This window comes from Paractinoplanes lichenicola (assembly GCF_016785085.1).
In the GTDB taxonomy this organism is placed as follows: domain Bacteria; phylum Actinomycetota; class Actinomycetes; order Mycobacteriales; family Micromonosporaceae; genus Actinoplanes; species Actinoplanes lichenicola.
The window spans coordinates 568,974-626,644 of the sequence record NZ_JAENHO010000001.1; the positions used below are offsets into that span (position 1 = coordinate 568,974).

The 57,671-nt window shown below is 72.6% G+C and carries 40 protein-coding genes and 1 pseudogene (2 of these 41 cut by a window edge); 16 read left to right on the forward strand and 25 right to left on the reverse strand.

Translation table 11 applies throughout. The features are described 5' to 3' along the window. Together JKJ07_RS02605 and JKJ07_RS02610 are read left to right on the forward strand one after the other, a co-directional pair. Positions 1–188, forward strand: the final stretch of a protein-coding gene (locus JKJ07_RS02605) for an RNA-guided endonuclease InsQ/TnpB family protein (protein ID WP_202989525.1). 1,261 nt of this gene lie to the left of the window's left edge; 188 of the gene's 1,449 nt are visible here — the last part of the coding sequence; the start codon falls outside the window, past its left edge; the stop codon is at positions 186–188. Positions 189–197: 9 nt separating this feature from the next. Next, the gene (locus JKJ07_RS02610; protein ID WP_236028194.1) at positions 198–1,217 is read left to right on the forward strand and encodes an aldo/keto reductase; all 1,020 of its coding nucleotides are present in this window, start codon (positions 198–200) and stop codon (positions 1,215–1,217) included. Between the two features lie 34 nt (positions 1,218–1,251). On the opposite strand, the gene JKJ07_RS02615 is transcribed toward JKJ07_RS02610, so the two are convergent. The 4 genes from JKJ07_RS02615 to JKJ07_RS02630 all read right to left on the reverse strand — a co-directional run bounded on the left by JKJ07_RS02615 (position 1,252) and on the right by JKJ07_RS02630 (position 7,921). Beyond that, the gene (locus JKJ07_RS02615; protein ID WP_202989526.1) at positions 1,252–3,315 is read right to left on the reverse strand and encodes a sensor histidine kinase; all 2,064 of its coding nucleotides are present in this window, start codon (positions 3,313–3,315) and stop codon (positions 1,252–1,254) included. Between the two features lie 100 nt (positions 3,316–3,415). Continuing rightward, on the reverse strand, positions 3,416–4,609 hold the full coding sequence (locus JKJ07_RS02620) for an MFS transporter (RefSeq protein ID WP_202989527.1): 1,194 nt from the start codon (positions 4,607–4,609) through the stop codon (positions 3,416–3,418). A 169-nt stretch (positions 4,610–4,778) separates the two neighbouring features. Further along, a complete protein-coding gene (locus tag JKJ07_RS02625; protein ID WP_202989528.1) occupies positions 4,779–7,412 on the reverse strand; it encodes an AfsR/SARP family transcriptional regulator in 2,634 nt (877 codons plus the stop codon). Between the two features lie 38 nt (positions 7,413–7,450). Next, a complete protein-coding gene (locus JKJ07_RS02630) occupies positions 7,451–7,921 on the reverse strand; it encodes a hypothetical protein (RefSeq protein WP_202989529.1) in 471 nt (156 codons plus the stop codon). A 174-nt stretch (positions 7,922–8,095) separates the two neighbouring features. Between JKJ07_RS02630 and JKJ07_RS02635 the strand changes: the two genes are divergently transcribed. The 6 genes from JKJ07_RS02635 (at position 8,096) to JKJ07_RS02660 (ending at position 14,199) form a co-directional block, all read left to right on the forward strand. After that, positions 8,096–9,772: an ABC transporter substrate-binding protein gene (locus JKJ07_RS02635; protein WP_236028196.1), complete on the forward strand. Its 1,677-nt coding sequence runs from the start codon at positions 8,096–8,098 to the stop codon at positions 9,770–9,772. 67 nt (positions 9,773–9,839) lie between these two features. Continuing rightward, the gene (locus JKJ07_RS02640; protein ID WP_202989530.1) at positions 9,840–10,847 is read left to right on the forward strand and encodes an ABC transporter permease; all 1,008 of its coding nucleotides are present in this window, start codon (positions 9,840–9,842) and stop codon (positions 10,845–10,847) included. Continuing rightward, the gene (locus JKJ07_RS02645) at positions 10,844–11,800 is read left to right on the forward strand and encodes an ABC transporter permease (protein ID WP_438871349.1); all 957 of its coding nucleotides are present in this window, start codon (positions 10,844–10,846) and stop codon (positions 11,798–11,800) included. Before JKJ07_RS02640 ends, JKJ07_RS02645 begins: the two co-directional genes overlap by 4 nt. Positions 11,801–11,806: 6 nt before the next feature. Further along, a complete protein-coding gene (locus JKJ07_RS02650) occupies positions 11,807–12,790 on the forward strand; it encodes an ABC transporter ATP-binding protein (RefSeq protein WP_202989531.1) in 984 nt (327 codons plus the stop codon). Beyond that, positions 12,787–13,878: an ABC transporter ATP-binding protein gene (locus JKJ07_RS02655; RefSeq protein WP_202989532.1), complete on the forward strand. Its 1,092-nt coding sequence runs from the start codon at positions 12,787–12,789 to the stop codon at positions 13,876–13,878. Before JKJ07_RS02650 ends, JKJ07_RS02655 begins: the two co-directional genes overlap by 4 nt. Positions 13,879–13,932: 54 nt before the next feature. After that, complete coding sequence (locus tag JKJ07_RS02660) at positions 13,933–14,199, forward strand: hypothetical protein (RefSeq protein WP_202989533.1); 267 nt, start codon at positions 13,933–13,935, stop codon at positions 14,197–14,199. 106 nt (positions 14,200–14,305) lie between these two features. Here JKJ07_RS02660 and JKJ07_RS02665 read toward each other — a convergent pair whose 3' ends face one another. The 5 genes from JKJ07_RS02665 to JKJ07_RS51565 all read right to left on the reverse strand — a co-directional run bounded on the left by JKJ07_RS02665 (position 14,306) and on the right by JKJ07_RS51565 (position 21,127). Then, positions 14,306–15,052: a class I SAM-dependent methyltransferase gene (locus tag JKJ07_RS02665; RefSeq protein WP_202989534.1), complete on the reverse strand. Its 747-nt coding sequence runs from the start codon at positions 15,050–15,052 to the stop codon at positions 14,306–14,308. Beyond that, a complete protein-coding gene (locus JKJ07_RS02670) occupies positions 15,049–15,462 on the reverse strand; it encodes a PIN domain-containing protein (protein ID WP_202989535.1) in 414 nt (137 codons plus the stop codon). Before JKJ07_RS02670 ends, JKJ07_RS02665 begins: the two co-directional genes overlap by 4 nt. 4 nt (positions 15,463–15,466) lie before the next feature. Further along, the gene (locus JKJ07_RS02675; protein WP_202989536.1) at positions 15,467–15,676 is read right to left on the reverse strand and encodes a 2TM domain-containing protein; all 210 of its coding nucleotides are present in this window, start codon (positions 15,674–15,676) and stop codon (positions 15,467–15,469) included. Between the two features lie 58 nt (positions 15,677–15,734). Next, the gene (locus tag JKJ07_RS02680; RefSeq protein ID WP_202989537.1) at positions 15,735–18,341 is read right to left on the reverse strand and encodes an AAA family ATPase; all 2,607 of its coding nucleotides are present in this window, start codon (positions 18,339–18,341) and stop codon (positions 15,735–15,737) included. 62 nt (positions 18,342–18,403) lie between these two features. Next, positions 18,404–21,127 (reverse strand): helix-turn-helix transcriptional regulator, encoded by a 2,724-nt coding sequence (locus JKJ07_RS51565; protein ID WP_202989538.1) that lies wholly within the window; start codon positions 21,125–21,127, stop codon positions 18,404–18,406. 102 nt (positions 21,128–21,229) lie between these two features. Here JKJ07_RS51565 and JKJ07_RS02690 point away from each other — a divergent pair, with 102 nt between their 5' ends. From JKJ07_RS02690 to JKJ07_RS02700, 3 genes are read left to right on the forward strand one after another with little or no spacing between them, the layout of a single operon-like run. After that, entirely contained in the window at positions 21,230–22,021 is a 792-nt protein-coding gene (locus JKJ07_RS02690; protein ID WP_202989539.1) for an alpha/beta hydrolase, read from the forward strand. After that, entirely contained in the window at positions 22,021–22,788 is a 768-nt protein-coding gene (locus tag JKJ07_RS02695) for an SDR family NAD(P)-dependent oxidoreductase (protein WP_202989540.1), read from the forward strand. Before JKJ07_RS02690 ends, JKJ07_RS02695 begins: the two co-directional genes overlap by 1 nt. A 9-nt stretch (positions 22,789–22,797) precedes the next feature. Beyond that, positions 22,798–23,241, forward strand: a complete 444-nt coding sequence (locus tag JKJ07_RS02700; protein WP_202989541.1) for a cupin domain-containing protein — start codon at positions 22,798–22,800, stop codon at positions 23,239–23,241. Here JKJ07_RS02700 and JKJ07_RS02705 read toward each other — a convergent pair. The 3 genes from JKJ07_RS02705 to JKJ07_RS02715 form a co-directional block, all read right to left on the reverse strand. Next, on the reverse strand, positions 23,238–24,647 hold the full coding sequence (locus JKJ07_RS02705) for a hypothetical protein (RefSeq protein WP_202989542.1): 1,410 nt from the start codon (positions 24,645–24,647) through the stop codon (positions 23,238–23,240). The two genes, JKJ07_RS02700 and JKJ07_RS02705, sit on opposite strands and share 4 nt — an antisense overlap. Before the next feature lie 5 nt (positions 24,648–24,652). Then, positions 24,653–25,276 carry a response regulator transcription factor gene (locus JKJ07_RS02710; RefSeq protein WP_202989543.1) on the reverse strand — a complete coding sequence of 208 codons (624 nt, stop codon included), beginning with the start codon at positions 25,274–25,276 and terminating at the stop codon, positions 24,653–24,655. A gap of 147 nt (positions 25,277–25,423) precedes the next feature. Next, a complete protein-coding gene (locus JKJ07_RS02715) occupies positions 25,424–25,729 on the reverse strand; it encodes a hypothetical protein (protein WP_202989544.1) in 306 nt (101 codons plus the stop codon). A 308-nt stretch (positions 25,730–26,037) separates the two neighbouring features. Here JKJ07_RS02715 and JKJ07_RS02720 point away from each other — a divergent pair, with 308 nt between their 5' ends. Together JKJ07_RS02720 and JKJ07_RS02725 are read left to right on the forward strand one after the other, a co-directional pair. Next, positions 26,038–28,056, forward strand: a complete 2,019-nt coding sequence (locus JKJ07_RS02720; protein WP_202989545.1) for an ATP-binding protein — start codon at positions 26,038–26,040, stop codon at positions 28,054–28,056. Next, positions 28,053–31,418 (forward strand): ATP-binding protein, encoded by a 3,366-nt coding sequence (locus tag JKJ07_RS02725; RefSeq protein ID WP_202989546.1) that lies wholly within the window; start codon positions 28,053–28,055, stop codon positions 31,416–31,418. The genes JKJ07_RS02720 and JKJ07_RS02725 overlap by 4 nt, the downstream gene beginning before the upstream one ends. On the opposite strand, the gene JKJ07_RS02730 is transcribed toward JKJ07_RS02725, so the two are convergent. The 11 genes and pseudogenes from JKJ07_RS02730 to JKJ07_RS02780 form a co-directional block, all read right to left on the reverse strand. After that, entirely contained in the window at positions 31,405–31,692 is a 288-nt protein-coding gene (locus tag JKJ07_RS02730) for a YbaB/EbfC family nucleoid-associated protein (protein ID WP_202989949.1), read from the reverse strand. The genes JKJ07_RS02725 and JKJ07_RS02730 overlap by 14 nt on opposite strands. A gap of 20 nt (positions 31,693–31,712) precedes the next feature. After that, on the reverse strand, positions 31,713–34,973 hold the full coding sequence (locus JKJ07_RS02735) for a right-handed parallel beta-helix repeat-containing protein (protein ID WP_202989547.1): 3,261 nt from the start codon (positions 34,971–34,973) through the stop codon (positions 31,713–31,715). A gap of 92 nt (positions 34,974–35,065) precedes the next feature. After that, positions 35,066–37,897 (reverse strand): annotated as a pseudogene (locus JKJ07_RS02740) (hypothetical protein); the annotation flags it as partial. A gap of 4 nt (positions 37,898–37,901) precedes the next feature. Then, positions 37,902–39,254, reverse strand: coding sequence for a type VII secretion protein EccB (eccB, locus tag JKJ07_RS02745; RefSeq protein WP_202989548.1), 1,353 nt, complete (start codon positions 39,252–39,254; stop codon positions 37,902–37,904). 6 nt (positions 39,255–39,260) lie between these two features. Further along, positions 39,261–40,649, reverse strand: a complete 1,389-nt coding sequence (gene eccD / locus JKJ07_RS02750) for a type VII secretion integral membrane protein EccD (protein ID WP_202989549.1) — start codon at positions 40,647–40,649, stop codon at positions 39,261–39,263. 16 nt (positions 40,650–40,665) lie between these two features. Next, the gene (gene eccCa / locus JKJ07_RS02755) at positions 40,666–44,607 is read right to left on the reverse strand and encodes a type VII secretion protein EccCa (protein WP_202989550.1); all 3,942 of its coding nucleotides are present in this window, start codon (positions 44,605–44,607) and stop codon (positions 40,666–40,668) included. After that, positions 44,604–44,894 carry a hypothetical protein gene (locus tag JKJ07_RS02760; protein WP_202989551.1) on the reverse strand — a complete coding sequence of 97 codons (291 nt, stop codon included), beginning with the start codon at positions 44,892–44,894 and terminating at the stop codon, positions 44,604–44,606. Before JKJ07_RS02760 ends, eccCa begins: the two co-directional genes overlap by 4 nt. Next, positions 44,891–49,531, reverse strand: coding sequence for a hypothetical protein (locus JKJ07_RS02765; RefSeq protein ID WP_202989552.1), 4,641 nt, complete (start codon positions 49,529–49,531; stop codon positions 44,891–44,893). Before JKJ07_RS02765 ends, JKJ07_RS02760 begins: the two co-directional genes overlap by 4 nt. Positions 49,532–49,705: 174 nt before the next feature. After that, the gene (locus JKJ07_RS02770; RefSeq protein ID WP_202989553.1) at positions 49,706–50,494 is read right to left on the reverse strand and encodes a hypothetical protein; all 789 of its coding nucleotides are present in this window, start codon (positions 50,492–50,494) and stop codon (positions 49,706–49,708) included. A 71-nt stretch (positions 50,495–50,565) separates the two neighbouring features. Beyond that, positions 50,566–50,868, reverse strand: coding sequence for a WXG100 family type VII secretion target (locus JKJ07_RS02775; RefSeq protein WP_202989554.1), 303 nt, complete (start codon positions 50,866–50,868; stop codon positions 50,566–50,568). 29 nt (positions 50,869–50,897) lie between these two features. Beyond that, complete coding sequence (locus JKJ07_RS02780) at positions 50,898–51,218, reverse strand: WXG100 family type VII secretion target (protein WP_202989555.1); 321 nt, start codon at positions 51,216–51,218, stop codon at positions 50,898–50,900. A gap of 256 nt (positions 51,219–51,474) precedes the next feature. On the opposite strand from JKJ07_RS02780, the gene JKJ07_RS02785 reads away from it, so the two are divergent. Next, a complete protein-coding gene (locus tag JKJ07_RS02785; RefSeq protein ID WP_202989556.1) occupies positions 51,475–51,891 on the forward strand; it encodes a YbaB/EbfC family nucleoid-associated protein in 417 nt (138 codons plus the stop codon). Further along, positions 51,888–52,748: a hypothetical protein gene (locus JKJ07_RS02790; protein ID WP_202989557.1), complete on the forward strand. Its 861-nt coding sequence runs from the start codon at positions 51,888–51,890 to the stop codon at positions 52,746–52,748. The genes JKJ07_RS02785 and JKJ07_RS02790 overlap by 4 nt, the downstream gene beginning before the upstream one ends. Positions 52,749–53,022: 274 nt before the next feature. Here JKJ07_RS02790 and JKJ07_RS02795 read toward each other — a convergent pair whose 3' ends face one another. Both JKJ07_RS02795 and JKJ07_RS02800 read right to left on the reverse strand, forming a co-directional pair. Continuing rightward, a complete protein-coding gene (locus JKJ07_RS02795; RefSeq protein ID WP_202989558.1) occupies positions 53,023–53,577 on the reverse strand; it encodes a hypothetical protein in 555 nt (184 codons plus the stop codon). A gap of 2,072 nt (positions 53,578–55,649) precedes the next feature. Then, complete coding sequence (locus JKJ07_RS02800) at positions 55,650–56,219, reverse strand: hypothetical protein (protein ID WP_202989559.1); 570 nt, start codon at positions 56,217–56,219, stop codon at positions 55,650–55,652. A 22-nt stretch (positions 56,220–56,241) separates the two neighbouring features. Between JKJ07_RS02800 and JKJ07_RS02805 the strand changes: the two genes are divergently transcribed. Continuing rightward, positions 56,242–57,671, forward strand: the start of a protein-coding gene (locus JKJ07_RS02805) for an aldo/keto reductase (protein ID WP_202989560.1). It continues 16,054 nt past the right edge of the window; 1,430 of the gene's 17,484 nt are visible here — the first part of the coding sequence; the start codon lies at positions 56,242–56,244; its stop codon lies beyond the right edge, outside the window.

The window sequence follows — 57,671 nt, forward strand, 5'->3', positions numbered from 1 at the left end:
TCCCCGGTGCCGGACCAGCACGGCGTGACCCACGCCGCCGGCCATCACGGCCGTCGGCACCAGGGTCCTTTGGCCGGCGGAGGCCCGCCTCACCATCCGTGGTGGGGAGTCGCTCGCTCACACTCGTGAACGAGGATCCACAACAACGCCGGGACCAACCCGGTGGACGTTCGTGGACACCGCACTAGGTTGGGAACATGGAATACCGCACGCTTGGACGCAGCGGATGCGCCGTCTCCTCCCTCTGCCTGGGCACGATGACCTTCGGCAACGAGTCCGACGAGAAGGTCTCGCACGCTCAGCTCGACCGGTTCGTCGAGGCCGGGGGCACGTTCGTCGACACCGCCGACGTCTATTCGAAGGGCGAGTCGGAACGGATCATCGGGCGCTGGCTGGCCGCGCGGCCGGCTGACGTGACCGACGCCGTGGTGCTCGCCACCAAGGGCCGCTTCCCGATGGCGGACGACCCCAACGGCGCGGGGTTGTCGACCCGCCACCTGACCCGCGCGCTCCACGCCTCGCTGGACCGGCTCGGGGTCGACGCCGTCGACCTCTATCAGGCGCACGCGTGGGATCCGATCACCCCGCTCGACGAGACGCTGCGCACCCTGGACGGGTTCGTCCGGGCCGGCAAGATCCGCTACTACGGGTTCTCGAACTTCACCGGCTGGCAGCTCACCAAGGCGGTGGCCCTGGCCCGCGAGCTCGGCCTGGCCGGCCCGGTCAGCTTGCAGCCGCAATACAACCTGCTGGTTCGCGAGATCGAGTACGAGGTGGTGCCGGCGTCGCTCGACGCCGGGCTGGGCCTGCTGCCGTGGAGCCCGCTCGGCGGCGGCTGGCTGACCGGCAAGTATCGGCGCGACCAGCGGCCCACCGGCGCCTCCCGGCTCGGCGACAACCCGGAGCGGGGCATGGAGGCGTACGACCGGCGCAACGTCGCCCGTACGTGGGACGTGGTGGAGGCCGTGCAGCGCGTCGCCGAGGCCCGGGGCGTGTCGATGGCCGAGGTGGCCCTGGCCTGGGTGACCGACCGGCCCGCGGTGACCTCGACGATCCTGGGCGCCCGAACCCTCGACCAGCTCGACGCCAACCTCAAGGCGGCCGGGCTGCACCTGACCGCCGAGGAGACCGGCGCGCTGAACGAGGCCAGCGACCCCCGGCCCAACGACTACCCGTACGGGCCGCTCGGTGTCGACCAGCGCGGCCGGAGCATCTGACCGGTCTCACGGCGGCCGGGCCGGGTTCGGCCACTCACCCGGTTCGGTCGGCGCGGTCGCACGTGTCCATGCCGCTCGCCTTGAGGCCGGTCCGGCTGAATCCCGGCCGGGGATCCTCGTCGCCGGCGTGCGGCACGGTGATCAGGAAGGCCGCCCCGCACGGTTCGTTCGGGCGGTAGCCGACCGTCAGCCCGCTGGCCTCGGCGAGCTGCCGCACCAGGTAGAGGCCGAGACCCGTACCGCTCGCGCCGACGGCCACCCCGCTGTCGGCGCGGGCGAACCGGTCGAACAGCTGCGGCACGAACGCCGGCGGCACGCCCTCACCGTGGTCGGCCACGCGGATCTCGACGTGGTCGGCCCGGTTCGCCACGGTCACCTCGAACGGCGGTTCGCCGTACTTGACGGCGTTGCTCAGCAGGTTGCCGAGGATCAGCTCGAGCAGCTTGCCGTCGGCCAGTCCGCGGATCTGGTCGGGGGCGACGACGGTGACCGGGGTGGTCCCGCCGGACTGGTGCGCCGCGACCGCGGCCCGGGCCAGCTGGGCGACGTCGAGGCCGACGGGCCGGGCCCGCATCGCGCCGGCGTCCAGCCGGGCCAGGGTGAGCACGTCGTTGACCAGGTCGCTGGCCTGATTGCCGGCGCGAGTGATCCGCTGGACGTCGTCGTGCTTCTCACCCGCGGACGACACGTCCCAGTCCTCCAGGAGCAGCTCGCCCAGCCCCACGATCTTGGTGAGGGGCTGCTGGACGTCGTGGCTGAGCATCGCGATGAAGTCGGCCAGGTGGGCGTTGGCCTCCTGCAGCTGCTGGGCCCGCTGGGCGAGCTCGGCCTCGTCGGCCAGCCGGGCCCGTTCCAGGGCGTTGCGCTCGGTCATGTCGACGATCTGGGTGGCGAAGTGGGTCGGCTGCCCCTCACCGTCACGCAGCAGTGCGCAGGTGGTCCCGGTCTCGAGAATGTGCCCGTCGGCATGCACGTAGCGAACGTCGAGCCGGAACCCGTCGGCGTGCCCGGCGAGGCAGGCGCGGCCGTGCGCCCGGACCGCCTCCACGTCGTCCAGGTGCATGATGTCGGCGTACCGGCGGCCGGCCAGGTCGGCCTCGGCCCGGCCGAACAGCCTGCAGGCGGCCGGGTTGACCCGGACGAACCGGCCGTGGTCGTCGGTCAGGGTCATGCCGATGGCGGCGTCGTCGAAGACCTTGCGGAACCGTTGTTCGCTGGTGGCCAGGTCCTGGCGGCTGCGCCGGGCCCGGGCGATGGCCGCCACGACCAGCAGCCCGACCACCGCGGCGCCGATCAACCCGGCCCGGCCCGCGATGTCGCTGCCGGCCTGGGCGGCGTAGAGCACCTCCTCGCTCACGGTGGCCGACAGCCGCCACGGGGTGCCGGTGATGGGGGTGGAGGAGAACCGCCACCACCGGTCGCCGGCCTGGTAGCGACCGTGCTCCTCCTGCCGCACAGCGGCCGCCAGCGGCCCGTTCTCGGTGGCCAGGGTGGGGATGCCGGCGTCGAGATGCCGGTTGGCGGCGACGATGCTGCCGGCCGAGTCGACCAGCTGGATCTGAGCCCCGGAGAGCGACAACGCGCTGCTCAGGTAGGCCGACAACGGGCCCTCGCGGATGGTGACCGCCCCGGAGAACACCCGCCGGCCCGAGATGGAGTCGAACGGCACGGCGAACGCGACCACCGGTTCACCCCGGACCGCCGAGCGGACGACCGGTGACACCGCGGGCCGGCCGTCGCGCAGCGCGGTCCGCAGATGCTCGTACTTCGAGGCCAGTTCCTTGCCGATCGCCTTCGGGTCGGCCGGGACCGCCTGCAGGGTCCGGCCCCGGTCGTCGATCAGCACCGCGGCCGGATAACCGAAGCCCGCAACCGCCTGAGCGAACTGGCCGGCCCCGACCGTGGCGCCGGTCAGCGATGCGCGGGCCTGCACACCCTCACGCTGGATGAGGTCGGCGGTGTAGCTGGTCACGAAGTCCCGCATCAGGGCGACGCGCAACTCGAACCGCTGGTCGGCCGCCTGCCGGCTGTTGTGCTGCTGCCACAACAGCCCGGTCGTCCCGGCCGCGACCAGCAGCAGCCAGATCAGCAGCGGCAACGCCGCGGATCGCCACCACCCTCGCGCACTGCGAGCTAACCGCACACACTCCCGTTCGGCACCCGACCGGAACCGGCTGAGTGCTATCCGCCGCTAATTGTCAGGCTTTCACCGGGACCCGGGAGAAGGGGGTGGCCAGGACGGCCGCCGCGCCGAGCAGACCGCTCAGCCCGACCACGGTCGCCGGGGTCAGGCCGGCCTGCACCGCGCCGCCCGCGACCAGGAAGCCGAGGCCCTGGCAGACCAGCAGGCCCGAGGCGGCCACGCCCATCGCGCGGCCGCGGAACTCGGGGGCGACCCGGCGGACGAAGACGGCGTTGAGCGGCACGATGAAGGAGGCGCCCGCGCCCGCCAGCACCAGCAGGAACAGCAGCACCGGCAGGCTCGGGCCGAGCAGGGCGGGGGCCAGGGCCACGGTCGAGAGCAGGGCGGCCGGGCGCAGCAGGCGGTCCCGCGTCCCCGCGGCCAGCACCCGGGTCAGCGCGATCGCGCCGAGCAGGAAGCCCAGCGAGGGCGCGGCCAGCAGCAGGCCGGCCTGCACCGGGCCGCCGCCGAGAGACTCCGCGTACGGATAGGCGATGGCCTCGGGCGCGAAGGAGAAGCCGGTGGCGATCCAGACCAGGGCCAGGCAGGTGCGCAGCCACGGGTCGGCCAGGATGTAGCGGATGCCGTCGCGCGACTGGGCCAGCAGCCCGGCCGTCTCGCCGTCGGGCAGCGCGGCCGGACGCCGGGCCACGCCGAGGGCGATCAGGGCGGCCGACAGGGCGAAGGTGGCCGCGTTGCCGAGCATCGACCAGACCGGGCCGATCGCGGCCACGACGAGGCCGCCGGCGACGAAACCGAGCAGCTGGCTCAGCTGGTGGGTGACGTTGCTCAGGCCGTTGCCGGTGATGTAGGCCTCGCCGGGCAGCACCTCGGGCATGATCGCCGCCCGGGCCGCCACGAACGGCGGCGAGAACAGATGGGCCGCGTACAAAAGCACGATGGCCAGCCAGAGCGGCAGGCCGGGCACCGCGACGAGGGCGATCAGAACCGCCCGGGCCAGGTCACAGCCGATCAGCACTGCGCGGCGGGGCAACCTGTCGGCGTACGTGGAAAGAATTGGCCCCCCGAAGACGCCCGGCAACCAGGCGCTGGCGTAGGCGACCGCGGAGAGCAACGCCGAGTCGGTGCGGTCGAAGACGAGCACGGCCACGGCCACCGCCGCCACCTGGTCACCCAGGTAGGAGAGGACTTGACCGCCGTACAGGAATCGGAATTCTCGATATTCGAAGAGCTCGCGATAGGTGGCCATCAGCTGGGCGGCGCCGCCCGACGTCCCGGGCGGCGCCGGTCTCCCTAACCCCAGGTCGCCCCGCGGGTCCAGTTCGCACCCTTGCTCGCGTTCATGGCGGACTCCTTTCGCTGACGTCGGGTCGGGATCGACGATCGTCCACCGGCCCTGTGGAATTCCTGCGGCGGCGTCAGGACAGGCGGGTGCGCACCTCGGCCGCGTTGGCGTGGCCGAGTTCCTCGTAGAGGCCGAGCGCCTCCCGCCAGGCCGCCGTCGCCAACGCCTCGTGCCCGCGGTCGCGGTGCACGTCGCCCAGGTGGACCAGCGTGTCGGCCACCCAGTAGAGGTCGCCGACCCGGCGGTACAGCTCCAGCGCCGTCGCGTAGCACTCGATCGCGGCGTCGTGCTCGCCCATACCGTGGCGGATGAAGCCGAGGCTGTCCCAGATGGCGGCCCGGATGTCCTCGTCGCTCTCCTCCGCCAGCGCCAGGGCCCGTTCGCAGGCCTCGAGCGCCCCGGCGAAGTCGCCCAGCTGCGCGCGGTAGAAGCCGATCGTGTTGAGCGTGTTGACGCTCGAATGGTCGGACAGTTCCAGGGCCCGTTCCGCGTGGGTCAGGGCCTCGCGCATCCGGCCCTGCCGCTCCCGCAGGATCGCCATCTCGTGGTGCACCTGGGACTGCCCGCGGGTGTCGCCGGCCCGTTCGTAGACCTCGAGCGAGAGCCCGTAGTGCCGGTCGGCCTCGGCGGCCCGGTCCAGCAGGGTCCACGCCCGGGCCAGCCGGTAGTGCGCGTACGCCCGGGCCGGCTCGTCGCGCACCGTGGCCAGCGCCGCCTCCCACACGGTGACCAGGTCGTGCCACGGGCCCTGGCGATAGAGGTAGGTGTCCAGCGTCCAGGCCACCTGCCAGGGCCGGTCGCCGCCGGTGCGGGCGGCCCACGCGAGCAGCACGGCCCGTTCCGCGGCGAACCAGCGCATGGCCGCCGCGGCGTCGGCGAGGCCCGCCGCGGGCTCGATCGGCAGGATCGGCGCGAACCGGGCGGGCGCCAGCAGCTTCGCCCCGGCGGCGGCCAGGCCGAGATAGTGGTCGAGCAGCCGGGCCGCCGCCTCGTCGCGCGCGCCCGGGTCGGTCTCCAGTTCCTCCGCGTACGCCCGCATGAGGTCGTGCAGGCGATACCGGCCCGGCGTGTGCTCGGTGATCAGGCTCGCCCGGGCCAGCTCGGCCAGCTCCTCGGCGTGCCCCACGGCCGCGGGCGTGAAATCCGGGCCCGGATGCGCGCCGAGCAGCCGGAACAACCGCGCCGCGGCCGGGCTGAGCGCCTCGTACGACCAGGAGAACACCGCCCGTACGTCGGTGCCGGGGGTGTCGCCGGTCAGCGTGGACCACCGCTCCCGGGTGCCGGCCAGCCCGTCGGCCAGCGCCGCCAGGCCGAGCCGGGGCTGCATGACCGCGTGCGCGACGGCCAGCGTGAGGGCCAGCGGCAGCCGCGCGCACAGCCCGATGATGGCGTCCCCGGCCGCGGGCTCTGCACCCGTACGGTCCGGGCCGAGCCGGCGGTCCAGCAGCTCCCGCGCCTCGGCCGGGCTGAGCACGTCGAGCCACAACGGGTGGGCGCCGTCCGCCGCGACCAGCCCGGTGAGCTGATTGCGGCTGGTCACCACGGTCATGCAGGAACCGGCCCCGGGCAGCAGCGGGCGCACCTGGTCGCTGTCGCGGGCGTTGTCGAGCACCAGCACGAGCCGCTTGCCCGCGAGCCGGCTGCGCAGCAGGGCCGACTGCGCGGCGGGCTCGGCCGGGATGCGCGGGGCGGGCACGCCGAGCGCGCCGAGGAAGCCGCGGACCGCCTCGCCCGGGTCCATCGCCGTGCCGTCCGGGCCGAACCCGCGCAGGTCGACGTAGAGCTGGCCGTCGGGGAAGCGGGCGGCCGCCCGGTGCGCCCAGTGCAGGGCCAGCGCGGTCTTGCCCACCCCGGCCGAGCCGCCGACGACCGCGAGCGTGGGCACCTTGTCGAGCGTGGCCAGCGCCTCGGCCCGCCCGGCGAACCCGGCGACGTCGGCCGGCAGCTGGGCCGGCGCCGGCTCGGCCGGGCCCGTGGCCGCGTCACCGTTGCTGGTCAGCACGGCGGCGTGGGCGGCCTGGGTGGCCGGGGCAGGGTCGGCCCCGAGCTCGTCGGCGAGCCGGCGGCGCAGCGCCTCGTACTGGCCGAGCGCGTCGGCGGTGCGGCCGATCGCGTGCAGCGCCCGCATCAGCGCGACCGCGACCGGCTCGACCAGCGGCTGCTCCTGCACGAGCGCGCCCAGCGGCCCGATCACCGCGACCGGATCCTCCACCTCGGCCCAGGCCACGACGGCGGCCAGGCGCTCCCTGTCCCAGGCGGCGCGCATCGAGGCGGCCCACTCGCCGGCCAGCCCGGCCAGGGGTTCGCCCCGCCACAGCCCGACGGCCTCGCGCAGCCGGCCGAGATCGCCGTGCGCCTGATCGGCCAGCGCGCGGAAACGCAGCAGGTCGACCCGGTCGGCGGGCAGGTCGAGCAGGTAGCCGCCGGAGCGGCGGACCAGCGGGTCGGCCCCGCCGCGGCGCAGGGCGGCCCGCACCCGGGCCAGATGCGACTGCAGCGTGTGCCGGGCCCGGGCCGGGGCGGCCTCGCCCCAGACACGGTCGATCAGCGTCTCGGCGGTGACCACCCGCCCGGCGTCACAGGCCAGCGCGGCCAGCACCGCGCGCTGACGCGGCTCCCCGACCGGCAGGGGTCGTGAGCCGGCCCAGAGCTCGACCGGACCCAGCAGGCGCACCTCGAGCACAGCACTCCCGGCGACATGAGACATCCACCCGCAACGATCTCACACGCGCGAAAGGCGGCCGGTCAGCCGGGGGCGATCGGCAGGCGCTCCCCCGCCAGCAGGCGCCGACCGGCCATGACCTTGGCGTCGGTCGGGTCGTCGAGGTGCCACAGCCGGGCCAGCTTCTCGGCCTCGGCCCAGTGGTAGCCGGCGTTGAAGAACGCGTCCAGCTCGCGCCGGCCCGGGATCTCCTCTTCCGTTTTCGACGGTGTGGGCGCGGGGGCGGCTTTTGACGGTGAGGGGTCGGCGGGGCGTGCCGCCGGGCTGGTGACCTGCGGCGTCGCCGTTCCGCCCTGCAGGAAGTCGTGCATCTGGACCAAACCGGCCATCAATCCGACCCCGAGCACCGCGCTGCCGGCCGACTGCGCGATCCGGCGCCGCCGCCGGTACGACAGCGACAACTCCTGCACACGCGCATACACCACGGCGGCATCCGTCGGCAGCCGCTCGCCCTCGGCCATACCCTCGCGGATGCCGTCGTCGAACTGGTTCACGCTTCCTAAGACGTACGCGGGAAGGATTCTGTGCATCGGCGGGGCGCCCGGCTCACGTCTGTCGATCTTCCGACCACAAAGGACACGATCCGATACCAACCTCACCCACGCTGGCTGTGAGTGGTTAATGTCTCGCCAACGGTGACCAGCGACACGGGTCTATGAGGTGAGCGAATGCGTGCATCACGAATGCGGGCGACGAGGCTCCGGGCGGTCATCGCCGCCGGCGCCGTAACGGCACTGACGATCGGGCTGGCCGGCTGCGCGGACAGCGATCGCGACAACGGCGGCGGGGAGGGCTCGGCCAGCGGCGGCACGTTCATCTTCGCCGGCGCGGGCGACCCGAAGAACTTCGACCCGATCTTCAACGACGACGGCGAGTCGTTCCGGCCGATCCGGCAGCTGTACGACACCCTCGTCACCCACAAGCCCGGCACCGCCGAGCTGGTCGGCGGCCTGGCCGAGAGCTGGGAGAACGACCCGAGCGGCAAGGTCTGGACGTTCAAGCTGCGCCAGGGGGTCAAGTTCCACGACGGCACCGCGCTCGACGCGACGGCGGTCTGCGCGAACTTCGACCGCTGGTACAACATGAAGGGCGAGGCCGCCCAGTCCCAGATGATCTATTACCAGGACGTCTTCGGCGGGTTCGCGGGCAGCCCCGACGCGGTCTACGACAACTGCAAGGCGCAGGACGCCTCGACCGCGGTCGTGACCATGAAGAAGTACAAGGGCGCCTTCCCGGGCGCGTTCGCGCTGACCGCGTTCTCGATCGTCAGCCCCGAGGCGATCAAGAAGTACGACGGTGACACGGTGACGCAGAACGGCGACTCGTTCTCGTACAGCGCCTTCGCCAACGAGCACCCGACCGGCACCGGCGCTTTCACGTACGGGGGCTGGAACAAGGCCACCGGCGAGATCACGCTGAACAAGAACCCGGACTTCTGGGGCGACAAGGCCAAGGTCGACAAGATGATCATCAAGATCATCAAGGATGAGAACACGCGGAAGCAGGAGCTGCGCGCGGGCACGGTGCAGGCGATCGACTATCCGGCCCCGGCCGACCGCAAGGCGCTGGCGGGCGAGGGTTACAAGGTGCTCGACCGGCCCGCCTTCAACATCCTCTATCTGGGCATCAACCAGAAGAACCCCAAGCTCAAAGACCTGCGCGTACGCCAGGCGATCGCGTACGCCCTCAACCGCGCGCAACTGGTGCAGACCAAGGGCCCGGGCGGCGCCGCGGTGGCCGACCAGTTCCTGCCCAGCACCGTGCTCGGCTACGCCCCGGACGTGCAGAAGTACGAATACAACGTCGACAAGGCCAAGCAGCTGCTCAGCGAGGCGGGCGCGACCGGGCTGACGCTCAACTTCTACTACCCGACCGAGGTCACCCGGCCGTACATGCCGAACCCGCAGGAGATCTTCACCGTGCTGGCGAACGACCTGCAGGCGGCCGGCATCAAGGTCAACGGCGTCCCGCGGCCCTGGAACGGCGGCTTCAAGGACGACGTGCAGCAGTTCGGCAAGCAGGACCTGCACATCCTGGGCTGGACGGGCGACTACAACGACCCGGGCAACTTCGTCGGCACGTTCTTCGGCCGGGCCAAGCCCGAGTTCGGCGACGACGCGATGACCGAGATGTTCACCGCCATCGGCAAGGCCGACGCGACGGTCGACCAGGCCGGCAAGAAGACGGCGTTCGAGCAGGTCAACCGCGATCTGGCCAGCAAGTGGCTGCCGGCCGTGCCGATCTGGCACGCCCCGCCGGCCGTGGTCACGACCAAGAACGTCGAGGGCCTGGTGCCGAGTCCGCTGACCGCCGAGACGTTCAACACGGTCTCGCTCACCAAGTAGGTCTGCTGCGGCCCGGCCCCCGCCGCGGGGCCGGGCCTTCCGGCGTGAACAAAGGATTCGTCATCGCATGGTGAGAGTCATCCTGCGCCGCCTGATCCAGCTCGTCGTCACCCTGATCGCCCTGACGACCCTGGTCTTCTTCTGGCTGCGCAGCCTGCCCGGCGGGCCGGTCGACGCGCTGCTGGGCGAGCGCGCGACCCCGCAGACCCGCGAGCTGCTGACCCGGGCCCTCGGCTACGACCAGCCGATCTGGGTGCAGTACGGCCGCTTCCTCAAGAACGTCGTCACCGGCAACTTCGGCAATTCCATCCGTACGGGCGAGCCCGTCACCGACGTGATCAGCCGAGCCTTCCCGGCCACCGTCGAGCTGTCCGTCGCCGCCATCATCATCGCGGTCGGGCTGGGCGTCCCGCTGGGCTACCTCGCGGCCCGGCACCGCGGCCGGCTGCTCGACAACACGACCATCATCGTCACCCTGGTCGGCATCTCGATCCCGATCTTCTTCCTGGGCTACCTGCTCAAGGACTGGCTGACCCAGGGCCTGCACATCTTCCCGCCCTCGGGCCGGATCAGCACCGGCATGGACAACACCGACGTGACCGGGTTCTTCGTGCTCGACGGGCTGCTGACCCGGGAGCTGGACGCCTCGGCCGACGCGCTCTGGCATCTGGTGCTGCCCGCCCTCACCCTCGCCACGATCCCGCTGGCGATCATCATCCGGATCACCCGGGCCAGCGTGCTCGACGTGCTCGACGAGGACTACATCCGTACGGCGGACGCCAAGGGCCTGCGCAACCCGACCATCCGCAAGCGGCACGTGCTGCGCAACGCCCTGCTGCCGGTGGTCACGATCATCGGGTTGCAGACCGGGGCGCTGCTGGCCGGCGCGGTGCTGACCGAGAAGGTCTACAACTGGGGCGGGCTCGGCACGCTGATCACCGACTCGATCGGCGGCAGCCGCGACTATCCCGTGCTGCAGGCGCTGATCCTGCTCGCGGCGGCCGTCTTCGTCGTGGTCAATCTGGTGGTCGACCTCTCGTACGCGATCATCGACCCGAGGGTGCGTGTGCGGTGACCTCAGGTGGCATCTCGGCCCTCTCCGACCACAAGCGCCGCCGGATCGACGAGCTCATTTCCCGTACGTCCGAGACGGGCGGGGTCAGCCTGCTGCGTGACGCCGGTCGCCGGTTGGTGCGCAACCCCACCGCGGTCGTCGGCGCCGTCATCATCCTGCTCTTCCTGGTCATCGCGATCTTCGCCCCGCTCGTGGCGCCGCACGACCCGGTGCAGCGCTTCCCCGAGCTGACCCAGAATCTGACCGTCGACAGCATCCCGGGCGCGACCGCCGGCCACCCGCTGGGCAGCGACCCGCTCGGCCGCGACTTCGCCTCCCGCATGATCTTCGGTGCCCGCCAGACGCTGTTCGTGGGCGTGCTCGCCACGCTCATCGGCCTGCTGATCGGCGTGCTGCTGGGCGCGATCGCGGGGGCCGTCGGCGGCTGGCTCGACGTGCTGATCATGCGGCTGACCGACGTGATGCTGGCCCTGCCGAGCCTGCTGCTGGCGATCACCCTGGTCGCCCTGGCCAGCCGGTCCACCCAATGGACGGTGATCATCGCGGTGGCGGTGGTCAACGTGCCGATCTTCGCCCGGCTGCTGCGCGGGTCGATGCTGGCCCAGCGCGAGAGCGACCACGTGCTGGCCGCCCGCGCGCTCGGCGTCAAGCGGCACACCATCGTGCTGCGGCACATGCTGCCCAACTCGCTGACCGCCGTGATCGTGCAGGCCACGCTGACCTTCGCGGTGGCGATCCTGGACGCGGCCGCGCTGTCGTTCCTGGGCCTCGGCGACCCCGACATCAACCGGGCCGAGTGGGGCCTGATGCTGGGCGTCGACGGCGTGCGGTATTTCGAGGTCCGCCCCGAACTGGCCTACTTCCCGGCCCTGGCCATCATCCTCGTCGCCCTCGGCTTCACCCTGCTCGGCGAGAGCATCCGTGAGGCGCTCGACCCGAAGAACAGGCGGTGATCAGAGGTGCCTCTGCTGGACGTACGGGATCTCTCGGTGGTGTTCAATCGCCGGGGAACCAAGCCCGTCACCGCGGTCGACGGCGTCAGCTTCACGGTGGAACCCGGCCAGACGGTCGGGCTGGTCGGCGAATCGGGCTGCGGCAAGTCGGTGACGAGCCTCGCGATCATGGGCCTGCTCCCCCGCCGCGGCAACAAGGTCACCGGCGAGGTCCGCTTCGACGACACCGACCTGCTCAAGCTGCGCCCGCAAGACCTGCGCGACTGGCGCGGCCGCGACATCGGCATGATCTTCCAGGACCCGCTGTCGTCGCTCAACCCGGTGCTCCCGCTCGGCATCCAAGTGGCCGAGGTGCTCGAACGCCACCAGGGCCGCACCCGGCAGGCCGCGCTGCGTGAGGCCCGGGGCCTGCTCGACGCGGTCGGCATCCCCGACCCGCAACGCCGGCTCAAGGACTACCCCCACCAGCTCTCCGGCGGCATGCGGCAACGGGCACTGATCGCGATCGCCCTGGCCTGCAAGCCCCGCCTGCTGATCGCCGACGAGCCGACCACCGCGCTCGACGTCACCATCCAGGCCCAGATCCTCACCCTGCTCAAGGAGCTGGTCGACGACTCCGGCACCGCGCTGGTCATGATCACCCACGACCTGGGCGTGGTGGCCGGGCTCTGCGACACGGTCAACGTCCTGTACGCGGGCAAGGTGGTCGAACGGGCCTACCGCCACCACCTGTTCGCCGAGCCCCGCCACCCGTACACGGATGGTCTGTTGCAGTCGGTGCCCCGGCTCGACGTGGACCGTGGCCGGCGGCTGCACCAGATCCGTGGCTCGGTCAGCGACAACATCCCGTGGCCGGAGGGCTGCGCCTTCGCCCCCCGCTGCGACCGCGTGATCGACGACTGCATCGGTTCTGTCGTGCCGCTGGAACCCACTTTCCGCGGCGGCGCGTTGCGCTGTGCCAACCCCGTCCCGCTGGAGGTGCCCGCGTGACCGACACGCTGGTCTCGCTCGACAACCTCAAAGTCCACTTCCCGATCAAGAGCGGACTGCTGTTCGACCGTACGGTCGGGCACGTGTACGCCGTCGACGGGGTGTCACTGTCGATCGCGCGCGGCCAGACTTATGGACTGGTCGGCGAATCCGGCTGCGGCAAGTCGACCCTGGGCCGTGGACTCCTGCGGTTGGTCGAGCCCACAGCGGGCGGAATCACCTTCGACGGTACGGACGTGCGCGCTCTCTCGGGCGAACGCCTCCGCCAATTCCGGCGCCGTATGCAGATGGTGTTCCAGGATCCGATGTCGAGCCTTGATCCGCGGCAGTCGGTCGAGTCATTGCTTGTCGAGGGTCTGAAGGCGCACGGTCTGCAGGCCGACGCGTCCGCACGGCTGCGCTCCACGCTCGACTCGGTAGGCCTGCCGGTGTCGGCCCTGAACAAGTATCCCCACGAGTTCTCCGGCGGCCAGCGACAACGGATCGGCATCGCCCGCGCCCTGGTGCTGGGCCCCGAACTGATCGTGGCCGACGAGCCGGTGTCGGCGTTGGACGTGTCGATCCAGGCCCAGGTCGTCAACCTGCTCGACGACCTGCAGGAATCGCTGGGGCTGACCTACTTGGTGATCGCCCACGACCTGGCGGTGATCCGGCACATTTCGGACACCATTGGCGTGATGTATCTGGGGGCGCTGGTCGAGGAGGCGGGGGCTGATCAGCTTTATGACCGGCCACTGCATCCCTATACGCGGGCCCTGTTGTCGGCCGTGCCCATCCCGGACCCGCAGGTGGAGGACCAGCGGGAACGGATGTTGCTGGCCGGTGACCTGCCCTCGCCGGCCAACCCACCGAGCGGCTGCCGCTTCCGCACGCGGTGCCCGTGGTCCCAGGAACGCTGCGCCTCCTCACGCCCCGAACTGCGGGTCTTCGACGCCTCGGGCCAACGCGTAGCCTGCCACTACGCCGAACAAATCCTCAGCGGCGAGCTGCGCCCCCACGAGGTCCACGCAGAACTGGTCCGCCCAGACTCAGACTCAGACGTCGCCGGCGAGTTGATCCCGACCCAGCCCGATCTCCCTACGCCTTAGAGTCCGTATCGCGTTTCCGGAAAGCCATCGCGGGAGTCTCGGTAGCCTGTGCTCATGCACCAGCCGCCAGCATTGGATGAGGATCTGGTGAAGCTGCTTCACGATCGTGGTGGTGTGGAGACCATCGTGACGCTCCAGGACGGTCGTTGCTTGGTCGTGTACGACATCGCTTGGGGATACGACATCGGCGAGCAGTGGGCTCACGTGACGACGAATGTCAGCCCCGGCCGGGAGGGCGCTGCTGTGGACGTGTTCTCGACCAGCGAGGTGGCATCGTTGACTGATCCCGGCACCGCCCGGAGGATCTACACCGCTTCGTAGCCAGCCGTTCGTCCAGCGGACCAGAGTTCGCCGGCAGGTGAGCACGCAAGCGAGTCTGACCCCGGCCTCGGTCCGGCGCTGCAGCTGACGTCGGTAGGCGTTGCGGTCAGGCGGTCAGACGGGCCGTCCAGATTTCTTCGCTGGGCCAGTGGTGGGACCAGGCGGCCGGGACGTTGGCGTAGTCGCGGTGGGCGGGGTCCGGGGCTTGGATCTCGATCAGGTCTTCGACGACGAAGCCGCACGAGCGCAGCAGGCGCAGCATTTCGCCGTGGGGTAGGACGAACTCGACGTGGCTTCCCCAGTCCAGGCGGGACAGGCCGAACTGTGGGCGCGTCAGCTGAGTGGTCACGGGGCCCGACGCGGGCACGCATAGGGCGAACAAAGGCGAGTACCGCATGAACACCAGCCGGCCGCCGGGGGTGAGGAGCCGGGCGGCCTCGGGGATCCACAGGTGGGGGTCGCACCATAGCGAGGCGCCGTATTCGCTGATGGCCAGGTCGAAGGAGTTGTCCGGGTAGGGGACCGTCTCGGCGTTGCCCAGCAAAAGGGGGAAGTCGAGGTTGAACTCCTGCTGCATCGCGCGGGCCGTGGCGAGCTGTGGAGACGAGACGTCGATGCCGACGGGGTGGGCGCCGGCGCGGGCCAGCCACGCCGACACGTAGGCGGTGCCGCAGCCCAGTTCGATCGTGCGCATCCCGGTCAGGTCGTCGGGGAGCACGTGGACCTGGGATTCGGGGGTGGCCCACAGACCCCAGCGCGGCGAGGGCTGGGACCAGTGGTCGCGGGCGAGCGGCCCGTGCCAGGCGGACGCCTGCTCGTCCCAATAGCGCTGGTTCTGGGGGACGTGGGTCATGCCGGCATCGCACCGGTGAGCAGGGCCTCCAGGGGTGCCAGCGGGACGATGCCCTCCGCCTTGGCCGCCAGCGAAGGGTCGATCGTCACGAGGGCGTCGGCCTGCAAGCGGGTCACCGCCAGATACTCGGCGTCGCGCAGGGTGTCCCAGTCCTGGTCGCGGGCGATCCGCCAGGCCGTCGTACGGGAAACGCGGTCGCCGAGGACGCGCATCTTGAGTTCCGTGAGGCGTTCGTGCAACTGCATGGCCTCGCGGTCCGAGCGCTTCCCGGCGCGCACGTCGTCCAGCAGCAGGTGCATCGCCTCCGAGCGGATGGTGTTCGGCGCGACCAGTTGGTGACCGCGATCGACGGCCAGCTCGTGGGCGACCAGGTGGAGCAGGGTGGGGGCGTCTATCCCGTACCGGGCCATCACATCAGCGTAAGGCGTGGGCCCGCAGCGTGCGCCGGGCGGCCCAGATGTGGATGGCCAGGCCGAGGCCCCAGAAGACGATCGACCACAGGGGCCAGAAGAAGATGTCGGGGGTGGCGTAGTTCCACGTGAAGACTTGGCCGACGTTGGCCAGCACGTACCAGATGATGTGGGACCAGAGACCCCATTTGATGAGCGAGTCGTTCTGCTTCATGCCGGAAAGCTAAGGCGGCGCACTGGACGAAGAATGAATGCCCGCGTCCACAAAGTGTTCAGAGGGCGGCGGCCAACCTGCGACGGGACGTGATGCCGAGCTTTCGGTAGATGCGGGTCAGGTGGTATTCGACCGTCGACGTGCTGAGGAACAGGCGGGCCGCGATCTCGCTGTTCGTCGCCCCGGCGGCGGCCAAGCCGGCGACCTGCCGTTCCTGCGGGGTCAGGTCGGAATCGAAAGGTAAGTGGCGCGGACGAGGGTGTTCGCCGGTGGCGAGCAATTCGGAACGCGTACGGGAGACGAAGGCCGCGGCGCCCATGCGGGTGAACAGGTCGTGGGCCAGGTGCAGCTGGGTCCGGGCGTCGGCGCGGCGGCGCCGGCGGCGCAGCCACTCGCCGTACAGCAGGTGGGTTCGGGCCAACTCGGTGACGATCGTGGTCCGGCCCAGCAGGTCCAGTGCCTCGCGGTAGAAGGCGTCAGCGTCGTCGGCCAGCAGGGCCCGGCAGCGGGCGAGCAGGCCCAGCGCCCAGGGCGTGCCGCTGAGCGGGGCGCGGTCCTCCAAGCGTACGAGGGCCGCTTTTGCCACCTCGTGATCGCCGCTGCGGACGCCGGCTTCGACGATCTCGTGCAGCGACCTGGTGGCGGCGCCCGGCTTGTCCCAGTCGAACGACGGCAGCACGCAGGCCAGCGCCGCGGGATAGTGGCCGAGGCTGATCTCCAGGACGGCCAGGGAGTTGCGGACCAGGAAATCGAGCCCGGTGGCGTCGGCAGCCAGCGCCCGCACCGCGGACTCGCGGCCCTGCCAGGCCAGCAGCTCGATCCGCTGGGCATCGCCGCAGTACGGCTGGCCGACCACGCGCGACAGTTCGGCCAGTTCCTCCTGCAGCGCCTCGGCGGCGTCGAAGCGGCCGGCCCGCAGCTCCCAGGCGACGCCGACGGCCAGCGTCGTGCGCAGCGAACCCAGGGCGCCGTGCCGCCGGTCGTACGACTCGAGCCGGCGCCACGCCAGGCGGCCGGCGTCCTCGTCCCACAGGTCGTCGGCGGCGAGGACGCTGATGACGGCCAGCGGCAGCCCGTCGTCGGTGTCCACTGCGGCCAGCGCCTCGCGCAGCAGCGGCACGGCGGTGCGATAGTCGCCGGCGATGCGGGCGGCAAAGCCGAGCAGGAACGGGTCCGCGTACGCGGGTGAGGCCAGCACCGTGCGGGCCAGTTCCCCCATGGTCGCCTGATCACCGCTGATCAGCATGGCCTGCAAAGCCTCGAACATCATGGTGCGGGAGAGCGCGGGGTCGAGGGCGGCGATCGACGCGGCGGCCTCGAAGAGCGTGCCGGGGGCGGGCCGGCCCGCGTACATCTCGGCCCGGGCCCGGGCCTGCCGGGCCAGCGCGCGGGGCACGGGCCGGTCGAGGCCGGGTTCGGCGCGGTCGAGCATCCGGCTGGCGGTGGCCGGGTCGCCCAGCACGAGATGGGCCCGGGCTGCGGCGACGAGACGGGCGGCCTGCGCGCGGGGGTCGGGCGTCAGGTCGGCCGCGCGGGCCAGGAAGGCGGCCCGCACGGAGTGGCCGCCGCGCTCGGCCGCCCGCTCCAGCAGCGCGGCCACCTCCTCGTCGAGCCCGATCGTGGCCTGCGCGCGATGCCAGGCGTGCCGGTCAGGTTCCCGTACGGGGTCGTGGACGGCGGCCAGGGCGGCGTGCACGCGCCGCCGGTCGGCCGGGTCGGCGCCCCGATACACGGCCGCGCGGATCAGCGGGTGCCGGAAGTCGAGGGACTCGGTCAGGATGCCGGCCGACAGCGCCACGTCGGCCTCGTCGGCGGCGATGCCCAGCTGCAGCGCGGCCCGCCAGAGCAGCGACGGGTCGCCGGGCGGCGCGGCCGCGGCGAGCAGGAGCAGCAGCCGGGCCGGGGCCGGGAGCGGGTGGAGCTCGCGCAGGAAGTGGGTCTCGAGCAGGTCGCCGACCGGCAGCGGCCCGGGCAGGGGGACGAGGCCGGCCAGCTGTCCGGGGTCGAGGGTGCGGGCCAGCTCGACCAGGGCCAGCGGGTTGCCGCCGGTGCCGTCGACCAGCTGACCGGCGACCGCGTCGTCGAGGTGCCCGGCGACGCTGGCCGTCAGCAGGTCGCGGGCGTCGTCGCCGGGCAGGCCGGGCAGCGTGATCGCCGGCAGGCCGCCGAGCGGGGCCAGCCCGTCGGGGCGGGTGGCGAACAGCAGGCCGAGCGCCTCGGCGTGCAGGCGGCGGGCGACGAAGGTGAGCGCGTCGGCCGACTCGCGGTCGAGCCACTGGGCGTCGTCGATCACGCAGATCAGGGGTTCCGGTGTGGACGCCTCGGCCAGCAGGGTCAGCGTGGCCATGCCGACGAGGTAGCGGTCGGCGGGGCCGCCACCGAGGTGTCCGAACGCCGTCCGCAGGGCATCACGCTGGGGACCGGGGAGCGTGTCGAGAAGGGGCAGCCAGGGTCGCAGCAGCCGGTGCAGTGCCGCGTAGCCGAGGCACATCTCGGGCTCGGCCCCGGCGATCGCGACGACCCGGACGTCGCCCACCCGGCCGAGCAGGCTGGTCTTGCCGGTGCCGGGCTCCCCCACCAGCACCAGCGTGCCGCTGCACCCGTCCCGGACCCCGGCCACGAGTGCGGCCAGGGCTTGCTGTTCCTCGTGCCGGCCGACGAACATGCGGCACCACCCCCGCGCTCCAGGGGACCATCCGCCGCCCGTACGGGGGCCAGGGACGAACCCTAAACGGTGGGCCTAGGGTCGCGGAGCGCGTCGGCCAGCAGCCGGCGGGACGAGATGCCGAGCTTGGCGTAAATGCGGGACAAGTGGTATTCAACGGTCTTCTGGCTGACGTACAGCTCGGCCGCGGCCTCCTGGTTCGTCCGGCCCTGGGCGATCACGTGGGCCACCGACAGCTCGCGCTCGGTCAGCGTGAGCGGTCGGCCGGGGTTGCTCGCGGCGGCGGTCAGCCCGGCGGCGGCCAGATCCTGCTCGCAGCGCTGCCTGAAGGGCTCGGCCCGCAGCGTGCTGAAGCGGCGGTGCGCCCGGGTCAGCCAGGTCGCCGCGTCCCGGCGCGACCCGCTTCCCGTGGCCAAGAGCAGTTTCCCGTACGAGTGTTCCAGCAGCCCCCGGTAGAGCGGGGCGGTGTCGCCGTCGACCTCGACGGCCAGCGCCCGCCGGTAGGCCTCCCCGGCGTCGCGGGGGCGGTTGCGCAGCTCGGCGATCTGGCCGGTGAGCCGGGCGACGACGTCGCGCAGGTAGCCACCGTCGTGCTCGTCGCGCAGGTCGTGCAGCACCGCCTCGGCCTCGTCGAGCCGGCCGGCGCCGGTGAGCGCCTCGACCAGCAAGGACTGCTGCCACAACCGGAACGGCTTGTAGCGCAGGCCGGTGTCGCCGAGCAGCGGCTGCAACGCCCGGTGGACGGCGGCGTGGTCGGCGCGGGCCTGGGCCACGGTGGCCGCGGCCAGCGACGAATAGACGATGTCGGGCGGGGATCCGAACGACTGCACGATGCCGGAGAGCTCGTCGAGGCGGGTGCGGGCGCTCTCCCAGTCGCCGCGGCCGGCGTCGACGCAGACCGACGCGAACCGGCCCGCCGCGTCGAAGGCCAGCTGGTCCTGCGAGACGGCGACGGCCCGGGCCCGGTCGGCGGCCGACGCGCTCTCGTCCCACTCGCCGGCCAGGTAGTGCACGACCGACTGCAGGGCCAGCGTGGCCGGGCCGAGCCGCGAGCTCGCGCCCTGCTGGTCGCGCAGCGCCACGGTCCGCAGGTCGGCGCGGGCGCCGGGCAGATGCCCCAGGAACAGCCGCATCACGCCGCGGGTGGCCAGGGTGTCGAGGTTGTCGTCGCGGACGTCGACGCTCGCCTCGGGCAGGTGGGTCAGGTCGTCGAGCGCGGCCCGCGGGCCGAGATGCCACATGCGACCGGTGGCGACCAGCGCGCGGGTGAGGTCGGTGGTGGCCGGGTCGAGGTCGCCGAGGGCCAGGGTGCGCTGGGCGATCTCGACGGTGTCGGCGCCGCGGCCGCTCGCGATCGTGATCTGGGCCAGGAACAGGCCGGCCAGGGCGGCCACCCAGCCCGCGCCGGGCACCTCGCGGGCCTCTTTGAGGTGCGCCTCGGCGGTCGGGATCCGCCCCGTCATCATGTCCATGATGCCCAGCACGCAGCTGCGCAGCGGGCCCGGCGCGCAGTCCTCGACCTGCGGCCGCAGCGGCAGGGCGGCGTCGGCCCGCAGAGTGAGCAGGAACTGGGCGCACGAGGTGAGCAGCCGCCGCTCCCGGTCGTCGCGGCCCGCCGAGAGCGCCGAGGCCCAGCGCAGCCGGGTGGCGGCCACGGCGTTGCGCCCGATCGCGGCCTCGGCCAGCCCGGACTCCTCGAGCTCGGCGGCCAGGGCCGCGTCGGTGGTGGACGCCGCGGCGACCCGGTGCGCCCAGCTCGCGGCCGTGCCGACCAGCTCGGCCGCGCCGGCGTGCAGGAGGCGGCGGCGCTCGGGGCTCAGCGCGTCGTAGAGGGCGTCGCGATGCAGGGCGTGCACCAGGCCGACCGGGCTTTGCGGCTCGTTCGGCGACCACACGGCCAGGCCGGCCGTCAGCGCGGGGCCGAGCGCGTGGGCCGGGTCGGGCAGCCCGGCGAGGCGGCCGGCCGACGCCAGCGGCACCTGGGCGTCCAGCACGGCCAGCGCGTCCAGCAGCGCGCGCGACTCGGCGGGCAGGCGATCGAGCTGGGAGTTGATGGCGACCAGCAGCGAACGCGGCACCGGCCAGCGCTGGACGCCCTCGTCGCGCAGCACCTCGGTGGGCACCTCGGCCAGCACCGTCCGGACGTGCAGGGGGTGGCCGCCGGTGTAGGTGTGCAGCCGCTCGCTCAGGCCGGCCGTCACCGGCCCCCCGAGCATCGCCCCGGCCAGCCGCGCGACGTCGTCGCGGGCCAGCCCGCCGAGGTCGATGCGGGTCGCCCGGCCGGAGGAGCGCAGCAGCCGGTCGAGCGACTCGTCGGCGACCGGTCGGGTCGCGAGCACGGTCAGCACGCGGTCGGACCACAGGCGGCGCAGCACGAAGCCGAGCGCCTGCGTCGACTGCCGATCGGCCCAGTGCAGGTCGTCCACGATCACGGCGACCGGGCGGCCCGGCTCCTGCAGCTCGCCCAGCAGCAGGAGCAACTGCCCGCCGATCACGTGCGGCGAGGTGTCGGCCGCGGGCGCGGTCAGCAGGGGGAACCGGTCGTGGGCGACCCGGCCCGTCAGTTGCAGGATCACCCCGTACGGGAAATCGGTCTCTGACGAGTCGGCCGTCGCGCGCAGGATCGTGAAATCGTCGAGCGCCGCCGAGAATGTCTGCACCAGCGAGCTTTTGCCGATGCCGGCCTCGCCCTCGACGACGGCCAGCCGGGAAGCACCGGCCCGCACCTCGTCGGCGCACGCATTGAGCTGGTCGGACTCCCCCGCCCGGCCGACGAAGAGCGTCACATGACGACCTTATGGATCCCCGGTTCGCCCGCGCAACCCGCCCGTACGGACTGTGGGGTTTCCCTGATCCGCGGGCGCGCCCCGGGTGGTGGTCTGACGGTCATGACGACACCGCTTGTGTTCATTCACGGCCTCTGGCTGCACGCCACCTCGTGGAACCCGTGGATCGAGATGTTCGCGGCCGAGGGGTACGCGCCGATCGCCCCCGGCTGGCCCGGCGACCCCGACACCGTGGCCGAGGCCCGCGAGACCCCGGAGAGCATCGCCGACCACGGCATCGACGACGTGGTCGAGCACTTCGCGCAGATCATCCGCGGCCTCGACGCGGCCCCGATCCTGATCGGCCACTCGTTCGGCGGCATGATCGCGCAGAAGCTGCTCGGGCAGGACCTGGCCCGCGCCGCCGTCGCGATCGACGCCGCACAGATCAAGGGCGTGCTGCCGCTGCCGCTGTCGGCGCTGCGGGCCACCCTGCCGGTGTTCAAGAACCCGGCCAACAAGCACCGCGCGGTGTCGCTGACCGCCGAGCAGTTCCGGTTCGCGTTCGGCAACGCGATCCCTGCGGAGGAGTCCGACGCCCTGTTCGAGCAGTGGACGATTCCCGCCCCCGGCAAGCCGCTGTTCGAGGCGGCCGCGGCCAACTTCGACCCGCACTCGCCGGCCAAGGTCGACACGGCCAACCAGAACCGCGGCCCGCTGCTGCTGATGACCGGCGGCAAGGACCACACCGTGCCCGAGGCGGTCACCCGGGCCACGCTCAAGCAGTACCGGCACTCCGACGCCGTCACCGACATCACCGAGTTCCCCGACCGGGGTCACTCGCTGACGATCGACAACGGCTGGCGCGAGGTGGCCGGCACCGCGCTGGCCTGGCTGCGGCGACAGGGGCTCTGATGGATCTCGGACTGACCGGCCGGCGCGCGCTGGTGACCGGGGCGAGCCGGGGCATCGGCCTGGCCGTGGTGACCGCGCTGGCCGCCGAGGGCGCGTCGGTGACGGCGGTCTCCAGGAGCGGCTCGGCCGAGTTGAAGGCGCTCGAGGAGACCGGCCGGGTGGTCTCGGTGCTGGCCGACCTGACCGACCCGGAGGCGCTCGTCGCCACCGCCTCCGACGTGGACGTGCTGGTCAACAACGTCGGCGCGGTCAAGCCCCGTACGGGCGGGTTCCTCTCGGTGACCGACGCCGACTGGGCGGCCACCCTGGAGATCAACCTCTTGAGCGCCGTACGGATGACCCGCGCGGTGCTGCCCGGGATGCTCGAGCGCGGCGCCGGCAGCATCGTCACGGTCAGCTCGGTCAACGCCGTGCTGCCGGACCCGCTGGTCATCGACTACAGCGCCGCCAAGGCCGCCCTGTCCAGCTTCTGCAAGTCGCTCTCCAAGGAATACGGACCGGCGGGCATCCGGGTCAACACGGTCAGCCCGGGCCCGGTCGCCACCTCGCTGTGGCTGGGCGACGGCGGCATCGCCGCGAGCGTCGCGTCGGCCACCGGCGGCGACCCGAAGGCCGTCGCCGCCGGTGCGGCCGGCGACTCGGTCACCGGCCGCTTCACCCGGCCCGAGGAGGTCGCCGCGCTGGTCGTGTTCCTGGCCGGCGATCAGGCCACGAATGTCACCGGGTCCGACTTCACCATCGACGGCGGCCTCGTCACCACTCTTTAGGGGGATGTTTTGTCCGATCTGCCGTTCTGGTTCCTCGGCGGCCAGGTCCGGGTGCTCGTGCCCGGCGAGGCGACCGGGGGCGCCCTGTCGGTCATGGAGTTCACCGACGTGGCCGGCCACGCGCCGCCGCTGCACATCCACGACGACGAGGACGAAGTGTGGATCGTGCTCGACGGCAAGGTGAGCTTCTTCGTCGGCGACCAGAAATTCGACCTCGAGCCTGGTCAGGCCGCCCACGGGCCGCGCGGGGTCGCGCACAGCTATCTGATCCGCAGCGACAAGGCCAAGCTGGCCGCGGTCTTCGCCCCCGGTCACGTCGAGAACTGGTTCACGGCCAACGGCTCACCGGTCGCCCACGTCGACGAGGCCCCGGCCGCCTTCGACATCGGCGCGATCCTGGCGTCGGCCGACAACTTCCACGTACGGGTGGCCGGGCCCCCACCGGCCGGCTAAGCGCGCACGACCAGAACCGGCTGCTCGGCCGTGGGTGCTTCGAGGGCCGCCACCACCACCGGCAGCGGGGCCGGAGCCGGCGGGGCGGGCGCGACGGGCGTCGCGTCGGCGTTGCGGAACACCACGGTCGGGCGGGCGCCCACCAGGGCCGGCAGCTCGACGGTCGGCTCGTGGAGGGCCGCGGGAGCCGGCGCCGCGAATCCGGCGACGGCCGAGGCGAGGTGCAGGACGCTGCGGTCGCGGGTGGCCGGGTCGAGGCGGGCGACCAGGTCGGTGGCGAGGTCGTGCAGGCGGGGTGTGAGCGCGGGGTCGGCGTCGTCGACCACCACGGCGTGCCCCGCCGGGTCGGCCACCCGGGCCCGTACGGCCGCCGAGTGGCGCGGTGCCGAAGGTGGGCGGATCCACAGGCCGGACTGGATGAGCTCGACCACCGCGTCCCCGGTGTAGCGGTAGACACGCGGGGCCACCTCCTCGGTCAGCACGGCCGGGGGCTGGTAGCTGAGCACCCGGGGCAGGGTGGTGCCGGAGCGCGGCAGGTAGCCCAGTTCGCGGATGTGCGTGGGCCAGCCGTGCCGCCCGTCGAACGGGACCGTCAGGAGCCGCGAGCCGGTCGGGACGCCGGCGAAGCAGACCACGGGGGCGTCCAGCAGGTCGGCCAGCGCCTGCCCGAGCGGGGCGCCGGCCAGCCGTACGGGTCCGTAGTGGACGAAGCGGGCCTGGTCGCGCCCGTCGGCGGGCAGGCCGCGCCAGAAGCGGGCGACGTCGTCGAGCGGTAGCTCGGGGGTGCCGGGGCAGCCCAGCAGCACGGTCAGGGCGTCCGGCCGGCAGGGCACGGAGGTGGACAGCCACTGCCAGTGCGCGGCCACGGCGGCCTCGTCGCGGGTGTCGCGGATCCAGACCCCGCCCGGCAGGGGCTCGGCCACGGCGTGGGCCCCGGTGGGCCGGTAGTCGGCCGCGGCGGCGTCCCACGACGGGCGCGGGTAGCGTTTGCCGGCCCAGCCGGGGCCGCGGCCGGGCTGGTGGCGCACCCAGCCGCTGTCCCGCGCGGCGTGCACGAGCAGGGTGCCCGCGCTGCCCCGGACGACATGCCCGTGCGGCGCGGTGACGGGGCGGCCGAGCCGGTCGGAGAGCCACTGCCCGGCCAGCGCGACCGTGTCGGGCGGGGCCCCGCAGACGACCAGCCGGATCCCGCGGCGGCGGCGGGGCAGCTCGCGGCCCACCGCCTCCCACAGGCCCATCGGCAGCTCGTCGTGCAGGTCGAGCACGACCAGGTCGTTGTCGTCGTCGGCGGGCAGGCCGATCGCGATCGACAGCGCCTCGGCGCCGATCTTCTCGCGGGCGTGCAGCACGAGCGCGTTGCCGACGGTGTGCCGGCCGATCGGGGTCACCGGCGCGGGCCTGCGCATCCGGTTCAGATCATTCCGGCCCGCAGCGCGTACGCGACCGCGTGCGACCGGTTGCGCAGCTTGAGCCGGTGGGTCAGGTTGTAGATGACGTTCTTGACCGTGCGCTCGGAGTAGCAGAGCTCGCCCGCGATCTCCTGCGTGTCCTTGCCGTCGGCCATCAGCCGCAGCACGTCGACCTCGCGCGGGGTGAGGCCGGAGGCGTTGAGCCCGTTGGGCGCCAGCACCTCGCGCTGCAGCCGGTCGATGTGCTTGAGCAGCTCGCCGACCATGTTGGGCGGCAGCACTCCCCCGCCGGTGGCCGCGGCCTGCACGCTGTGCGCGAGCCGCTCGGCGCTGACCGCGCCGCGGGGCAGGATCGCCACCACCCGGTTCTCGATCGCGGCCAGCAGCTCGCTCTCGGTGATCTCGTTGACCACCAGCACCACCGGCAGGCCGGCCTCGAGGGCGGTGCGGCGCAGAACGGTCACCACGTCGGCGCTCACCTGCTCGTAGGCGAACACGAAGACGTCCGCGTCGCGGCGCTCGGCCGGGCGCAGCAGGGTGATGCCGGGCGCGGACTGCAGCAACCCGGCCAGCCCCGCGTGGCTCAGCGGGTCCGAAGCCTGCAGGACCACCCGAACTCGTTCCACCGAAACCTCCGTCTGCGTTGAGGGACGGCGGCCAGTCAACGGAGGCGATCTTCAGAAAATCTCCAAGCCACCTTCACGACCGCCAATAGGCAGCCATTTTCACAATGAGGGCCGTCGATGGGTAACGGAACGCTGATCAGTGCGTGACTACGGCCGGCGGCGCGCCCGGCGCAACGCCTCGATGTATTTCGGAATCTCCACTGTGGCCAGTTCCAGGCGCCCGGGGGCCAGTTGATCAGCGAAGACGGCGTCCACCACGGCGTCGGAAAGATCAGCTGCCGAGCCCGGCTGCCGGTGCTCGAGCAGGCGCAGGCGGGCCCGCACCTCGGACAGCGTGCGCTCCAGGCCCGCGATGGCCGCGTCGGCCTGCCCGGCATCCAGCCGCAGCCGCCCCTCGGCCGCCAGCGAGCGGAACAGTTCGCCCGCGAAGGGGCTGTCGGGTCGGGCCGGCACCCGCCGAGTTGATCAGGCGGGCGGCCCCCGGGGAAGCGCTTTCGCAGTTCGCTGCCCGCTTTACCCCCACCGGCCGCCCAAGCGAACATCAGGTGCAGCCCCTTGTAAAAGCACGGGAAAGACAGTTAAGAATGTAGGGCGCACGGCTCGAGGGAATGTGCGGCATTGGTGAGACGAATCACTGACGCCGCATGCGAAGCCGTGCATGGACGACTACGGGGGACACGGAACGGACCGGAAACGAGAGCTTTTCTCATTCGGTTCGGAAAGCGGGAGCGATCCCCTGGCGACAAGGTAAACAAAAGGAAATGGACCTGCGTCTGCTGGGACCGGTCCGGGCGACCCGCGACGGCGTCGAGATCGCTCTCGGCTCGGCCCGCCGCACGGCCGTGCTGTGTGTGCTGGCCCTGCACGCCGGGCGGGCGGTCTCCCGCGAGCAGCTGATCGCCGCGGTGTGGGGTGAGGACGCCCCGGCCAGCGCGACCGCCAACGTCTACACGTACGTCTCGGCGCTGCGCCAGGCGCTCGAGCCGGCCCGCGACCGCTGGGCCTCGGGTCAGCTGCTGACCTCGGGCGGCGGCGTCTACGAGCTGCACGTGCGGCCGGAGTCGGTCGACGTGCTGCGCTTCGAGGCCCTGCGCGAGACCGCCCGCGCGCACCGCGCGGCCGGCGACCCGGTGGCCGAGCTGACCGCCGTACGGGCGGCGCTGGCGGTCTGGGACGGCGGCGAGCCGATGGCCGGGGTGCCGGGCCCGTTCGCGGCGGCGCAGCGGCTGCGCCTGACCGAGCTGCGGCTGGCCACCGTCGAACGGCAGGCGGCCCTCCTGGGCGGCGACACCCCCGCCGCCGTCCCGAGACCGGCGCCACCGGCCGCGCGGCCACCGGTCGCCCGGCAACGCCTCTTCCTGATCGGCCGGACCACCGAGGTGCGCCGCCTGCGCCACGCCGCCACCGCGGCCCGGGCCGGGCGCGGCGGCAGCGTGCGGGTCGAGGGCGGGCCCGGGTCGGGCAAGACGGTGCTGGTCGCGGCCGCGCTCGACGGGCTCGACAGGGTCGGCTGGGCGGCCGGCGACGAGCTGGCCCGGCGGGTGCCGCTGGGCGTGCTGATCGAGGGCGCGGCCGAGGCCGACCACGGCCTGGCCGACCGCCTGCAGGCGCTGGCCGACGATGAGGGCGCGGGCGCTGTCGTGGATCGGGCCGCCGCGCTCGTCCGCGCGGCCGCCGCCGAGGCCCCGCTGATTCTGGTCGCCGACGACCTGCACTGGGCCGACCCGCTGACCGTCCGGGTCTGGGCGGCGCTGGCGGCCGACGTCGAGCAGACGTCGTTGCTGCTGGTCGCGACCACCCGGCAGGAGCACGGGCCGGCCGCCGAGGTGATCGTGCTGCCGCCGCTCGACCCGGGCGCGGCGACCGCTTTGATCCGGGCGGCCGCGCCGGAACCGCCCGAGCCGCGGCGGCTGGCCCGCATGCTCGACGACGCCGGCGGCAACCCGCACTATCTGCGGCACCTGGCCGAGGACCCGGCCGGGGAGAGCCCGGCGGCCGCGGTCGGGGCCCACCTCGCCCCGCTGCCCGAGGCCACTCGGTTCGCCCTGCGCGGGGTCGCGTTCCTGGGCGCGTACACCTTGAGCCTGCCCGGCCCGCAACCGGTCGCGTGCCGCGTGTCGGAGCTGGCCGTCGCGGGCGACCGCGACCCGGACGAGGTGGCCGCGGCGCTGCTGCCGGCCCGCGACGCCGGGCTGCTGATCCTGGACGGCGACCGGGCCGAGTTCCGGCACCGGGTGGTCGCCCGCACCCTGCACGAGGGCACGCCCGGGGCGCTGCGGGTCGCGCTGCACCGCTCGTTCGCCGACCGGCTGGCCGCCGCTGGCGGGCCGCCCGAGCTGGTGGTGGCCCAGCTGCTGGCGGGCGACGTCCCGCTCGACGACAACGTCGCCACGTGGCTGGCCACCCACGTCGAACCGCTGGCCTGGCGGGCGCCGCAGATCGCGGTGACCGTGCTGCAGCGAGTCCGCGCCCACCACGGCCTGGCCCCCGAACGCCGCCTGCCGCTGACGGCGTGGCTGGCCCGGCTGCTGCTGCGCGAGCACCGCAACGCGGCGGCCGAGGCGGGCTGGGTGGCCGCCCGCACCACCGACCCCGACCTGGAGGGTGAGATGCGCTGGATCGCGGCCCGGTCGCACGAGCAGCGAGGCCGGTTCGAGACCGCGGCCGAGATCGCCCGGGCGGCCCTGCGGGAGCAGCGGATCGCGCCGCTGTGGGCCGAGGCGCTGGAGACTCTGCTGACCCGGGTGCGACGCCCGGCCCTGGTCGGTGAGCCCTCATGACCGGCGAAGAGCGCTTCACCGTACGGGTTCTGGGGCCGGTCCGGGCGCGGATCGGCGAGCACGAGCCGGCGCTGGGCGCGGCCCGCCAACGGGCCCTGTTCGCGCTGCTGGCCACGGCGGCCGGGCGGCCGGTGGGTCGCGACGAGCTGATCGCCGGCATCTGGGGCGCGTCCCCGCCGGCCACCGCGGCCGGCAGCGTCTACACGTACATCTCCGGGCTGCGGCGGGTGCTCGGGGCCGACCGGCTGCTCTCCGAGGCGGCCGGGTACACGCTGCGGGTGCGGCCCGAGGACGTGGACTGCGAGCGGTTCGCGGCGCTGTGCGAGCAGGCCGCCACGCGGGACGGCAAGGAGGCCGCGGCCCTGCTCGACGAGGCGCTCGCGCTGTGGCAGGGCGACGAGGCGTACGCCGGGCTCTCCGGTCACCGCTTCGAGCTGGCCCGGGCCCGGCTCGCCGAGCAGCGGCTGGCCGCCGTCGAGCAGCGCGCCCGCGTGCTCACCGAGCTGGGCGACGACGGTGTGGTGGCCGAGCTGGCCGGGCTGATCCGCGACCACCCGCTGCACGAGCCGCTGCACGAGCTGCTGATGACCGCGCTCGACCGGGCCGGGCGGCGGCCCGAGGCGCTCGAGGTCTATCGCTCGGCCCGCCACACGCTGCGCACCGAGCTGGGCGTGGAGCCGAGCGCCGGTTTCACCGCGGCCTACGAGCGGCTGCGCGCCCCCGCGGCCGAACGGCCGGTGCCGTCGCTGCTGCCGCCGCAGGTCGCACGGGCCCGCGACGAGGGGACGCCGCTGCCCGGGCGCGAGGGCGAGGTGAGCCGGCTGCGCGGCCTGGTGCGTGATCTGGCCGGTGGGCAGGGCGCCGCGGTCTGGATCGAGGGCGAGCCCGGCATCGGCAAGTCCGAGCTGCTGACGGCCGCGTTCGCGGACGCCGGCGTTCAGGTCGCCTGGGGCATCGCGGTCGAGCTCGACCAGCACGTCCCGCTGCAGGTGCTGATCCGGGCGCTGGGCCTGGACGCGTCCTCGCCCGACGAGCGGGTCGCGGCCGTGGCGGCCACGCTGCACACCGGCGGCGAGGAGGAGGCGGCCGACCGGCTGCTGGCCTACGTGCGGGGCGCCTGCGCGATCGCCCCGCTCCTGCTGATCGTGGACGACCTGCAGTGGGCCGGCCCGGCCGCGCTGAGCCTGTGGGACCGCCTGGTCGGGCTGACCCGGCGGCTGCCGCTGCTGCTGGTGGCCGCGGCCCGGCCCGAGCCCGACGGCCGCGAGCTGGCCCAGCTGCGGCGCCGGGTGCAGGCCCGGCACGGGCATCTCGTACGCCTGGGCGCGCTGCCCGCCGAGGCCGTCGAGCAACTGGTCGTGCGGCTGGCCGGCGCCCCGGTCGGGCCGAACCTGGCCACCGTCGTGCCGAAGTCGGGCGGCAACCCGCTCTGCGCCCGCGAGATGACCACCGCCCTGCTGCGCCAGGGCGTCGTCCGGGTCGCGGACGGGCTGGCCGAGATCCCCGACTCGGTCGAGGTGCAGGCCCCGGGCTCGCTGCTGGCGATGATGTACGCCACCGTCGACCTGCTCTCCCCGGCCACCCGCGAGGTGCTGCGGATGGCGGCGCTGCTGGGCGCCCAGTTCGCCGTCGACGACCTGGTCGCGGTGACCGGACGGCCGCCGTTCGACCTGGTCGGCGATCTGGAGGAGGCGCTCAGCGCGAACATCGTGGTCGACGCCGGGCCCGCCCTGGCCTTCCGGCACCCGTTCCTGCGGCAGGCCCTGCACGACGGCATCCCGGCCGGCGAACGGGCCGGGCTGCACCGGCACACCGCCGAGGTGCTGGCCCGGCGCGGGCCGGACGCGGTGACCCGGGTCGCCGAGCAGCTGGCCGCGGAGACCCCGGTGATCGACGAGTGGGTGGTGTCGTGGCTGGCCGAGCATCACGCCGAGGTCGTCCGGCGGGCCCCGCGCATCGCCGGTGACCTGCTGCGGGGCGCGCTGGGCAGCGCGCTCGCGGACCCCCGGCAACGCGAGGTGCTGCTGATCGCCCTGGTCAAACTCGATTTCCGGTACGAGCGGTGGCCGATCGACGAGGCCCGGGAGGCGGCCGGGCTGGCCACCGACCCGGCCGACCGGGCCGAGATGCGCCAGCTGCTGGCCGCGATGATCTTCCGGCGGGGCCAGGCGGCCACGGCGATCCGGCTGCTCGAGGACGCGATGTCCGACATGCGGACGCCACCCATCTGGCACACCCGGCACCGCGTGCTGCTGGCCAACTTCCACCGGGGGCCGCTCGACGACCTCGACCGGGCCGACCGGACCGCGGCCGAGATCCACAAGAGGTCGCTGGCCACCGGGCGGCTCTACGAGGCGGCGTACGCGCTGCAGACGTCGTGGCTGACCTACTCGATCCGCCGCGACCACGAGGCGGCGCTGACCTATGTGGACCGGGCGCTGGCCCTGATGCTGGACCACCCCGACCTGCCCGGCATGTATCTCGACCTGCTCGACAACCGCATGTTCACGCTGCAGAGCCTGGACCGGCTGGACGAGGCCGAGCAGACCCTGCGCTCGGCCGCGCTCTACGGCATCCGGCACCGGCTGCCCTCGGGCCTGCCGGTCGCCTCGGCCGTGCAGTTCTATTGGCGGGGCCGCTGGGACGACGCGATGGCCGAGGTCAGCGCGGTCACCGAGGACGCGCCGGGGATAACGTTCCTGGGCATGCGCGAGCCCGGCGCGGTCGGCATGCTGCTGCACGGGGTGGGCGCGCTGATCGCCGCCCGGCGCGACGACCCGGTGCTGGCCCGCGCCCACCTGGAGCAGGCCGAGACGCTGCCGGCCAGCGACGCCGAACGCGAGAGCTGCGACTTCCTGCTGGTGGCGCGGGCGCTGGTGGCCGAGCAGGAGGACCGGGCGGAGGACGCGCTGGAGATCCTCGGGCCGCTGCTGACGCCCGAGTACGCGCCGCTGATGCTGCGCCACCAGTGGTTGCCCGCCGCGACCCGGCTCGCCCTGACCGCGGGCCGCCGCGACATCGCCGAGCGGGCCGGGCAGATCTGCGCCGAGGAGGCCGCCCGCGAGGTGAAGCCGGTCCGCGCGTTCACGGCCGCGGCGCGGTGCCGGGCCCTGCTCACCGGCGACCCGGAACCGGCGCTGGCCGCGGTGGCGCAATACCGGGCGGCGGGCCGGGTCGCGGAGCTGGCGTCGGCCCTGGAGGACGCGGCGGTGTTGCTGGCGACCAGCCGGCGTCCGCACGAGGCGGCCCGTACGGGCGGGGAGGCGGCGGCGATCTTCGAGCAGCTCGGCGCGGGCTGGGACGTGCGGCGGGTGCGGCGGCGGCTGGCCGAGTGCGGCGTCGACCCGGTCAGTGCAGGGTGATCTCGACCGGGCCCATCTTCTGCTCGGCCAGGCGCCCGGCGTTGGCGGCCGCCGCCCGTACGGCCTGGGCGATCGCCTCCTGCAGGGCGGGCGCGTCACGCTGCTCGAAGACCACCGGATCCACCCGTACGGTGTGCAGTTTGCCCATGCCGGTGGCGAGCACGGTCACCGTCCCGTCGGCGGACCGGCCGGTGACCAGCGACCGCTCCAGATCGCCCTGGGCGTCGCGCATCTGCTGCTCGAGGGCCTGCGCACGCTCGAAGAACTCCTCCATGCCGGGCACGGGTGCCTCCTTCAGGAAACGGCGGCCAGGCCGACGCTGTGCCGCTGGACGGTCAGGTCGGCGAGCGCGAGGGTGCGCGACGCCGCGGTGCGGGTGAGGCCCCAGGAGAGCAGGTGCGCGGCCCGGACCGTACGGTCGGTCAGCCCCGACGCCATCTCGGCCAGCGCGGCCCGCACGTCGTCGGGCACCTCGTGGCCCCGCCGCACCAGGTGCCGCACGACGATCTCGCCCAGCTCGGGCGCGGTGTAGGCGGGCATCTCCCAGCGCCGCCCGAACACCTCGTCGAAACCGGGCACGCTCAGCTCGCCCGCCGCACCGGGCTCGGCCAGCAGCACGACCACCGGGTCGCCGGGGCTGCGCCGCATGGCCTCGACCAGCTCGGACACGATGTCGGGGCCCGCGCCCGTGCCGTCGTCGCCGGCGTAGTCGACCAGCAGCACGCCGCCCTCGGCGTCGGCCATCGCCGCCTCGACCAGGCTGCGGGTCTGCCCGGGCCACTGCGGGGCCAGCTCGCGGCCGGTGCCGACCCGGATCAGCTGGCCCACCGGCAGCAGGTCGAGCTCGGACAGCCCGGCCGCGTAGAGCCGGGCGAACTCGCTGCGGCCACTGCCGGTCGGCCCGGTCAGCAGCACGTTCGCCTGTTTCCCGTACGCCCGGCGGCGGTTGCGCAGCTCGCACACCTGCAGCAGGGCCCCGCCGACGGCGTCGCGCACCCCGGCCGCGCCGACCAGCCCGCACACCCGGCGCCAGCTGCGGGTGGCGTTGATCGCCGCGGCCGGGTTGCCGGCCACGTCGGGCTGCCCGGACTGCTCGACCGGCAGGTTCTCCAGCAGCTCGAGCTCGGGCGCTAGGTCGAGCGCGGTCAGCCGGTTGAGTTCGCTGTCCTTGGCCGGCGGGGCCAGGGCCAGCCGCGACGCCTGGTTGTTGATCATGGCCTCGAACAGCTTGCGGGCCACGCGGCCGTTGCCGAACGTCGAGTTCTTGGGCACCCGGCCGAAATAGGTGCGCAGCGCGTCGACGGCGTCGTCGGTCAGCTCGTAGTAGTGCTTGCCGCACAGGTTCGACGTGATCGTGACGAGCTCGTCGACGGAGTAGTTGGGGAACTCGACCGTACGGGTGAAGCGGGAGGCCATGCCGGGGTTGGACTCGAGGAACCGCTCCATCAGCTCCGAGTAGCCGGCCACGATCACCACCAGCTCGTCGCGGTGGTCCTCCATCATCTTCATCAGCGCGTCGATGGCCTCCTGACCGAAATCCGGCCCGGCGCCCCCGGTGCCCTGCGACAGCGTGTACGCCTCGTCGATGAACAGCACGCCGCCGAGCGCCTTGGTGACCAGCTCGGTGGTCTTGATCGCGGTCGAGCCGATGTACTGCCCGACCAGGTCGGCCCGGGCCGCCTCGACCATGTGCCCCTTGCTCAGGATGCCCAGCTCGGCCAGCACCGAGCCGTAGAGCCGGGCCACCGTGGTCTTGCCGGTGCCGGGCGGGCCCGCGAAGACCAGGTGCCGGCTCATCGGCGGCATCGGCAGGCCCATCTGCTGCCGGACCTGGGCCATCTTGATCAGGTTGATCAGCGCGGTGACCTCGTGCTTGACCTCCTTGAGGCCGATCAGCGAGTTCAGCTCGCGCAGCGGGCCGTCCAGCTCGCCGGGCGGCTCCTCATTCTTGGCCTCCTCGTCGGCCGGCTCCGGCGCCGGCGAATAGGACGGGGCGGGCGAGTAGGACGGAGCGGGCGAAGTCGGGGCCGAGCTTGGCGACCCGGCTCGGCCCGCGCTCAGCAGCTCCCCGGTCACGTCGGCGCCGGCGGCCTTGCGCACCTGGTCGCCGCCGTTCTCCTGCACCACGCACCGGGTCAGGGTGACCGGCTCGGTCGTCTCCACGTCGAACCCGGCGCCGCCGCTGCCCAGCACCTCGCAGTCGGTGAACTCGCCCCGGCTGCCCGGGCCCAGCGCAACGCCATGCCGGCCGGTTCGGCGGATGCGGGTCTCGGTCGCCAGCACCACCGCGCCCGCCCCCGCCTCGATGCCGTCGGCCGGCGCGTCGGCGATCTCGGTGTCACGCAGCCGCAGTTCGCCGCCGGAAACCCGCACCCCAGCCGTACGCACCACAGCCGACCGCAGATCCAGCGAGCCGCCGCCGAGCACGACCGTGCCGCCGAGCCGGGCCTCACGGACCGTGCCGCGCGCCCCCTCGCTCAGTTCCAGAGCCGTGGTGCAGTTGATCTCAAGATCGACGCCGTCCAGCGTGGCCCCGCCCTTGACGGTCAGGCCGCCGTCGGAAGCCCGCAGCCGCTTGATCACGGCCGTGGACGAGCCGCCGATCACGGCCGGGGCGCGCAGGGTGGCACCCTCGAAGCGCGGCGCCGACTCGTCCTCGACGTTGATGCCGGTCGGCGCGCCCGCGAACGTGCAGTCGGCGAAGCTGGGCTTGGCCTTGCCGGTGATGTGCACGGCGGTATGCCCCGCGCCCTCGAAGTCGCAGCGCTCGAAGCGGGGCGCGGCCCGGTCGGCGACGTGGGCCGACTGCAGCGCGGCCCCCGTGAAGCGGGAATCGCTGAACAGCACGTCGATGTCGCCCCGCAGGAACAGGTCGACGTTGCCGCTGCCGGTCACGGTGAGCCGCTGGAACCGGGCCCAGCCGCGCTGCTCGACCACGACCGCGGGCTTGGCGGCGTCGCTGATCTCGCACTGCTCGGCGGTGAGCCGGCCGTCGCCGTTGACGCAGACACTGTTGGCGGCGGTGCCCCGCACGGCGCAGCGGCGCAGGGTCAGCACGCCCTTGTCGGTGACCACCACGCCCGAGGTGCCGACCTGGGTCACCACGGTGTCCTCGATGGTGCTGGGCGCGGCCGAGGTGACCACCACCCCCGCGCCGGCCGGACTGCGCACCTCACAGTCGCGCAAGGCGAGCGAACCCTCGAGGCGGGCCAGCAGCGTGGTCCAGGACCCGCCGGTGATCACGCAGTGGTCGAGCGCGACCTCCCCGGCGTAGACGTCGACGGCCGCCAGCTTCTCGTCCGCGCTGGCCAGGGTGATCCCACGCAGTTGGGCACCCTCGCCGTGGACGACGAGGACGCTGCCCTCCTCGACCCGCACCTCGACCGGGCCGTCACCGGCCGCGCTGATCGTGACGCGGTTGCCGATCACCAGCCGTTCGGAGTAGCGGCCGGTGTGGACGGTGATGGTCGCGCCGCTCTCGGCCCGGGCCAGGGCGGCACCGATCGTCGAGTAGGCGCCGGGCTGCCCGCCACCGACGACCAGGTGCCGGGTCATTCCGCCGCCCCCGTCCGCTCCGAGGCCGGTCGCTCCGGCCCGGTCCGGGCCGCGGCCGCGTCCGGTCGTCCCGCCGTCGGCTCCGGCTCGGACCGGTGCAGCCCCGGCAGCAGGCCGAAGCGCTCCCCGGCGGCCGGGCCGACCCGGCGGCGGGGGTCGGCGGTGGCCCAGCGCTCGATGCTGCGGCGCAGCGAGGTGACGGCCAGCTCGTCGAGCGACACCTTGTCGGGGTCGACCCGGCCGTCCTCGCCGATCTCGTTGGCGCCGATTTCGCGCATCAGCACCGCACCCCGTTCGTCGCCGGACGGCTCACGCAGCTCGAGCACTTTGAAGTGGGTGCCGGGCAGGAACAGCACCCGGTCGTCGACCCGCTCATCGCCTTCGGGCTCGAGCAGCGCCGTGCGGCGGGCCGTCATCGACCACACCAGCACGTCGGTGTCGCCCTCTTGGCTTTCGCAGGGTCCGGTCAGCGCGTTGACGAACGACCAGTCGGTGACCAGCTTGCGCTCGCGGTAGCGGTCCCATTCGGCGCTCTCGGGCGACGCGCGGTAGACGGTGGTGCCCCGGAAAGAGGGCAGCCGCGACAGGCCCGCGACCGCGCACCGGGCCAGCGGCACATGCGGCCCGGCCACGCCCGACCGCAGCCCGGCGTCAATCCCGGCACCCCGGCGCGACAGGTAGAGCCGGACGGCGACCGAGTCGGCCAGGATGTCGTCGGCCTTGACCGCGCCCGAACCCTGCAGACCCGGGTGCTCGCTCATGATGCGGGCGACCGAGCTGGCCATGGTGTCGAACTCGCGGCTGAGCGTGCGCCGCAGCCAGGAGCGCTCCTCGTCGAGCGGGCGCCGCTTGGGCAGCAGCGCCGACGCCGACGCGGCAGGCACGGGTTGCCGCCGCACGGCGTCGACGGCGGCCTCCGGTCCGGTCGGGGCCTCCGCGAGCCGGGCGTCCGCGGGCCGGGTCTCCGCGGGCCGGGTCTCCGCGGGCCGGGTCTCCGCGGGCCGGGTCTCCGCGGGCCGGGTCTCCGACGAAACGGGAGCGGCCGGGAGCGGAACGGCCGGCGCGTGGATCGCCGGCACGACGGGTTCGGGGATGACGATCGGCTCGGCCGGCGCCACCCCAGCCGAACTGGGCGCAACGGGCGGCGCAGGGGCAACCGGGGGCGTGAGTGCGGCCGGCGAGGCGACCGGATCCGCCACGGTGGAGGCGCTCGACTCGCTCGGAGCCGCGGACCGGCCGGCCGCAACATCGGATATGCCCGCCGCAGCACGCGGGGCCGGTTGCTCAGGCGAAGAAACCGGCCCGGACGAGGAGAGCGATGTGTGCGAGGAAAGCGGCGAAGGCGAGGAAAGCGGCGAAGGCGAGGAAAGCGGCGTAGGCGAGGGCGTTGCGCGCGAGGCCGGCAAGGCGGGCGGGCGCGAGGAAGCCGACGCAGGAGGTTCCGCCGGGGCGACGGCGATCGGGGCGGGGACCGGCGGCGCGAAGTCGACCGGCGAAACCGAGACCGGCGAGACCGACGACACGGAGACCGGCAGCGCGGGCGCCTCCGGAGGCGCGGGCAGCGCGGGCGCCGTCGCGGGAGGCTCGAGTTCGGCCACCGGCTCGACCGCCACCGGCAGGGCCGCCGAGAGCACCGCGTCGGCCCGCCCGGCCGGTTTCTGACCCGGCACCAGCACCGAGGCCGGGAACAGCGCGCTCTCCTCCCCCAGCGCCGGGTCGACGCGGGCGGCCAGGTCCTCGGCCAGCTCGCGCATGCGGGCGCTGCGTTCTTTGAAGGAGTCGTCGAAGATGAGCGTGCTGCCCTCGGGGTCGAGCCGCGTGGCGCGGACCCGTTCGGCGTTCGGCGGCTCCTCGGCCGGCCGCACCCACAGACCCGCCTGCACGACCTCGACGACGGCGTCCGGGGCGTACCAGTAGACGCGGTTCTCGACCTCCTCGACCCAGAGCAGCGGCCCGCGGTGGCTCAGGATCGACGGGCGGCGGCCCTTCGAGTTGGGGTGCGCGCGCGGCTGGTAGCCGAGCTCCAGCGCGAACGGGGGCCAGCCGAGCACCCCGTCCTCGCGTACGGTGCGAATCTCGAACTTGGCCGGGGAACCGATCGGCACGCCCGTGTAGCAGATCACCGGGGTGGCCAGCAGGTCGGCCAGGGCCTGCCCGAACGCCTCGCCCTCGGGCAGCCGGATGTCGCCGTACTGCACGAAGCGGGCGCGGGCCTTGCTCTCGTCGTCGAGCTCGCGCCAGAACCGCACGACGTCGTCGAGCGAGAGCGGGGCGGTGCCGGGGCAGCCGAGCAGCACGGTCATCACGTCGGGCTGGCAGGGCACGTCGGCCACCAGCCGCTCGCGGTGCTCGGCGACAACTTCCGGTTCCCGTACGTCGTGGATCCACACGCCGCCGGGCAGGGGCTCGATCTCCCCCGTCGAACTGGACGCGCGCCGTTCGGTCACCGCCTGGTCCCACAGGGGCGTCGGATAGCGCTTGGCGTGCCATGCGGGCGCCTTGCCGGGCCGGAACCGCACCCAGCCGCTCCCCGGCGTGGAGTGTACGAACAGCCCACCGGCCGCCCCGCGGATCAGGTCGCCGTCAGGGGCGATGACCGTACGGCCAAGCCTTTCCGCGAACCACTGCCCGGCCATCGCTGCCGCGTTGCGCTGCTCGCCGCAGGCCATCAGCCGGATGCCGCGGCGGCGCCGGGGCAGCACGCCGGCCATCGACTCCCACGAGCTGATCGGCATGCCGGCGCCGAGGTCGAGCACCACCACGTCGTTCTCGAGGTCCTCGACCACGGTGAGGGCCAGCGACTGGGCCTCGGCGCTGATCGCGTCGTCGGAGTGCAGCACGACCGCGTTGCCGACGGTGTGCTGGACGACGCCGTGACCCGGGTTGTCCCGGTCACCGCGCAGCAGGCTGCGGATGGACACCACGTTTCTACCCTCTCGCCAGGCTGGTGACGGCTTCGCGGCTCAGCACGGGCCCCTGGGGCAGGGCCGCGAGCAGTTCCTTGGGGAACGGGACGGGCGGGGTGCTCGCGAGCTTGAGCGAGGCGACCGTGGTCTGGTCGGCCAGCCGGTACGCCGTGCCCTCGTCCGAGATGAAGGAGATCTTCTTGGCGGCCACCTTGGACGCGAGCGGCACCGGCAGCACGGCCATGCCGCTGCCTCGCTTGGCCAGCACGGTGGTCTTGCCGTCGGGCCAGACGCCGGCGGCCCAGGCCGGGGCGAGCACCACCGTGCTGCTGAACGCCTCGGGGCCGATCGGCCGCTGCTGCATGCACACGGCCTGTCCCGCGGCGTCGGCCAGGCGCAGCGCGGCCAGGTCGGGCAGCCGGTCGAGCAGCGTGCGGTCGGGCGAGCGGCGGGCGCCCACGACGTCGGCCGGGTCGACCTGCACCGGCGGGCCGGGCGTCTTGGCGTCGGCGATCAGGAACTCGGTGCGGCTCATCGGGGCCAGGCCGTCGCGCCGGAGCACGAAATGCTGGTCGGTGCCCTGGCGGAAGAGCGTTCCCACCGCGTACGGGCGTCCGCCGACCTCCGGTCCGTCGGTGCCCGCGCCGGGGATCGCCGCGGGGGCCAGCGCCGGGCCGTCGCCGAGCCAGCCGAGCCACATGGCCGGGGCGGCCGGCGGGTTGCTCGCGGCGGCGCCCAGCGCGACCAGCACGGCGTCGTCGTCGATGCGGTACTTGAGATAGTTGGCCAGCAGATACGGGGTGCCACCAGGGTCCCGTACGACGAGGAACTTGCCCTCCGCCAGCGGCGTGGCCGGGGTCTCGGGCTCCAGGTTGACGCCCAGGCCGGCGACGCGCTTGCCGGTCACCACCGACCCGGGCAGGCAGGTCAGCCACGGGCCCTTGGCCAGCGCCTCGGGGGCGGGCATCTGCTGCGGCGCCCCGGCCACCCCGAGCGGGAGGCCGCGGGGCACGTCCTTGAGCGAGTTGCGCGAGATCAGTTTGATCTTGCCGGCGCCGCCCTGGATGAGCATGGCCGAGGTCAGGTCGGGCGTCTGGTGCAGGGCGCCGTCAAGGTAGACGTAGCGGTTGCCGGTCTCCTTCTCGACCAGGATCGCGCCCGCCTGCCGGTAGGCCTTGCTGCCGCCGGGCACGATCCAGCCGTACACGGCGAACCCGCCGACCAGCAGCAGGAGCAGGATCAGGCCGACCAGCAGCCCGGTCTGGGCCCGGCGGCCCGGGATCTCGGCGCCGGTCGGGTCGCCCTCGACCAGGGCCGAGCTGAGCCGGCCCATCATGAAGGTGTGCGCGTGGACGTGGTCGCGCTGGGTCTGCACGGCGGCCTACCCGAACAGTCCGCGGGCCCAGGCGTACAGGCCGAGAATCTGCGCCAGGATCGGGAGCACGGCGACACCGGTGGCCACGTCGAGGAACGTCGCCGCGTACTCCCAGAACGGCAGCATGCGCCGGGGCCAGGGCCGCATCGCCGCCAGCACCAGCGGGAGAAGCATTGCGAGCAGCCCCGACAGCAGCACCCAGCGCCAGCCGCCGGTGAGCATCGAGGACAGCCGCATGATCACCATGAGGAGCCCGACGGTACCGGCGGCGGTGAGCGCCAGCCGCTGCCACAGGCCGAGGAAGGTACGCGCGCGCAACAGGATTGCACCCGATACCACCAGCACGAAGGTCCAGCCCGGCCAGCCCGGCGAGCCGATCGCGTAGTGGAACAGCACCGGCAGCACCAGGGCCGAGGCGACCAGCGCGACGGTCAGGTAGGTGTCGGCGTCATCGGTGCGGCGGTGGACCACGTCGGACGGGGCCGGCTCGACGTCGTACGCCATGTCGGAGCCGGTCTTGGGCAGCTGCGGGCCGCGCAGCCGGGCGAACTTCACCGCCGCCCGTGGGGCCAGCACGATGACCGCGAGCAGGATCGCGACGGCGATGGCGGAGGTGCGCGCCACGGTCATCGCCGAGCCGCGCTGCATCAGCAGGACCCCGGCCACGACGGCCGCGGTGACCGCGACGACCAGCATCGGCGGGAACGGCAGATGCGGGGTGAGGGTGCGCTGGGCGATCAGCAGGACGGTGGCCACCGCGACCACGGCGGTCGCGGCGGCCAGCGTGATTCCGGCGGCGTCGCCGTCATTCGCGCGGGACGCCGACAGGGCCGCGAATGCCGCAGCCCCGAACCCGAAGAGCAGCGAGAACGCGCCGTCGGGAACCTTGCGGGCATACATCAGGGCGGCCGTCAGGAACGCCGCGGCCAGCACGCCCGCGGTGATCACCTGCGGCAGCACCGGGCCCCGATCGGTGAGCACGGCGGCCAGCACGGCCATCGCCACAACCGACAGGATCAGGAACAGCACCCGCCGGTATTCCGGCTGCCAGCGGTCCGAGCGGCGGTTGACCGTGGTCGCGATGCCCTCGGCGACGTCGTCGAAGTCGAGCTCGGGCAGCGGATCCTCGGCCCGCCGCAGGTGCAGCTCCTCCCCCTCGAGCCAGTCCAGGCTCTCGGGGGTGCCGGTCAGCTCGAACGGCGTCTGGCCCAGCCGCTGCAGCACCCAGGCGCCCTCGGGCTCGTCGCTCTCGAGGCGGCGGCCTGAAGACGTGTGCTGCAGCAGCACGGGCAGCAGCCCGGCCACCGGGGTCGCCGACGGCACGGCCAGATCGATCTTGCGGTCCGGCCCGATGACGGTGATCCGGCACAGCTGCCGGTCCATGGCGGTGGTCATCCGCTCAGTCCTCTTCTCATGCCACGATGCCGGTCTGCATCAACGACACGCCGCGGCGCGTCACCAGCTGGGCCCGCCCCGGGGGCAGTCGCCGCGGCGGCGCCTCGCCCAGGAACTTGCCTTCTTCCTTGGGGTACGACAGCAGCGTGGCCGGGGTGCCCAGCTCCCACATGCGGCGGATGACCGGGTCCATCATGGCCCGCATCGCGCCCGAGGTGCTGCGCGCGACGATCACGTGCAGGCCGATGGTGAGCCCCTGCGCGAGCAGCGGCAGCAGCGGGTCGAGGGTCGAGCCGGCGCCGCTGCCCTTGGTCATCAGGTCGTAGTCGTCGACCACGACGAACAGCTCGGGCCCCTCCCACCAGTCGCGGCGGCGCATCCGCTCCGACGAGATCTCCGGGCCCGGCACCCGCCGGTTCATCGACACCGAGGCCTGCCCGGCCAGCTCGTACAGCTTGTCCCCGGTGAACCCGAACCCGACCTGATACTCGGCCGGCAGCGCGGTGTCGAGGTCGCGCCGCGAGTCGCCCAGCACCACCTTGGCCTGCTCGGGGGTGTAACGCTGCTGGATCGCGCGCAGCACCAGCCGCAGCAGGTTCGACTTGCCGGTCTCGTTGTCGCCGAAGACCAGCATGTGCGGCGTGGCCATGAAGTCGTGCCAGACCGGGGCCAGGCGCTGCTCGTCGAGGCCGAGACAAACCTTGAATTCCTTCCCCGGTACGGGCAACTGCTCCACCGGGAGGCGGGTCGGCAACAGCCGTACGCCCGGAGCGGGCTCGCCGGGCCAGAAGGTGCCGATCTCCTCGGTGACCGCCTTGGTCGCCTCGGCCAGGTCGGCCACCTCGGAGCTGCCGTCCATCCGGGGCAGCGCGCCCAGGAAGTGCAGCCCGTCGGCGGTCAGGCCGCGGCCGGGCTGGTTGGGCACGGTGGCCGCCTTGCGCGAGCCCACCTCCGACTCCATCGCGTCACCCAGCCGCAGCTCCAGCTTGGTGCCGATCAGGTCGCGGAGCCAGGTGCGCATCTCCGACCAGCGGGTGGCCGTGGTGATGACGTGGATGCCGAAGGACAGGCCGCGCGACACCAGCTCCTGGAACCGGGTGTCGAGCTCGGCGAAGTCCTGCTTCATCGTGTAGAAGCCGTCGATCACCAGGAACACGTGGCCGAACGGGTCCTCGATCTCGCCGCGGCGCCGGGCGGCCAGATAGGCCTGCATCGAGTCGAGCCCGCGGGCCGCGAACTCGGCCTCGCGCTGCTCCATGACCTGCCCGATCTCCTGGATCGTGCGGACCACCCGGTCGCGTTCCATCCGGGTCGCGATCGAGCCGATGTGCGGCAGCCCAGCGATCGACGACAGGCCACCGCCGCCGAAGTCGAGCCCGTAGAACTGCACCTCCTGCGGCGTGTTGGTGAAGGCCAGGCCCAGGATCAGGCTGCGCAGCAGGGTCGACTTGCCGCTCTGCGGGGCGCCGGCGATCCCGACATGACCGTCGGCGCCGCCCAGGTCGGCCATCAGCAGCTCGCGCAGCTGGTCCTGCGGGCGGTCGACGACCCCGACCGGCACCCGCAGGCGGCCCCGCGCGTCGGGATCCTCGACGGTCATACCCCGTACGGGATCGGGAACCACGCTCGGCAGCAACGAGTCGAGGCTCGGCGCGCTCGACAGCGGCGGCAGCCACACCTGACGCGCCGGCGGACCCGAGCCGGCCAGCCGGTCGAGCAGCACCTCGGCCAGGCTGGGCCCGGTCTCGTCTTCTTTGATCACCGGCGCGGCCGGCTTCACCCGGCCCGGATCGCGGCGCACGTCGACCTGCCGCGTGGTGAAGGGCACCACATCCAGCACCGAGAGCTCGTCGTCCTCGGTGCGGTCACCGATCGCACCGCTGCCCGAGTACGGCCCCGAGACGTACGCGGACTTGAAGCGCACCAGGTTGGTCGTGTCCAGCTTGAGGTAGCCGTTGCCGGGCTCGGGCGGCAGCTCGTAGGCCTTGCCCACGCCGATCACCGAGCGCGACTCCATCGACGAGAAGGTGCGCAGAGCGATCCGGTACGACAGGTGGCCCTCGACGCGGTTGATCCGGCCCTCGTCCAGGCGCTGACTCGCCAGCAGCAGGTGCACGCCGAGGCTGCGGCCCAGCCGGCCGATCGAGACGAACAGGTCCATGAACTCGGCCTTGCTCGACAGCAGCTCGCTGAACTCGTCCACGATGATCAGCAACACCGGGAACGGGACGAGATGCGCCCCGGCCGCGCGGGCCTTCTCGTAGTCGAACAGCGACGCGTACCCGCTGGCCCGCAGCACCTCCTGGCGGCGGGTCATCTCGCCCTGCAGCGCGTCCTGCATGCGGTCGACCAGGGGCAGCTCGTCGGCCAGGTTGGTGATGACGGCCGACGTGTGCGGCAGCTTCTCCATGCCCAGGAAGGTGGCGCCGCCCTTGAAGTCGACCAGCACCAGGTTGAGGATCTCCGAGCTGTGCGTGGCGGCGAGCGCGCACACCAGCGTACGGAGAAGCTCTGATTTGCCCGAGCCGGTGGCGCCGATCAGCAGGCCGTGCGGGCCCATGCCACCCTGCGCCGACTCCTTCAGGTCGAGCTCGATGACCTCGCCGTCCTCGGTCACGCCGATCGGCACCTGCAGCCGGTTGCGCTGCGGCTGACGCGTCCGCCACAGGGCCGGCACGTCGAAGGTGTGCCCGTCGCGGATGCCGAGCAGCGCGGTCAGCTCGAAGCTGGACTCCATCGGCTCGTCCACCACGTCCAGGGTGCCGCTGGTCCGTTTGGGCGCGATGATCCGGGCCAGCGCGTCACACTGATCCGGGCCCAGCGCGTCCCGGTCGGCCGTGCCCGTCGTGTCACCGGCCGGGAACTGCACCTGATCGCCGTCGAGGGTCAGCCGCAGCACCTTCGGGCCGCCCGGCATGTCACCGGTCAGGTCGAGCAACACCACATTGCGTACGCCGGCGCCCAGCAACCGGGAGCTGTCGGGCAGCTCGGCCAGGTGCGCCACGATCACCAGCAGCGGCTCGGTCGCGCTCGGCCGAGCCGTGCGGTCGTGGTCGCCCCGGTCGTTGATCTCGGGGCCGAGCAGCTCCATCAGGTCGTCGTGGCCGCCCGCGAACAACCGCACCGGCCCCGCCGCGTCGAACGCCGTCGGGTGCGCGTTGTGCGGCAGCCACTTCACCCACTCCCACGGCCCGCTGTGCACCTCCTCGGCCAGCACGGCCACCCGCAGCTCGTCCGGGGCGTGAAACGTGACCAGCTGGGCCACCATGGCGCGGGCCAGGTCGATGGCCGGGTCGACCGGGCCCTCGAACTCGATGCTCGTGAAGCTGCGCAGCCCCACCGAGATCGGGATGCCGTTCACCGTCCGGTACGCCTCGGAGAACCGCCGCAACGAGATGGAAGCGAGCGGTTCCAGGTCCTCGATCGGCTTGGTCGACGGCGGGCTGAACGTGAGCATGGCGTTCTGCCGGCCCAGCCCGATCCGGACCCGGCCGAAGTCGTCGTGGCTGGGCCGCCGCTCCCACAGCCGGCTGCTCATGGCGAGCGACCACAGCCAGCTTGGCTGCGGGTTGTTCCACAGCACATGGCGGCGTTGCTGATCGGCGGCCGTACGGGCCTGCTTGCGCAGCTGGGCGATGTACCGCAGGAAGTCGCGCCGCTCGCCCCGCATCTTGCGCTTGCGGTCGCTGGCGGCCCGGCCGATCTGCATGACGCCCATGAGGAGCATGCCGGCCGCCATCGCGCCACCCATGACATACATGACCGGCGCCCGGCTGTAGAGCCCGAACATCGCCATCATGGCGCCCATGCCCAGCCCCATCGGCACGATCATGGCGAACGACCGGAAGTCGAGCGGAGCCTCCTCCGCCATCAACGGCGGCTCCTGCAGCTCGATCCGCCCCTCGGGGGCCTCCGGCCCGGCCGCGCGCGGTGGCCGCTTGACGGTGACAGTGCTCATCCGAGCGTCCCCGTGCTCTTGGCGCCGCCGCCCCAGGCGTCGTCGTCCTGCTTCAGGAGCTTCACCGAGTAGCGGTCGTTGCGGAAACGCTCGGCCGCTTTGAGGTCGTCCTCCTCCTCATCCGCGGGCTCGTCCTTCTTGACCGGCTCCTCCTTCTTGGCGGCCAGGCGTCGTTCACGCATCAGCTGATAGCGCTCCTCGACCGACATCTCGGGGCCGCCGCAGCGCCGCTCCTTTTCCGGCGTGTCAGAGGCGTTCGTACGCCGCCACACCGCCCGCCCGGTCATCGGTCACCCGCCGCGGTCAGCCAGGCGGCATCCGCGTCGTCCCAGCCGGACATGTCGTCGTCCTCCTCATCGGGCCGCACCACCGGCACGTAGTCGTCGTCGCGCTCCTGCCTGTTCCAGGCGCGGTCGTCCTCGCCCAGGAAAGCGGCTGCGGTGGGACGTTCCGGGTCTTCGCGGTCGTCCTCGCCCGGCTTGAGCGGAGCGCCGCCGACCATGCCGCCCCCACGGTTCTCGACCGGCGCTGCCACCTCCCGAACCGGGGCGAGTGGCTGATTCTGCGCGGCTGAAACGGGTGTCGCTTGCGGGGCATTTCCGGTCGCGGCCGGGCCGCCGCCGGTCGCCGCTGTGCTCCCAGCCGGGCCGCCCCCGGTTACCGCCGCCGGGGCGTTTCCGGTCACCGCCGCCGGGGCGTTTCCGGCCGTCGCCGCCACGGCCGCAACCGCACCGGCGGCGACGGCCGTTGCCGCGGCTGCCGTTTCGGGAGCGATTGTTGGCGAAGTGCCTTCTCCAGCAATCGGTTTTGCCGGGTCGGTCGGCGCCTCAGCAGCCTGCGGGGCGGGCGGGGCCGGCTGGTTGGCTTCCGGGGCAGCGGGGTCCGGCGCGGCAGGTGTCTCGGGGAGAGCCGGGGCTGGCGTGTCCGGACCTGCCGGAGCAGGAGCATCTGGAACCGCCGGACCGGGTACGTCCGGAGCTGCCGAACCGGGCGCATCCGGAACCGCCGGGACAAGTACGTCCGGAACCGCCGGGACAGGTACGTCCGGAACCGCCGGAGCGGGCACGGTCGGACCAGTCGGAGCGGGCCCGGGTGGAGCGGGCGTCGAGGGCGCCACGGGCTCGGTGGCGTCCGGGGCGCCCGGTTCGGAGGCGATCGGATTCGGTGCGTCCGGCGTGGGTGTCTCCGGTGCGGAGACATCGCCGGTGACGGGCTCGGGTGCCCACGAGGCGAAGATGTTCTGCGAGACGGGCGGTGTCGGGGCGGAGACAGCGGGCTCGGCCGCCACACCGCCGAACTCCGCACCCGAGCCGACTACGTCCGCAGTCGCGGGAGCCGGGCCGGTGGCCGCGATTTCGCCACCGCCGCCGGAGACCGCTTCCTCTTCGGTGCCGCCAGACATCACAACGTCCGCGGTGGCAAGTGCCGGAGCGTCGGCGGGTGCTCCATCGGGGGTCTGGCCGTCAAGACCGGTCCCGCCCGTTGGGGTGCCCTGGGCTGCTAAGGGGGTCTCCCCCGCCGGGCCGGTCGGACGCCAATCGGCGGTGTCCGCGTCGACCAGGTCGGATGCCGTGGAACGGTCCGCTGTGCTCGTGTCGCCCGGGCCCGCGGTGCTTCCGGGGAGGCCTGGCATTCCGGGCATCATCGGCACGCCGTTCGGAGCGGCCGGCGCGGCTGTGGTGTCGGTTGTGGGGGTCTCGGCTTCGGGGAGCTCGACCTCATCGGCCGAGTCCAGCGACGGGCCGTCGGTGACTCCGAAGTCCGTGGCGCCGGTCCACTCCGGGACTACGAGGCCGGAGCCACCCGCGCTCGTCCCGCCGGGCGCAGCCGGGGCGTCCACCTGCGGTCCGGCCGGAGACCAATCTCCGACGTCCGGTCCGATCAGGCCGTTGGCATCGGGTGTGTCCGGGATTCCCGCACCACCGGCTCCACCAAGCGGCCCGGCTCCCGGTCCTTGCCCAGGCATCACCGGCGTACCCGCACCGGGCTGCCCTCCCCCGGCCGTCGGTGCGCCGTCGGGCAGGTCCACCCCGGCGCCGATCGCGCTTCCGTCAGCCGCGCTGGGAAGTCCGGGCCCCACAACACTTCCCTGCGAGCCGTCGCCGGCCTCCGGAAGTCCCGGCACATCTACGCCTTCGCCCGAGAGGCCCGGCGGGTTGACACCCACTTCCGGGACCACTGGCAGATCAACTCCACCAACCGGAGGCGCCAGCGGATTGACGCCGGCCTCCGGAACGCTCGGCAGATCAACACCATCAGGCGTTCCCGGGACGTCCTGCGGAGCCATGTCGGCGAAGCTCGGGGCGGTCAGGCCGGACTCGGGTGCGACTGGCAGGTCGGGGAGCACCAGACCAGTGCCGCCGGCCTCGGTGCCCGTCGGGGCGCTTGGCAGGTCGATGTCGGCGGCCGACGGGGTCCAGGAGTCGGCTTCGCCGGTGACGAGGCCCTGCGCGTCGGGCGCGTCAGGGAGGCCCGCGCCAGGACCACCCGGACCGCCGCCCGTGCCAGGCATGCCCGGCATCATCGGCACACCGCCACCCGGCAGGGCCGCGCCGGAAGCAGACCCGTCGCTCTGCGAACCCGGCACAGCGGGCAACTGCGGTTCGGTCAGGCCGACTCCACCGGCGGACGCACCACCGGGCGCCGCCGGACCATCCACACCGGCGCCTGGCGAGTCCCAATCTCCGACGTTTCCGGTCACGAGGCCCTTCGCATCGGGGGCATCGGGCAACCCAGCACCGGCGCCACCGCCCAGACCGCCACCCGCGCCCGGCATACCCGGAGTCATCGGCATGCCCGCACCAGGCACACCCGGCGCCGACGTCTCGGGAAGCTGCGAACCCGGCAGTGTCGGCAACTCCGGCTCCGTCAGACCAACACCACCGGCCGACGCGCCACCAGGAGCGGCCGGGCCATCCACACCAGCACCCGGCGAATCCCAATCGGCGGCATTCCCGGTCACCAAGCCCTTCGCATCCGGCGCATCCGGCAACCCGGCACCGGCACCACCGCCCAGACCGCCACCGGCACCAGGCATGCCTGGCATCATCGGCATGCCCGCGGCGGGCATACCCGGCGCCGACGTCTCGGGAAGCTGCGAACCCGGCAACGGAGGCTCCGTCAAACCAACGCCCCCGGCCGGCACACCACCAGGCGCCGCCGGACCATCCACACCAGCACCCGGCGAATCCCAATCAGCGGCGTTCCCGGTCACCAGGCCCTTCGCGTCGGGTGCGTCGGGCAGACCGGCGCCACCGCCAAGGCCACCACCCGCACCCGGCATGCCGGGCATCATCGGCATCCCGCCGCCCAGACCGGCACCGCCCGGCAGCACACCCGACGGCGCCTCAGGCGCACCGATCTCCGGCACTGACGACTGCCAATCGTCGGCGTCGCCGGTTATCAGGCCGCCCGCGTCGGGGGTGTCGGGGATGCCTGCGCCGCCGCTGCCGAGGCCGCCGGAGCCGGGTGCGCCGGGCATCATCGGCATGCCGCCGCCCAGGCCCGCGCCGCCTGCGCCGATGCCGCCGGGGGCCTCGGGGGCGCCGACGATCGGGGCGCCTCCGCGCCAGTCGTCCTGGTCGCCTTCGAGGAGGCCGTTCGCGTCGGGGGCGTCCGGGATGCCGGGAGCGTTGAAGCCGCCCGCGCCGTTGCCCGCGCCGGGGGCGCCGCCGATCGGCATGCCGGCGCCCGGCGCATTAAAACCGGGGGCGTTGACGCCGGGAGCGTTGACACTGGGAGCGTCGAAGCCAGGGGTATTCGCGCCGGGGGTGTTGAGACCGGGCACGTCCACACCGGTGCCGAGACCGCCGGCGGTGGGCGGGCCGGGGACTGTCGGGGACTCGAAGGCGCCAACGCTGCCGGGAGTGCTGACCTCCGGCGTACGGGAATTGTTTCCGGGGCCGCCCGCACCGGGGATCGCCGGAGGCACGAAGCCGCCGCCCGCGCCCGGAGCGTTGGGAACCACCGGAGGCACAAACCCGCTGGCGCCGCCAGGCCCCTCGAGACCGGGAAGCCCGCCACCAACGCCGCCGGGGCCACCGCCCACGGGCAGGGACAAACCGGTAGGCGGAGCGGTCACTTCGGGCGTGGCGAAGGCATTCGTGGCGGGACCGTTGCCACCGGGGTTGAAGGCCGGCGTCGACACGGTCGGCGGGGTGACCGACGGGGTCGAGATGTTCGGCGTGGACACGTTGGGGGTCGAGATGTCGGGGACGGAGATGTTGGGGGTGCTGATGTTCGGGGTCGAGATGTTCGGCGTACTGATGTTGGGGGTGGAGATGTTCGGGGTCGAGATGGTGGGCGGCGCGGTGATGTTGGGGGCGCTGAACGACGGGGTGGTGAAGTTCGGCGTCGTGAAGTTGGGGGTCGTCAGCTCGGGCGTGCCGGTGCCGTCCGGCGGCACCACCGAGCTGTAGGTGAAGTCGTACTGCCCGGCCACCGTGCCGACGACCTGCGACATCTGCCGGGCCATGGGCTTCTCGAACTGGGTGCCGCTGATCGGCACCATTTTGCCGCTGCCGTCACCGACGCCGTTCTGCGCGGCGATGTTCGCCCATGACGCGTCCAGGTGGTGCATGGCCTGCTGTGCCCACGACAGATAGTTGGCGCTGGTGTAGAGCTGGTTCGGGATCGAGTTGATGTTGTTGGTGCCGGCCGCGCCCGCGATGCGTTCGGACTGGTTGCCCAGCCAGTCGGCGAAGTGTTGCATCTTGGCCAGGAACGCGTCGGCGGCCTGACCCTGCCAGGCGCGGTCCGGACCGGCGACGGCGTCGGACTGGCGGCGGACGAAGTCCTCGAGCCACGTCAGAGTTTCCTGCGTACGCTGGAAGGCCACCGCCGCGTCCATCACGGACTGGGCGCTGACCAGCTCGGCCGCCGCGTTCTGGCCTTCCTCGGTGGCCAGCGCGGCGCCGCCGTTCACCGAGGCCAGCAGCTTGCGCCAGCCCCGCTCCTCCTCGGCCCACGCCTCGTAGTCGAGCAGGTTGCTGGTGTCGACGGTCTGAGGACGGAAGGTCGCTTCTTCCTCGGCCGAGTTCGACCATTCTTCGTTGTCCGCCATGTTTCCGTCCTCGTGACCGCGGTGGAAAAGGAACCGTTACTGGTTTCCGCCGGTGGTGGTGCCGCTGCCCTGCCCGTAGTCCGCGAGGCCGTCGATCTTGCCCCAGGCGTTGCCCATGTTGTCGCCGAGCTGGGTCGTGGTCATCTCGTTGAACTCCTCGGCGTTGTCGTAGCTGTCGGCGATCTTGAGGAGTCCGTCCTTGACCGCGAGCAGCGCCTCGTGCGAGGCCAGCAGCAGGCCCATGGCGTCGCCCCGCAGGCCGGCGTCGTTGGAGCTGACGCCCTCGATCTTCTGGCGCAGCACCTCGGCCTTGGCGAACCCGCCGGGCCGCATCTGGATCTGGCTCAGCTGCGTACGGGCCTGGAGGATGAGGTTGGAGCCGTTGTCGTCGAGCCCGACGATCGCGCCGATCTGGTTGGCCACGTGCCGCAGCGCCTCGGTGCTGACGGCGAGCTCCTGGTTGGGGTTGTTGCCGCCGGAGTATTCGGTGTCCTCCGGGTGCTCGAAGGTGTTCTCCGGCATGTCGTACGGCGGATTGTCCTCGTCGTACGGGTCGACCGTGACGTTGTCCTCGTCGGTGACGTTCTCGTTGTGCTGCTCGACGATCGCGTCCCACTTGTCGGTCTCGATGACGTCGTCGCGATACCAGTCGAGCAGCGCCTGCTCGTCGTCGTCCCAGTCGATGTCGCCGTCGTAGTCGTTGCGCCACCGCTCGATGACCGAGCGGGCCCAGCCGCTCTCGAAGCCGTGTTCCTCGTCGTACTTGGGCAGCACGCCGACCGCGTCGACCGCCTCGGGGTTGGCGTAGCTGAAGTCGATGCCCACCGGGTCGTTCTCCCATCGCAAGGTGGAGGAGGCCGGCCGCCGAGATCAACGGCGGCCGGCGTACGGGCTGGTCAGCCGCCGCGGACGTCGTTCCAGATCTGCGCGTGCCGCTGCTCGGTCGTGCCGTAGTTGTCGGAGATCTGCAGCAGCGTGACCCGGGCCTGGTCGAGGTAGACGGTCATCTGGTCGGCCGACTGGTTCCAGGCCGCCTTCGACACGTAGTACTGCTGCTGGGCGGCACCGGTCCACTCGGCCAGGCTGGCCTCGACGGTCTGCTCCATCTGCCCGAGCGCCGACTTGATCCGCTGGTTGATGGCGTTCATGTCGTACAGCACGGCGTCGGCCTGCTGGAAATTGAACGTGTAGTTCGACATTCGATCCTCCTTTTATTTCCGTACGGGGGTCAGACGCCGGGCAGCGCGGCGCCGAAGGAGGCGGCCGTGTTCGACGCGTCGTCCTCGGCCTGGATGTAGCCCTTGGTGGTCACACCCATCACGTCGAGCATGTTGATGAGCTCGTTGATGACCCGCTGGAAGGCGCCCTCCCAGCTGTCCATGGCCTGGTTGAAGCCGGCCGAGGCCTGCCCGGTCCAGGACGACTGCAGCGTGGCCATCTGGCTGTTCACGGCCTGCAGCGAGCCGGTGAACTCGGTCGCCTTGTCGCTGAACTCCTGGGCAGCACGCTGCATGCCCTCCTCGGTGGTTTGCACCTGTGGCATCGTCACGGCTGAAACTCCTCACGTCGGCAAAGTCGTGTGCGCCCTCGGCAAAGTCGTGTGCGCCCGAAGAGTTTTGACGGATCGGGTTCGGCCCCGGCAAGAACGGCGAGTGCCCGGATGTACGAAAGACGGGCAAGAGTGCACTCGATCGCCCGATTGCGGGGCGGCCCCATGACGTACGGGGAAAGGCGGCTGCACGAATGTCCCCTGGAATCGCGGCGGGCCTTCCGTCGCCGGGATCGGCCGAACTTCACTTTCGGGCGTGGACTTCAACGAGCGCATCGAGAGCCTGTTCGAGGAGTATCAGCGGCAGCGCAACAGCCTGACCGAGATGCAGGCGAAGATGCGCGCCCTGACGGCCACGGCCACCTCACCGCGGCGTGAGGTCACCGTCACCGTCGGGCAGAACGGGGTGCTCACCGACATCCGCTTTCCGACCTCGGCCCACAAGCGCCTCACGCCGGCCGACCTGACCGAGGTCATTCTGGCCGCGTACGGGGAAGCCAAAGAGGACGTCACGACGCAGGCCGCGGCCGTACTGGCGCCGATGCTGCCGGACGGGGCGGACGCGCGGGCGATGGTCGACGGCACCGCGGGCACCGACGCGTATCTGCCGGCCCAGCCGCGGATGGCCACGAGCGTACGGGAAATGCTCGGTCTTGGGCGTGAGCAGCGATGACGCAACCCAAGGGGCGCCTGTCCGTCAACCCGGACGGGGTGGTGTCGGTCGGCGACGCTTATGGCGAGCACGTGCAGATTTATGACACGTACATGGCGAATTTGGTGTCGTTGCGGGAGCGCTATGCGAATGCGTGGGGCGACGATGACATGGGGCAGCAGTTCTCGACGAAGTTCCTGGCCGGAATGGACAACCTCGAGGGGCTGATCGGCGGGGTCCGGGGCACGTTGAAATACACGGCTGAGGGGCTGACGTCGTTCGGGAAGGCGTACGCGGAAGCCGACGAGAGCGCGATGGAGGTCGGGCGGCGGATGCAGGGCGACTTCGAGGAGTCGTTCGCGCCGCGTCAGCCGCTGCAGCGGGCCGTACGGGCTGAGATGGCGCCGGCTGTCGAGGGTGAGCCCATGCTTGCTCTGCGGCGGACGGCGGTGGCGCGGGTCGAGCCTGTCTCACCCGACTCGGCTGAGCCGCTCGAGCCGATGCGGGCCTTCACTCGGAGTGTCCGTGCGCCGCTCATGCCCGCCATGCCCGCGATCTCCAGCATGATGATCAAACCCGATTTCGCGTACGCCCGGATCGGCGGCGAACCGCTGCCCGAGGGGTACCGGTTGCAGGCGCTCAACACCTTTCCCGACGGCACGACCCGGGTCGACGCCAACCTGTACGAGTCGATCACGCCGCTCGCCGGCACGCCGGTGACCACTGCCGACGGCCGCCCGATCGACCCCGAGGGCCGGCACCTGTTCGTGGTCAAGGAGAACCCGGCGGCCGACCCCACGGCCCCCGGATACCAGCCGCTGGTGCTGAGCTACGCGCCGGACGGGACGCCGAGCCCGCTGATTCCGGGCGATGCCTGACTTCCACATTCCCAACGACCCCGAGTGGCAGTGGGCTTACGACCTCATCCTGTACGGCGTAGGTGAGGAGTTCCCCGAGGCCGACCCGACGGCGTTGCGGGCCATGGGCGAGGAGCTGTACGGCTTCACGAGCCAACTGCTGAACGGGGTCGGCGCCACGGCCAACCTGGGCAACTCGCTCGGCAACAGCCTGACCGGCCCCGCCGCGACCGCGTTCGCGCAGTTCCAAGGCAACATCACCAAGAACGTCCCGACCGGCGGCCAGATCTCCACGTCACTCGGCGACGCCGCGTACCAGTTCGCCCTGGACTCGGAATCCACGCAATACAACATCGTGATCGCGGCCTTCACCCAGGTCGTCGAAATCGCGATCGCCATGGCCACCGGCTTCGGCGCGGCCGCGGTGCCCGGCCTGATCAAAATAGGCCAGGAGATCGTCGGCGCCCTGGTCAACTTCCTGCGGGCCCGCCTGCAGAACCAGCTCATGCGCCTGATGTGGGAAGGCCTGGAGGAGGGTCTGGAGGAGCTGTGGCAGAGCGCCGCGGCCCAGCTGACCCAGATCGCCGAAGGCAACCGCAAGGACGGCCTCGACTACAAAGACCTGGCAATGTCCTTCGCCGGCGGCGTCTTCATCGGTGCCGGGGTGAGCGGCATGCACCAGATCGCCGGCAAGTTCTACCCGAAAATCAACAAGAACGTCTACAGCCGCGAAACCCTCTCCGGCCTGGCCGAAACCCTGTTCGAGGGCCTGTTCTCGATGATGGTCGGTGGGGGCGGCTTCAACCCGTTCGCCACGTTCTCGAGCTCCATCATCGGCGGGATGGCCCACCACTACGCCCAGGAGTTCGGCAACCAGTTCGGCCCCACCCCCGACCCGAACTCCCTCAAACCACCCCCCACCCTGAACACAGAACCCGGCCCCAACAACCCGAACCCGACGGCGATCGAGGGGCCGGAGGTTCCGACCGGAGCGGGCCCCATGGGCGCAGGGCCGGCGGGGGCGGGGCCGACGGGCGCAGGACCAACAGGCGTAGGCCCGGCCGGGGCGGGGCCGACGGGCGCAGGACCAACAGGCGCAGGACCGGCCGGGGCGGGGCCGACGGGCGCAGGACCAACAGGCGCAGGACCGGCCGGGGCGGGGCCAACGGGTGCGGGACCCACAGGCGGTGGGCCGGTCGGCGCGGAAACGCCTACGTCCAGCGCCAACGAATCGATGACGCCGGGCGATGCAAATACTCCTCCGCCAGTCGGGTCGGGAACACCCTCGAGCGGCGCGCCGTCGCCCGCCGCAGGCTCAACACCGCTTCAGGGCGGCGGCCAACCGTCCTCCGTCCCGTCGCCGAATGGCACAACCACGCCCGCAACAGACACGCCGTCCAGCGCGAACGTTCCGGCCCCCACCGGAACCCCAACCCCGACAGTGGGCGGAACAGAGACGCCAACACCAGCCGGGGCCAACACACCCAATCCAAGCGGCTCCACCACGCCCAGCCCGACCGGCACGACCACGCCCAGCCCGACCGGCACGACAGCGCCCACCCCCACCGGCACGACAACGCCCGCCCCGACCGGCACGTCAACACCCGGACTGACTGGCACGCCAACGCCCGCCCCGGCCGCAACCGACATGCCCGGCGCAGCCGGAACCGCCACACCCAACCCGGCCAGCCCAAACGCATCCGCCCCGACTGCGGTCGACCTGCCCGGCCCGGCCAACGCCACTCCACCCAACTCGGTCGGAACCCCGGCCGCGGTCGACCTGCCCGGTGCAACCGGTACCTCTGCACCCAGCCCGGCCGCCACCAACCCACCGGCCTCTGACGCCGTCGGCACCAGTGCACCCGGCCCGACCGGTACCGACTCCCCCGCTCCGAGCGGCGCGACACCGACGGCCCCGGGCGCCGTCGGCACCAGTGCACCCGGCCCGACCAGTACCGACTCCGCTCCGAGCGGCGCGACACCGGCCCTCGGCGGCACCAATGCGCCCCCTCCAGCGGAAACGACGAGCGGGACCACCCCCGACGGCACCCCGGTCGTACCCGGAACGCCGACAACCACCAGTCCAAACGCACCAACTCCCGCCGGCGCGTCCATGTCGCCGCCGGCCGCCGACGCCCCACTCCCGTCGGCAGGTGTCATCGCCCCGCCCGGGAACGCTACCGCGCCGACCGGCGGGACAGCCGCGGTTCCGCCGCCTCTCGCTACGACCGCTCCTGGTGAACCTCAGGTCGGAGCACCTCCAAGCAGCCCCCCGGCAGCCGTGGCCCCACCCACTCTGACCGGCGGTCTGCCCGGGTTCGACTCCCCCGCGCCCGTCACACCAGGCCAAGTCGCAGTACCAACCCCCAACGAATCGACGACACCCGCCGGCAACGCAGTCCTCGAGACACCCACGGGCTCAACGACCCCCACCCCACCCAACGCCACGCCGCCCGCTGCCACCGCCACTCCCACACCCCCGGCGTCCTCGACCACACCTGCCCCAGCCCTGGCCGGTCCCACGCCCGAGGCCCCAAGCTCCGACGCTCCCCGAACGCCAGCCCCGGCGGTCGCGCCCACATCTCCGGCTGCCCCGATCGCGACCACAACGGAACTGCTACCTCCGGCCGCGTCCCCCACCTCGAACCCGCCCGCCGCGTTGGCGAACACGTCGGGATCAGTCAGCAACCCGCTTGCGCCCTCCCCCGCCCCGGCCGTCAATACGCCGGGCGCCAATCCCGCCTCCGCGCCGACGACCGGGACTCAGACGACGCCCCCGGCTTCGGGAGCGGGCGTTCGGGAGGGCGGCAACAGTCCAAGTGTCGTGCCGCCGGTCAACGGACTGACCGTCGAAGGACCGTCACCCGAGAGCACGCACCCGAGCGGGCCTCGGGTCGAGACGAACGCGAACGATCCGAACGCTCAGACGCAGCCACAAGTCGCGCCTACCACGACTCCATCGGGTTCAAGTACTCCCGCTATGCCCACAGGCGACACCGAGGCAGAGACAGTTGCCGACATACCGACCTCGGGATCAACCGCCACCCCGGACACGGGCGTCAACACCGACTCAGCCGCCGAGAGCGACACTGCAACTCCGCGCACCCCAGAAACCGGCGCGCAGAGCCAACCCACCGGCGCCCACAACTCCACGCCCGACACGGCATCGACACCCGCGCCGGAAACCAACACGCGCGACGAACCCACCGCCCCGAGCGACACCACACCGATCCCCGCGCCCGAAACCACCGCCCACCACGAACCCACCGCCCCGAGCGACACCACACCCAACACGACACCGACCCCCGCGCCCGAAACCAACACGCGCGACGAACCCACCGCCCCGGCCGACACCACCACCGAGAACTCAACGTCGCCGGGGTTGGAGGATGACTCGCGGAGCGATGCCGAGCCGGATTGGTTCGACGATGTGGATTCCGATATCGCGTCCGAGGTTGATTCGGTCTTTGACGAAGTTGACGGGTCGGACACGGACTCCATCTGGGACGAGGAGATGGAGTTCGCCGGCGAGCCCACGCTGCCCGTCCACGACACCGCGCCCACCCCGGGCAAGGTTCCCGGCGGTCTGACGCTGCTCGATCCCCGGGACAACGCGGCTCAGGAGGCGGCGGCCAAGGTCCCCCCGCGGCAGGACCAATACCTGGTCTTCGCGCACGGCACCCCCGACGGCGTCGTTGTGGACGGCAAGTTGGTGACGGCGCCGCAGTTGGCCTCGCTCGTGCACAACGATCCGGATTCCAAGGGCAAGCGGATCGTGCTGGTCTCGTGTGACACCGGGCGCGATCCGGACGGCTTCCCCGCCGACCTGGCCCGCGAGGTCGACAATCTGCGCCGGGACGATCCGGGCTACAACGGGGACACATCGGTCACCGCGCCAAGTGACACCGCGTTCGTCACGCCTTCGGGCAAGGTCATCACGGCTGCCGTGACGGTCGGGGATCAGCATGCGGTTCCGGGGCAGTGGACGACCGTCTCGGCCAAGGGCATCGACACCGCGCCCGAGACGGAGACAGCCGACGACCTCGAGCTGGCCGTGGCGTTCCCGTCCCAGGTGCCACCCTTCGCGGGCGCGGGGCGGATAACCACCAATTACGCCGTACGGGCGGGGAAGGGTCCCCCGTTCACGCGCACCATCCCCGAGCCCGAGATAGTCGATCGCGGGCCGGATGTGGTGCCCAGGTTCGTCGTGCGGCGGCCCACGATCGCCGATCAGCATCCGCCGATTCGGGTGTCGCCGGACGGCACGATCGCGATCAACGCGGAGCCGGACGGGCGGAAGAACGAGTTCTACACGACGCCGGAGCGGCTCGACGGGCTCAACCAGCAGCTGCGCGCGGCCAACAGTGCCGTCACGCTGACCGCCACGCCCGAGAACACCGTCACGGTCGGCGGCGAGACGCTCGTGATGGTGCAGCCGAGGTTCGACCGGGCCATGCCGTCGGTGTGCCGGGACTTCGCGGCCAACGTGCTGGGCGGCGATCCGAGCCATGTGGTGCTGCGACCCGACGGGCAGAAGGCGCGCGCCATCCCGGTGGTTGCCAACGACGGCATGGAAGTCACCGGTGTCTTCCACCTGGCCGAGGCGCTGGCCGGCGACAAGAGCCCGCAGACGACCGGTCAGGCCCGTGACGTCATGGCCCAGGACCAGCGCAATCACGGCCGGATGGACGGCGCCCCGCGTCCCGGTCGCGATTACGGTCTGGCCGTCAATCAGAAGCCGGGCACGGTCGACGCGTCGAAGGCGATCGGGGTCAACCAGTTCGCCCGGGCGCGGGTCGGCGAGGGCTATCTGACCCAGTCGATCAGCGACCGGGGCCCGGGACGGGATGCCGCGTTCGACATCGATCATTCGCGCACCGGTACGCCGGAAACGCGCAAGGGAGCGTACGGGTATCACTTCGCCGGTGTGGTGGCCGAGAGCGC

Coding starts and splice junctions, on each gene's coding strand:
- JKJ07_RS02730 (WP_202989949.1), bottom strand. CDS start 31,692: ATGGAGGAGTTCTTCGAGCGTGCGCAGGCCCTCGAGCAGCAGATGCGC.
- JKJ07_RS02620 (WP_202989527.1), bottom strand. CDS start 4,609: ATGGCCACCTATCGCGAGCTCTTCGAATATCGAGAATTCCGATTCCTG.
- JKJ07_RS02635 (WP_236028196.1), top strand. CDS start 8,096: ATGCGTGCATCACGAATGCGGGCGACGAGGCTCCGGGCGGTCATCGCC.
- JKJ07_RS02720 (WP_202989545.1), top strand. CDS start 26,038: ATGGACCTGCGTCTGCTGGGACCGGTCCGGGCGACCCGCGACGGCGTC.
- JKJ07_RS02775 (WP_202989554.1), bottom strand. CDS start 50,868: ATGTCGAACTACACGTTCAATTTCCAGCAGGCCGACGCCGTGCTGTAC.
- eccCa (WP_202989550.1), bottom strand. CDS start 44,607: ATGAGCACTGTCACCGTCAAGCGGCCACCGCGCGCGGCCGGGCCGGAG.
- JKJ07_RS02665 (WP_202989534.1), bottom strand. CDS start 15,052: ATGACCCACGTCCCCCAGAACCAGCGCTATTGGGACGAGCAGGCGTCC.
- JKJ07_RS02670 (WP_202989535.1), bottom strand. CDS start 15,462: ATGGCCCGGTACGGGATAGACGCCCCCACCCTGCTCCACCTGGTCGCC.
- JKJ07_RS02675 (WP_202989536.1), bottom strand. CDS start 15,676: ATGAAGCAGAACGACTCGCTCATCAAATGGGGTCTCTGGTCCCACATC.
- JKJ07_RS02610 (WP_236028194.1), top strand. CDS start 198: ATGGAATACCGCACGCTTGGACGCAGCGGATGCGCCGTCTCCTCCCTC.
- JKJ07_RS02660 (WP_202989533.1), top strand. CDS start 13,933: ATGCACCAGCCGCCAGCATTGGATGAGGATCTGGTGAAGCTGCTTCAC.
- JKJ07_RS02690 (WP_202989539.1), top strand. CDS start 21,230: ATGACGACACCGCTTGTGTTCATTCACGGCCTCTGGCTGCACGCCACC.
- JKJ07_RS02695 (WP_202989540.1), top strand. CDS start 22,021: ATGGATCTCGGACTGACCGGCCGGCGCGCGCTGGTGACCGGGGCGAGC.
- JKJ07_RS02725 (WP_202989546.1), top strand. CDS start 28,053: ATGACCGGCGAAGAGCGCTTCACCGTACGGGTTCTGGGGCCGGTCCGG.
- JKJ07_RS02735 (WP_202989547.1), bottom strand. CDS start 34,973: ATGACCCGGCACCTGGTCGTCGGTGGCGGGCAGCCCGGCGCCTACTCG.
- JKJ07_RS02790 (WP_202989557.1), top strand. CDS start 51,888: ATGACGCAACCCAAGGGGCGCCTGTCCGTCAACCCGGACGGGGTGGTG.
- JKJ07_RS02760 (WP_202989551.1), bottom strand. CDS start 44,894: ATGACCGGGCGGGCGGTGTGGCGGCGTACGAACGCCTCTGACACGCCG.
- JKJ07_RS02705 (WP_202989542.1), bottom strand. CDS start 24,647: ATGCGCAGGCCCGCGCCGGTGACCCCGATCGGCCGGCACACCGTCGGC.
- eccD (WP_202989549.1), bottom strand. CDS start 40,649: ATGACCACCGCCATGGACCGGCAGCTGTGCCGGATCACCGTCATCGGG.
- JKJ07_RS02680 (WP_202989537.1), bottom strand. CDS start 18,341: ATGTTCGTCGGCCGGCACGAGGAACAGCAAGCCCTGGCCGCACTCGTG.
- JKJ07_RS02640 (WP_202989530.1), top strand. CDS start 9,840: ATGGTGAGAGTCATCCTGCGCCGCCTGATCCAGCTCGTCGTCACCCTG.
- JKJ07_RS02625 (WP_202989528.1), bottom strand. CDS start 7,412: ATGTCTCATGTCGCCGGGAGTGCTGTGCTCGAGGTGCGCCTGCTGGGT.